The organism is Micromonospora sp. LZ34 (assembly GCF_052981855.1).
In genome coordinates this window covers 1-40862 of sequence record NZ_JBRIQN010000051.1, presented here as the reverse complement: position 1 = coordinate 40862, position 40862 = coordinate 1, and the positions used below count along the sequence as shown (strand labels likewise).

The window sequence follows — 40862 nt, the reverse complement described above, 5'->3', positions numbered from 1 at the left end:
ACCTTCTCCGGATCACCGTTGAACGGCACGTCCTCCACCAACGTGCCATCCCGATCCAGCAACACCGCATCGAACAGGACGGGCCCGGACCCGGCCCGGTCAGCACCGGCGTTCACCCCGGCTGACCTGCGCTGATCCGCGTCCACCTGGTCCTGTCGCACAGCCGGCGGGTTCCCTGCGCCCCGAGGAGTAAACATCATCTTCAACGCGGTGCCGCACCGCGTACGCCCGGGGCGTCCGCTCACGGCCGCCCGCGCTGGCCTTACCCGCCGCCCCGGAGAAGCTAACCCGGCCCGCCTGTTAGCAGGCGGGGCAACGCGGGTATGGGAGCGCAGTGGCGATTGTGGAGAAAGTGATCGACGCACCGCCGGAACAGGTGTGGGCGGTGCTGGCCGACGGTTGGACGTACAGCGACTGGGTGGTCGGCACGGTGCACGTCCGCGGCGTGGACGACGCGTGGCCGCGAGTGGGCAGCGAACTGCACCACCGGGCCGGACCGTGGCCGTTCTCGCTGGAGGACTCCTCGACGGTGCTCGCCTGCGAACCGCCGCGCCGGCTCCTTCTCAGGGCCGGGCTCTGGCCGGCTGGCGAGGCGATGGTGGCCTTCACCCTGGAGCCGGTCGGCGAGGGGGCCACCTGCGTCCGCATCGGTGAGGATTTCGCGGCCGGACCGCTGCGCTGGGTGCGCACCAAACTCAACGACCTGGTGCTGCACCAGCGCAACAAGGAGACCCTCCGGCGCCTCTCCGACATCGCCACCCGGCAGAAGGCGGACGAATGACGCAGGCCGTGGTGGTGACCGGCGCGAGCGCGGGCGTGGGCCGGGCGGTGGCCCGGGCGTACGCCGAGCGGGGGGCGCGGCTGGCGCTGCTGGCCCGCGGCACGGCCGGGCTGGCCGCCGCCGAGCGGGACTGCCGGGAGTTGGGCGCCGCCGAGGTACGCACCTACCGGGTCGACGTGGCCGACGCGGGCGCCGTGCAGCAGGCCGCCGACGCCGTGGTGCACCGGTACGGCCGGATCGACGTGTGGATCAACAACGCGATGCTCTCGGTCTTCGCGCCGGCGTGGGAGATCACCGCCCCCGAGTTCCGGCGGGTCACCGAGGTCAACTATCTCGGCACCGTGCACGGCACGCTGGCCGCGCTGCGGCACATGCGGGCGCACCGCCGGGGCGCGATCGTGCAGGTGGGCTCGGCGCTCGCCTACCGGGGCATCCCGTTGCAGTCGGCCTACTGCGCGGCCAAGCACGCCGTGCAGGGCTTCAACGACTCGCTGCGGGCCGAGTTGCTGCACGACTGCCCGACGGTCCGGCTGTCGATGGTGCAGTTGCCGGCGATCAACACCCCGCAGTTCTCCTGGGTGCGTACCCGGCTCCCCCGCCACCCGCAGCCGGTGCCCCCGATCTTCGCCCCGGAGGTCGCCGCCCGCGCCATCCTGTGGGCCGCCGACCACGGGCCACGGGAGCTGAACGTGGGCGGCCCGACCTGGCGGGCCCGGCTCGCGGACGCCCTGATCCCCGGCCTGCTCGACCGGAAGCTGGCCCGCGACGGCTACGACAGCCAGCAGACCGGCACCCCGATCGACCCCGCCACCTGGCGGGACAATCTGGACCATCCGGGTGACGACGAGCGGGACCGGGGCGCGGCGGGGGTCTTCACCGACCGGGCCCGCGCCAGCTCCGCCGCCCTCTGGGTCGGTACGCACAAACCCGCCGTCTCCGGCCTCGTCCTGACCGGCGTCGGCCTCGCCCTCACCGGCCTCGCGCGCCGCCGGCGCTGACCGGCGTCGACGCGTCCCCAGCACCCCGCGGACCGGCGGCGACCGCCCGGACGGGGAGCCTTTCCCACCCGGATGTGGCAACTGGCTACCCTCTCAGGGAACCCTGTCCGCAAACCGAGGATGTCCGACATGATCCAACCCGTGCAGTTGCCCGCACCTTGGCGGGACGCACGCCTGACCGTCGTGGTCCCCACCTACAACGAGGCGGGCAACCTCCCGGTGCTGGTCGAGCGGCTCCTCGCCCTGCCCCTGCCGGGCCTGAAGATCCTGGTCGCCGACGACAACTCGCCGGACGGCACCGGCGAGGTGGCCGACAAGCTGGCCGTGGAGCACCCGGAGCGGATCGAGGTCGTGCACCGGGCCGGCAAGGAGGGCCTGGGCCGGGCGTACGTGGACGGGATCGGGCGCGCGCTCGACGGCGGCGCCGAGTACGTGGCGCAGATGGACGCCGACCTGTCGCACCCGCCGGAGGCCCTACCCGGCATGCTCGGCGCGCTGCTCTCCACCCAGGCCGGCGTGGTGATCGGCTCCCGCTACGTCCCGGGTGGCGAACTGGACGAGAACTGGCCGCTCTACCGGCGGGCGCTCAGCGGCTGGGCGAACCTCTACGTGCACACCCTGCTGCGGGTGCGGATCCGCGACCTCACCGCCGGGTTCAAGATCTGGCGCGCGGACGCGCTGCGGGACATCGGCCTGGAGCGGGTGCAGTCCAACGGCTACAGCTTCCAGGTGGAGATGCACTACCTGGCCACGAAGCTGGGGCACACCATCCTGGAGGTGCCGATCCGCTTCGAGGAGCGGCGCGACGGCGCGTCCAAGATGACCACCGCCACCAAGATCGAAAGCGCGCTGATGCCGTTCAAGCTGCGCAGCAAGCACCGCAACATCGAGCGCTGACGGAGCGGCCCAGGTGGAGGTGCAGCAGGCTGGTGCGGCGGCAGCGCGGCCGGCGGAGCCCCGGGCAGCAGTCAGCGGTAGACGGTGCGGTGGGCGGCGTCGATGACGGCCGCGTACACCCGGCCGGTGCCGGCCCGGTCGCGGGCCAACGCGGCCCGCGCGGCGTTCGCGCCCGGCGCGCCGTGCACCCCGCCGCCCGGGTGCGCCGACGCGCTGGCCAGGAAGAGCCGGTCCACCGGCGTGTCCGCGCGCCCCAGACCGGGGATCGGCCGTAGGAACAGCTGCTGGTACGCGGCCGATGTGCCGCCGCCCACCGCACCGCCGACCAGGCTCGGCTGGTCCGCCTCCAGGTCGGCCGGGCCGGCGACGTGCCGGCCGACGATCAGGCTGCGGAAGCCGGGCGCGGCGGCCTCCAGCACCTCCTCCATCCGCTCCACCTGTGTGGCGATCTCCTCCGCCCGCCAGTGCCGCCGGAACGGCAGGTGGGTGTACGACCAGAGCGACTCGGTGCCGGGCGGCGAGTGGCTCGGGTCGGCCATCGACATCTGTCCGACCAGCAGGAACGGGTCGCGCGGCATCTCGGAGCGGGCCAGCGCGGCGGCGTAGCCGGTCAGCCCGTCCAGGTCCGCGCCGAGGTGGACGGTGCCGGCGGTGGCCACCGCCGGGTTGGTCCACGGCACCGGGGCGGAGAGCGCCCAGTCCACCTTGAGCGTCGAGCCGTCCCAGCGGAAGTGCGCCAGGTCCTCCACCAGCCGGGGCGGCAGCGCCGCCGCGCCGACCAGGTCGAGGTAGAGCGCCGGAGCGGGCACGTCGGCGAGCACCGCCCGGCGGGCCCGCCAGAGCGCCCCGCCGACCGTGCGCACCCCCATCGCCCGGCCGCGGGCGGTGAGCACCCGGTCTACCCGGGCGCCGTAGAGGATCCGCCCGCCCCGCTCGGTCAACCGGGCCACCAGCGCGTCGGTGATCCGCTGCGCGCCGCCGGCCGGCACCGGCCAGCCGACCTGCTGGCCCAGCATCGCCAGCAGCCAGCCGTACACCCCGGAGCCGGCCTCCTCCGGGGACAGGTCGGTGTGCAGGGCGCAGCCGGCCAGCAGCGCCGGACCGCCCGCGCCGTCGAAGAGTTCGTCGCCGAGCTTGCGGACCGGCACCACCAGCCGGCGGGCCAGCCGGAGCGCCCCGGAAACCCGCAGCCGGCGCAGCAGCGTCAGGCCGCCGCGCACCGGCGGGAAGGGCGTGGTGATGGTGTCCAGCATCGGCTCGGCGACCTCGAGCCAGTCGGTGTAGGCGTTCAGCCAGCGCTTGCCGTCGCCGGGCGCGAACGCCTCCAGCGACGCGGCGGTGGCCTGCGGGTCCCGGTTGAGCACCGCCGCCCGCCCGTCGGGCAGCAGGTGGGCCAGCACGTCCGGGGCATGCCGCCAGGTCAGGCCGTACCGCTGCAGGTCCAGCCGGCGCAGCACCGGCGAGGCGTAGCCGAGCGGATAGAACGAGCTGTAGAGGTCGCTCAGGTAGCCGGGCGCCGTCACCTCGGCCGAGCGCACCGCGCCGCCCGGCGCGCCGGTGGCCTCCAGCACGAGGACGTCCCAGCCCGCGTCGGCCAGCAGGTTGGCGGCCACCAGGCCGTTGTGGCCGGCACCGACGACGACGGCGTCCGCGCTCTCCGCGCCGGTGGAACTCATCCGATCCGCCTACCCGACCAGGAACCGGGCGAAACGCGTTTGCCTCGCCGGACCCGGGGCATCCACCCCCGCATGTACACGGTTGCGCAGCTCATAGGTGGAGTGTGGGGCGCGGGCGGCGAAGGGGGCGAGCTGGTCGTACACGACCCGGCGGACGGCACCCCGGTCAGCACCGTGCCGGTGGCGACGGCGGACGAGGTCGGCAAGGCGGTGGAGGCGGCCCGCGGCGCCGCGGCGGAGTGGGCGGCGACCGCCCCGGCGGAGCGGGCCGCGGCGCTGCACCGGGCCGCGGACGCGGTGGCGGCGGTCGCCGACGAGCTGGCCGAGGCCACCACGGCCGAGATGGGCAAACCGCTGGCGGACGCCCGCGGCGGCGTCGAGGCGGGGATCGGCACCCTGCGACAGTACGCCGAACTCGCCCCGGTGCGGGGCGGTCGGACCCTGCACGGCGCCCACCACGCGCTCGACTTCATGGCGCCGCAGCCGCGCGGCGTGGTCGCCGCGATCACCCCGTGGAACGACCCGGTGGCGGTCTCCTGCGGGCTGCTCGGCGCGGCCCTGGTCACCGGGAACGTGGTGCTCTACAAGCCGAGCGAGCGCACCCCGGCGACCGGCTGGCTGCTGGCGAAGGCGCTGGACAGCGCGCTGCCCGCCGGGGTGCTGTCGCTGCTGATCGGCGGGCCCGAGGTCGGCGCGGCGCTGGCCGCCCAGGAGGTGGACGTGGTGGCCCACGTCGGCTCCACCGCCACCGGCCGGGCGATCGCCGCGGCCGCCGCCCGGACCGGCGCCAAGGTGCTGCTGGAGAACGGCGGCAGCGACCCGCTGGTGGTCGACGCCAACGTCGACCCGGTCTGGGCGGCCGGGCAGGCGGCCACCGGGGCGTTCGCCAACGCGGGGCAGATCTGCGTCGCGGTGGAGCGCATCTACGTGCACCGGGACCTCGCCGAGGACTTCGTCGACGCGCTGGCGGAGCGCGCCCGGGCGCTGCGCACGGGGCCCGGCCGCGACCCGCGGACCGAGCTGGGCCCGCTGGTCGACCGGCGGCACCGGGACCACGTGCACGGGCAGGTGACCGCCGCGGTGGCGGAGGGCGCGCGGATCCGCACCGGCGGCACCCTGCCGGACGGGCCGGGGTCGTTCTACCCGGCGACGGTGCTGACCGACTGCCGGCACGACATGCCGGTGATCCGTGACGAGACGTTCGGGCCGGTCGCCCCGGTGGTGGTGGTCGACTCGTTCAGCGAGGCGCTGCGCTGCGCCGCCGACTCGCCGTACGGGCTGGCGGCGACCGTGCTCACCGGATCGATGAGCCACGCCCAGCGGGCCTGGCGCGAGTTGCCGGTGGGCACCGTGAAGGTCAACGCGGTCTTCGGCGGCGCGCCGGGCGGTGCCGCGCATCCGCGCCGCGGCAGCGGCCACGGCTTCGGGTACGGCCCGGAACTGCTGGACGAGTTCACCGCGACCAAGGCGGTGCACATCGAGGCGCCCGGCGGCGGCCACTGGTGAGCCGCCGAAGGGGTGGCTGTCCGGTCGGACGGCCACCCCTGCGGGTACTTGCGGGACGCCGCTCAGCGGCCGCGCGACTTGGCGGTCTCCCGGGCCTTGGCGGTCTGCCGGCTGTTCGCCTTCTCGATCGCCTTGACCAGTTCCGGCTTGGTCATGCTGGACCGGCCGGGGACGTCGAGCTTGCGCGCGACCTTCATGAGGTGGTCCTTGGTGGCGTTCGCGTCCACCCCGGCGGCGGTGGGCGCGCGGCGCTCCGGTCCGCCACCGGCCGCCTGCCGGTCGCTCGGGCCCTTGCGGCCCTTGGGCTCCCAGTGGTCGCCCACCTTCTCGAACTCGTGCTTCACTGCGGCGAAGGCGGTGCGGTGCGCCCGCTCCCCCTCGCCGTAGGTCTCCACCGCCGAGTCGTGCGTCTTCTCCCAGGTGCGCTGCGCCTTCGCCGGGGAGCGTCGCAACGTGCTGGGCAGTACCTCACGCCCGGGCATCTCGTCCTCCTCCGTGTCGACGGTTCCGCGTGACCTGTATCCGTTCCCGCGGATCGGCGGCCGCAAACCGCTCCCGGCGCGCGTCCTCCGGGCGTCGGGCGCGGATGCGGGCCGGGTGCCGACGTGGGCCGTTTGTGGGTTTCCGGGCCTGGGTACCGGCGGGCCAGGCGAAACCGGATGGGCCGGTCATCCGGTGGCCGGGGCACAGGGAGCGGGCCATGACGACGACGGAGCCCGGCGCGGCGCTCGGCGGGGAGCGGGGCCTGCGGATGCCCCGGCGGGTGCGTCAGCTGAGCTGGCGGACCTGGCGCGGCGTGCTGGCGCGCAGCGCGCGCAACTTCGTCACCGACAACTGCGCGGACTGGGCCGCGGCGCTGACCTACTACGGGGTGCTGGCGCTGTTTCCGTCCACCATCGTGGTGGTCTCCCTGGTCGGCCTGGTCTCCGACGGTGAGCGGACCGTCGACACCGTCCTCGACCTGGCCCGGGAGATCGGCGCCGGCTCGGTGGTGGCCAACGAGGGCTTCGTCGGGGTGGTCCGCGACGTGGTCGACGAGGAGAGTTCGGCGGGGGTGCTGCTGAGCTTCGGCCTGCTCGGCGCGCTCTGGTCGGCCTCCGGCTTCATCGGCGCGTTCACCCGCGCCTCCAACGCCATCTACGGGGTGCCCGAGGGGCGGCCGTTCTGGAAGCTGCGCCCGCTGCAGATCGGCCTGGCCGGGGTGTCGCTGGTCCTGCTCGCCGTGGTGGCCACCGGGCTGATCGTCAGTGGCCCGGTCACCGACGCGGTGGGCGACCTGGTCAACGCCGGCGGCCTGGCCCGGACGGTGTGGAGCGTGAGCAAGTGGCCGCTGCTCGCGGCGATCATGATGGTGCTGCTCTCCCTGCTGTTCTGGATCGCCCCCAACGTGCGGCAGCCGCGGTTCCGCTGGCTCACCCCCGGCGGCGCGGTGGCGCTGCTCGCCTGGGTGGCGGCCAGCTTCGGCTTCGGCCTGTACGTGGCGAACTTCGGCTCGTACGACGCCACCTACGGCAGCCTCGGCGCCGTGATCGCGTTCCTGGTCTGGCTTTACCTGTCCAACTCGGCGCTGATGCTGGGGGTGCAGATCAACGCGGAGTTGCAGCGCGGGCGGGCGCTCCAGGCCGGCGATCCGGACCCCGCGGAGCCGGTGCTCCCACCGAAGCAGTCGGCCGGTACGTGACCGCTTGCCGGGTTTATCGCCGGTCCCGCCGGGTAGCGCAACAGGCATGGAGCGTGGCAACAGCAAGCACGGACCGAGGCTCGACGAGCAGATGAGCCAGGAGGTCGCCGGCCTCCTGCAGGGGCCCGGCACCGGCGGCTCGCGGGTCGACGAGGCCCGGGTGCCGGAGCCGGCCGGCGAGGACCAGCCGGAGGCGACCACCGCCCCGGCCGGTGAGCTGCGCACCGGCGCGCCCAAGGGGATGAGTTCCCAGGACGTCGAGCGGCGCAGCCGGCTGGGCCGGTTCATCACCATGTCGGCCCTGCCCGGCGACCGCGCGGCGCTGATCGCCAACGCGCGGGACAACGACGCCCCGGACGACATCGTCGCCGAGTTGGAGCGACTGCCGGACGGAACCCGCTACGAGACGGTCTCGGAGGTGTGGGCGGCGCTCGGCCACAAGAACGAGACGACCCGCTGGTGACCGGATCACCCGAGAATCCGGAACGGGCCGGCGGAGAAGAGGAGGATGCCTGATGAGTGGCGTTACCGAACATGTGGACGTTTCCGTACCCGTGCGCACCGCGTACGACCAGTGGACCCAGTTCGAGGAGTTCCCCCAGTTCATGGAGGGGGTTCAGGAGGTCCGGCAGCTCACCGACACGATGACCCACTGGACGGTCGAGATCGCCGGGGTGAAGCGGGAGTTCGACGCCGAGATCACCGAGCAGCTTCCGGACGAGCGGGTGGCCTGGCGCTCCACCGGGGGCACCAAGCAGGCCGGCGTGGTGACCTTCCACCGGCTGGACCCGGAGCACACCCGGGTCACCCTGCAGCTCGAGTTCGAGCCGCACGGCGTGGTCGAGCAGGCCGGCGACAAGCTCGGCATCGTCGACCGGCGGGCCAAGGGCGACCTCGAGCGGTTCAAGAAGTTCATCGAGCGGCGCGGTCAGGAGACCGGCGCCTGGCGCGGCAAGGTCGACCGGCCGACGCCCTGATCCCCCGGGCACGAGCTCCGATGGCCGCCGGCGTACCCGGCGGCCATCGCGGTGTCCGGGCACCCGCCGCCGCGGGGCACCCACCGGTCCGGCCGTGCCGTTTGCGCCCACCGGGCCGGGGTACGGCGATGGCATGACCGACGACAACAAGCTGTGGCGGAACGAGGAACGGACTTCGCTGGAGGAACTGGAGCGGGCCGTCGCGGGCTCGACGCTGGACGGCCAGGCCGACGACGTGACCGGCAACGACGCCGGCGAGGAGGCCGCCTTCGGCCACGGACCGGAGGCGGTGGACCGGGGCGGCGAGCCGGCCGGCGCCGGCCGGGAGCCCACCGACCGGGACCGCGCCTACCGCCCCTCCACCACCGGACGCACCGGCCCCGACACTCTCTGACCCGGCTGTTACCGAAAGATCCGGGCACGGAAGGGCCCTCGGCGGTCCTTTCGTACCCGGATCCGTCGCCGCGGAGCGGTGGTCAGGCGCGCCGGGTTCCGGCCGCGTGCAGGGCGATCAGCCCGACCGCGAGCAGCACCAGCGCCGGGCCGAGCAGCTCCACCGAGGTGTTGCCGAGCAGCACCCCGATCCCGGCCGGGATCAGCGCTCCGCCCAGCCCGGCCGCCCCGATCTGCAGCCCGATGGTCCGGTCCGCGTGCGCGGCCCCGACCCGGTCGGCGGTGGTGAGGGTGAGCAGCGGGAAGACCGGGGCGGCGGCGAAGCCGACGACGACCAGGCCGGCCACCGCCAGCCAGGCCGGGGCGGGCAGGGCGATCAGCGCCGCGCCGACCGCCATCCCGAGCAGGCTGGCGCGCAACACCAGGGGCGCGCCCAGCCGCTCGGCCACCACGCCCTGCACCACCCGCCCCACGAACAGGCTGCCCCAGTAGCCGGACACGCAGAGCCCGGCGACCGTCGCGCTCAGCCCGCGGCCCTCGGTGAGCAGCAGGAACGCCCAGAGCCCGGCGGCCACCTCGATCGCCACGTAGACGGCGAACGCCAGCGCGCCGAACCAGACCGCCGGCAGGCGCAACGTCTCGCGCACCCGTACCGGCGCGAGCGTCGCCGGCGCGGCTGGCGCGGCTCCGCCCACGCCGGCCGGCACGCGGACCTCCGCCGGCAGGCCGCCCTCCCCCGGGGCGGCCAGCGCGGCGCCGGGGACCGGCCCGCGGTCCCGCCAGGCGCGTACGGTCAGCGCGAACGCCGCGGCCAACGCGAGCTGGGCGGCGGCCACGATGCCGTACCCCCACCGCCAGGCCAGCCCTGCGGTGAGCGCACCCGTCATGATCAGCGGCCCGATCGCCACGCCGAGGCCGAAGAAGGCGTGCATCCAGTTCATGTGCCGCGGACCGAAGGCCCCCGCCGCGTACGCGTTGAGCCCGGAATCGATCGCGCCCGAGCCGAGGCCGAGCAGCAGCGCGCAGCCGACCATCAGGGCCAGCGCGGGGGTGAACGCGTACCCGGTGAGCGCCAGGCTGGCCAGCAGAGTGCTGCCGGCGAGCAGCCGGCCGACGCCGAGCCGGGCCAGCGTGAACCCGGCGAGCACGCTGGAGGTGAGGTAGCCCACGGTGCCGGCGGTGAGCACCAGGCCGACCGCCTCGGTGGGCACGCCGAAGTCCGCCCGGATAGACGGCCAGCCGACCCCGATCAGCCCGTCGGGCAGGCCGAGGCTGACGAAGGCGAGGTAGGCGAGCAGGAGCAGCGAGGCGCGGGGCGGCGGGGTGGCGGACACGGAGAACCATCCTGCCGCAGCCGCGGCAGCGGGCTCGGGTCTCCCCCGCTAAGACAAAAAGTGCCGTCCGGACGGTCGGGAAAACGGACAGCTCATCCAGAATCGGCCGTTCGGCTGACGGCAAGCCCCGGCTCCCGCGTAAGACTTTCGGGATGCAACAGGGCTCCGGCATCCTCTCCACGCGTCAGCGCCGCCTGGCCTGGCTGGGTTTCCTCCTGGCCGCGATCCAGGCACCCGTCTCCGCCAAGCTGGTCTCGGACAGCTCCTGGCTGTTCAGCCTCTGCGTCGCGTTGATGGTGGCGACCGTGATCATCGTCGACGACGCCGCCCGGCGCCGGCCGGCCGACGCCCGCTCCGGCGACTAGCCCGGCGCCGGGCGCGCCTCGTGTCCGGGGCGGCCCCGGGTCCGGCGGCGTTCCTTCATCTCCGCCTCGTAGAGGTGCCGCCGGCCGCCGACGAGCTGGTCGCGGGCCTGCCGGTCCAGGTCCCGGAAGAGCGCGTAGTACCCGTCGTCGAAGTCCTCGACGATCTGGAAGGTCCACCGCCCGGCGATCACGTTCCGGCCGAGCAGGTCGGTGGCGATCCGCTCGGCGATGTCGGGGTGCCCCGCGGCGCGGAACATCTCCACCGCGTCGTCCAGCATCAGGTCGGCGTGGCCGACCAGCTGGTGCAGCGAGTACAGGTGGCCGCGGACCCGCTCCACGCACTCCAGCGCCTCGCTGAGCTTGCCGAGGGCGGCCACCGTCTCGTCGCTGACCCCGGCCGGTCGGCGGTGGGCCTCGTCGGGGCCGTCCGCGTGCTGCGCCATCCGTCCCTCCCTGTTCCCGGTCACGCCCGTCCGGGCGGTTCTCGTAGTGCCCCGCGCGCGCCCGGTTAAGCCCCTCGGCCGGCCCCGGCGGACCGGTGGCGCAGCCGACACCGTCCGACCGGCCGAGGTCACCCGGGCGATCGGTTGGCTAGCCTCGTCTTTCATGCGTGTGCCGTCGAACCGGGTCGCTGCCCGTACCGTCGTCGACTCGGCGCGGTCCACCCTCGCCGCCCTGACCACCTCCGTCGGCGCGGACGGCCTCGCCGCCGCGGCCGCCCGGCCGGGCCTGCTCGCCCTGGTCGACCAGCACGCCGCCGCCGTGCGGGACAGCCTGGACGGCAACCGGCGGCCGCTGAGCGCGGCCGCCCTCGCCGGCTACGCCGAGGGGGTGCGCGCCGCCGCCCTGGAGCACGGCTGGCAGCCGCCGACCGGGCCGGCGGACTGGTCCGACCCCGACTGGACGCTCACCCGGCTACTGGCGGTCTGTGCGCTGGTCCGCGCGCTGGGCACGCCCACGCCCGGCCCGCTCCCCCGGCTCTGACGACGCCGGGAGGGCGCCCGCCACTGGCGGGCCCCCTCCCCGGTGCGTGCCGTCGCCGGATCAGCGGCGGAACTGCTGGGTCTCGTCGCTCACCGCGCCGGACTCGTAGGTGCCGCTGCCGCCGGCCATCGACTGCTCGCGCATGGCCCGGGTGCGCTCGGCGCCCGTCCGGTCGGCCATCTGCCGCTCGACGTCGGTGCGCCCGGCGGCCTGCCCCTGCCGCTGCTGCTGCACCGCCCGCGACTCCTCGGCCATCCGGTCCAGCCAGCGGTCCCAGCGGCTCTGCATCGGCCGCACCAGACCGCCACCGACGCCGACGATCAGGATGCCGGCCGCGGTGGCGAGCACCGCGATCAGCACCGGCGTGGTCACCGTGGTGGCGATGCCCACCTGGTTCAGGGCGGCGATCACACCGAGCGCGATGATGAAGATCGCCGCCAGGTCGGCGAGGATCTTGCCGTACGAGAGCCCGCCGAGCGCGCCGGTCACCAGGTCCCGGACGGCGTTGGCGATCGCGGCCGCCACCACCACGATGACGATCGCCACGAAGGCGCGCGGCAACCAGGCGACCACGCCCGCGATCAGGTCACTGATCGCGTTCGGGCCCCACACGCCGAAGGCGAACTGCAGGGTGAACAGCAACACCGAGTAGTACGCCAGCTTCGCCAGGATGTCACTGGCGTCGTACTTGGTGCGTTCCAGCGCGCGCTTGATGCCGCCCCGTTCGACTGCCCGGTCGAAGTTCAACCGTTCCAGTACCGTGTCCACGATCTTGAGGACGGCTCTGGCGATGAGCCATCCGACCACGAGGATCGCGATGAACGCGATGGCCCTCGGTATGAACAACAGCACCGACCTCCACATGTCGGCCACGGCATCGCCGATGTCGACCTGCCTGACCGCCAGGGTTTCCGGCATGATGTCCCTCCTGTCGCATGGACTGCGTCGGGCGCTTACCCCGTCGCTCGGACGGCACGCCGCGCCGGTCACCACGTTTTTCCCGACATGTCATGCCAGACCTCCCCTGACCTGCATCAATCGGCATCCGACGCGACGCGCGGGGCATGATCGGGAATGGTCCACGGGTGGTCGGGCTAGGCTGCGGTCATGCCAGGAACGGTCGGGCGGATACCCACGCCACCAGCGCCGGTCTCGGCGGCACCGACCGCTCCGGGTGCCGCCACCGCCGTCCTCGGCCACCACTGGGCCGGCACCGCGCTGGGGGCGCCGGAGGGCTGGGACCCGGCCCTGCGCGCGGTGGTCGACGTGGTGCTGGCCTCCCCGGTGCCGATGGCCCTCACCCTGGGCGACGACTTCCTGCTGCTCTACAACGACGGGTACGCCGAGCTGATCGGCGACAAGCACCCGGAGGCGGTCGGCCGGCCGGCTCCGGAGGTGTTCGCCGAGATCTGGCGCGCTCCCGGCATTGGCGACGCGGTCGAGCACACCTACCGCACCGGCGAGCCGTTCCTGGAGAAGGAGGCAACCCTGCCGCTGCGCCGCGGCTCCGGGGTGGTCGAGCACGCCGTCTTCACCCGCGGCTACTCCCCGGTGCGGGACAGCGCCGGCCGGACGGTCGGGGTGCTCGCCGTGGCGGCGGAGACCGCCCAGGTCACCCAGCAGTTGCAGAGCCTGAGCGACTTCTCCGCCGCGCTCGCCGGCACGCTCACCCTGGACGACGTGGCCCGGGTCGCGCTGCGCTACGCGATCAGCTCGTTCGACGCCGACCTGGTCACCTTCGCCGTCGACGAGGGCGGCGGCGGCTGGCGGCTGGTCCGGCGCATCCGCGGCGAGCTGCTCGACGAGGCCGACGAGCGGCTCCCGCCGCTGTGGCGGCGTACGCCGGCGGACTGGCCGGCCCCGGTGGTGGTCGCGGCGCGCAGCGGGGTGCCGCACTTCGCCGGGGACGGGCAGCCGCTGCGGGAGACCGCGGTGGACCGGCACGACCAGAAGATCCGGGCGCTGGCCACGGTGCCGCTGCGCGCCACGGTGGTGCGCGGCGGTCTGGCGGTCGGCTACCAGGCCCCGCACACCTGGTCGGCCGCCGAACGCGCGCTGCTGGCCGCGGCCGCCGAGCTGGCCGGGCAGGCGGCCGAGCGGGCCCGCCGGTTCGAGACCCAGCACGGTACCGCCCAGCTGCTGCAGCGCAGCATGCTCCCGGAGCACCTGCCGGACCTGCCCCGGCTGCGCATCGCCGCCCGGTACGACCCCGGCGTCGACGGCAACGCCGCGGGCGGCGACTTCTACGACGCCTTCCTGCTGCCCACCGGCGAGCTGGGCGTGGTGCTCGGCGACGTCGCCGGGCACGACGTGCAGGCCGCGGCCCGGATGGGGCAGGTCCGGGCCGCGCTGCGCGCGCTGGCGCTCAGCGACCCCCGCCCGGACAGCGTCCTCGCCGGGCTCGACCGGCTGGTCACGAGCCTGGGCGCCGAGGCCGGCACGCACGAGCTCTTCGTGACCGTGGTGCTCGGCGTGGTCGACGCCGAGCGGCAGCGGCTCACCCTGGCCAGCGCCGGCCACCCGGCCCCGCTGATCCGCCGGTGCACGCCGGCCGGCGAGCCGGTCGCCGAGTACGTGGAGGTGCCCACCGGGGCTCCGCTCGGCCTGGGCTGCCGGCCGGCCACCACCACCGTCCGCTTCGCCCCCGGCGACACCCTCCTGCTGTTCAGCGACGGGGTGGTGGAACGGCGGCGGCAGGGCCTGGCCACCGGGCTCGATTCGCTGGCCGAGGCGGTCGCCGGCGCGGGCAGCGGCGACCCCCGGGCGTTGTGCGCGGTGGCCACGGCGGCGGTGCCCGGGGCCACCGAGGACGACGTCGCGGTGCTGGCGGTGGAGCACGCGCTGCGGCCGAGCCGCTCGGCGAGCATGGAGGTGCCGGCCGAGCCGACCGCGCCGAGCCGGGTGCGGCACTGGATGAGCGGGCAGCTCGCCGAGTGGGGGGTGGCCGAGTCGGTGGTCGGCGCGGCCGTGCTCTGCACCAGCGAGCTCACCACGAACGCGTTGCTGCACGCCGGCACCGCCGCCCGGGTGGAGATCGACCTCAGCCCGGAGCGGCTGCTGGTCTCGGTCGCCGACTCCGGCACCCGGGGCACCGTCACCCGGGCGCAGACCGACACGTTGAGCAGCCGGGGACGCGGACTCGGGTTGATCGAGGAGCTGAGCGACGCGTGGGGGACGGACCCGACCGTACGCGGGTCGACCGTCTGGTTCGAGATCCTGTTGCCGTCCGACTGACCGGCTGCGTCAGCCGGACCCGGACCGGGTAGGAGGCGGTCATGCCCACCGACAGCCCCGCCGGAGTCCTCTTCGACGTCGACGGCACCCTCGTCGACACCACCTATCTGCACACCGTGAGCTGGTGGGAGGCGCTGCGCCAGGACGAGCAGCCGGTGCCGATGGCGACCATCCACCGAGCCATCGGGATGGGCTCGGACAAGCTGCTCGACCACCTGCTCGGCCCGGAACGCGACCGCGACGCCGACGGCCGGCTGCGCGACGCCCACGACACCCTGTACGGCGAGTACTGGGAGCGGCTCGAACCGCTGCCCCGCGCCGCCGACCTGCTGCGGGCCTGCGCCGAGCGGGGCCTGCGGGTGGTGCTCGCCACCTCGGCCGCCGAACACGAGGTGGCCGCCCTGCGCCGGGCGCTGGCCGCGGACGACGTGATCGACACCGTCACCTCGTCGGCGGACGCCAAGCAGAGCAAGCCGGCGCCGGACATCCTGGTCGCCGCGCTGGACCAGTCCGGGCTGGACGCCGCCCGGGTGGTCTTCGTCGGCGACTCGGTCTGGGACGTCGCCGCCGCCGCCAAGCTGGACATCCCCTGCGTGGGGCTGACCTGCGGCGGCACCAGCCGCGGCGAGCTGGCCGGCGCCGGCGCGGTGGCCGTCTACGAGGATCCGGCCGCGCTGCTGGCGGCGCTGCCCGATTCGCCCATCGCCACCCGCCGGTGACGTCGCCGCCGGCGTCACGCGGCCGGGAGGAATACGGACACCCTCGGCGGGGCATGGTCTGACACCACCTGCCCGCACCCGCGGGCGAGGCGAGGGGTGGTGTCGTGGAGCCGGTGGCCGTCGCGTTCGCGGTGGTGGGTCTCGGTGCGCTGCTGGCGGGCATCCTGCCCCGGGTGCTGGAACGCCGACCACTCTCCATGCCGATCGCCTTCCTCGCGCTCGGCATGCTGATCTTCCTGCTCCCCACCGGCCTGCCCGACCCGGACCCGCTGGTGCACGAGGAGATCGCCACCCACCTCACCGAGATCGGCGTGATCGTCGCGCTGATGGGCGCCGGCCTGAAGATCGACCGGCCGCTGAGCTGGCGGCGGTGGTCGTCCACCTGGCGGCTGCTGGCCATCGCGATGCCGGTGTGCATCGCGGCGGTGGCCCTGCTCGGCTGGTGGTGGGCCGGCCTGGTGCCGGCCGCCGCGCTGCTGCTGGGCGCGGCGCTCGCCCCCACCGACCCGGTGCTCGCCTCCGACGTGCAGGTCGGCGAACCCACCGACGTGGAGGACTCCGAGGACGAGGTGCGCTTCGCGCTCACCTCCGAGGCGGGGCTCAACGACGGGCTGGCCTTCCCGTTCGTCTACGCGGCCATCGCCGTCGCCACCACCAGCCTCGCCCCCGCCGACTGGCTGGGCCGGTGGCTCGCCGTCGACGTGCTCTACAAGGTGGTGGTCGGGGTGTTCGGCGGCTGGCTGGTCGGCTGGCTGCTCGGCAAGCTCTTCTTCCGGGCGCCCAGCACGTTCCGGCTGGCCCGGCACGCCGAGGGCTTCCTCGCGCTGGCCGCGACCTTCCTGGCCTACGGACTGGTGGAGGTGGCCGGCGGGTACGGCTTCCTGGCCGTGTTCGTGGCCGCCCGGGCGATCCGGGCCGCCGAGCGCACCCACGAGTTCCACTCCGTGCTGCACGACTTCGCCGAGCAGGTCGAGCGGCTGCTGACCGTGCTGCTGCTGCTGCTGCTCTTCGGCGGCGCGGTGGTCGGCGGTCTGCTCGCCCCGCTGACCTGGCCGGCCGCCGCGGTCGGGCTGGCGCTGGTCTTCCTGGTCCGACCGCTGGTGGGCTGGCTGTCGCTGCGCGGCGCGCCCGGCCGGCCCGCCGAGCACTGGGTGATCGCGCTGTTCGGCATCCGCGGCGTCGGCTCGTTCTTCTACCTGGCGTACGCCACCACGAAGGCGGACTTCCCGCAGGCGGAACTGGTCTGGGCCACCGTCGGCCTGGTGGTGATCGTCTCCGTGGTGGTGCACGGGATCGCGGCCACCCCGGTGATGCAACTGCTGGACCGGGCGGGCGAGCGCACCGCCGACCCGGCGGAGCGGACGGGCGAGCCGGTCGCCGGCGCCGCCCGAGCCTGACCCGCCTGCTGGCCGCCACGGCGACCTTCCACCCACCCCGGCCGGGCGGCCCGGCGCCGCCCCCGGCAGGGACGCCCTCCGCCCGCCCGGCGCGCAGGCGGGTCAGCGCAGCCGGTCGACCAGGGCCCGGCCCAGGTCGCGGCCCGACCGCCAGGCGCTCTGCACCCGGGGCGGCCCGAACGCGTCCCCGGCCAGCCCGACGCCGTCCGCGTCGAGGTGGTACGTCCCCTCCGCGCGCGCCAACGGCTTGGCGTAGGTCCAACGGTGCACGTGCACCAGTTCCGCCGGCTCGGGCAGCCCGAGCAGGTCCCGGACGGCCTGCTCGATGGCGGGGCCGGCCCCGGTCGGCTGGGCCAGGTGGCCGGCGGCGAACCCGGGCGTGGTGTGCGCGACCAGCACCGGGGCGTCGTCACCCCGCCGGTCGCCGTCGTCGCAGACCAGGCCGAGCACCGGGTGGTCGTTGACGAACGCGCCCCGGAACCGGGCCCACCGGCGGGTCGGAAAGCGCAGCACCGCGGCGAGCGAGGGCGACCAGCGCTGCTCCTGGGCGGCCCTGGTGGCCGCGGCCAGCGCCGGGTCGAGCAGCAGCGCGGCCTGCGGCCCGGGCACGGCCAGCGCCACCGCAGCGCAGGGACGCCCGTCGACCACCGGGCCCGGCTCGACGCCGAGCACCAGCCGGTCGACCACCACGGGCAGCTCGCGGGCCAGGTGTTCGACCAGGGACCGCAGCCCGTGCGGCGCCGCCCAGCGCATCGGGCCCGGCACCTCCCGGCGCCCGTCGGCGCCGTACGCGACGAAGGTGTCGGTCCACTCCCGGGTCAGGCCGGCGGCCCGCCACCGGTCGACCACGTCGGCGAAGTCCGGGTCGCTGACGGTGAGGTAGGCGGCGCCGGTGTCGGCCGGCCGGCCGTCGAAGCGCCGGCTCGCCATCCGGCCGCCCGGCACCCGGGCCCGCTCCCGGATCTCCACCGGGATGCCGGCGCGGTGCAGTTCCGCCGCGCACGCCACACCGGCGATGCCGGCGCCGACCACCACCACTGCCGCCCGGCCCGCCGTCACCCGGCGATCGTATGCGCCCCGCGCCCGGGCGGCCCCGGTTCCCGATGTCCGCGGGTCGCGGCTCGACGAAACCGGCGCCCGGCGCATGAATCGGCGCCGGGCCGGGTATTGGCACGCCTGTTCGAAGGAAGGTGGAGATCATGACGGATCGCAGCAGCAGCCAGCCCGACCCGCGGGGCGCGATCAAGGACCCGGACGAGTGGGTCACCGGCGAGGAGCCGCCGACCGCGGCCCAGGAGTCGTACCTGTCCACGCTGGCCCGGGAGGCCGACGCGGAGGTGCCGGAGGGGCTGACCAAGGCGGAGGCCTCGAAGCGGATCGACGAACTCCAGGCGGAGACCGGCCGAGGGCAGTGAGCCGTCAGCGCGGTGGCAGGCGGTGCAGCTCGACCTCGTCGAGCCGCCCCGCCGCCACCCGGGCGGTCAGGTAGGTGGCGTACGGCTGGGCCCGGCGGTCGGTCGGCGACCCCGGGTTGAGCAGCCGCAGGCCACCGGGGGCCACGGTGTCCCAGGGGATGTGCGAGTGGCCGAAGACCAGCAGGTCGCAGTCGGGGAAGCGGGCCGCGCAGCGCTCCTCCCGCCGGGTGCGCTGGCCGGTCTCGTGCACCACCGCCACCCGCAGCCCGGCCAGCTCCACCCGGGCGATCTCGGGCAGCCGGGCGCGCAGCGGCGGACCGTCGTTGTTGCCGTAGACCCCGATCAGCCGGCGGGAACGGGCCTGCATCGCGTCCAGCAGCGCCAGGTCCACCCAGTCCCCGGCGTGCAGCACCACGTCGGCGGCGTCGATCGCCGCCCAGAGCGGCGCCGGGAGGTCCCGGGCCCGCTTCGGCACGTGGGTGTCGGCGGTGATGACCAGGCGCATCCCCGCATTGTCCCGGCTCACCCCGCGTCGCGCCGGGAGCGCGCGGCAACCGGGTCTTCACATGGCGGCGATCAGGCCGTAGGTTGACGTCGATGCATGGGAGCGCTTCCAGCGTCACTCGTCGATCCAATCAGGAGAGCTCATGAGAAGCAGACCGGCGCTCGCCGCGGCCGCCGCCGCGCTTACCGTCGCCGCCACCGTCGGCATCCTCCGGGCGCCGGCGGCGTCGGCGGCCGATTCGGCCTTCCACGTCGACCCGGCCACCGCCGCCGCGGCCTGGGTCGCCGCCAACCCGGGTGACCCACGGGCCGCCGTGATCCGGGACCGGATCGCGAACGTGCCGCAGGGTCGCTGGTTCACCCGCACCAACACCTCGACCGTACGGGCCGAGGTGGACGCCCTGGTCGGCGCGGCGGCCGCCGCCGGCAAGGTGCCGATCCTGGTGGTCTACAACATCCCCAACCGGGACTGCAGCGGGGCGAGCGGCGGCGGCGCCCCGGACCACGCCACCTACCGCCAGTGGGTCGACCAGGTGGCGGCCGGGCTGGCCGGCAGGCCGGCCACCATCGTGCTGGAGCCGGACGTGCTGCCGCTGATGACCAACTGCCAGAGCGCCGGCCAGCAGGCCGAGACGATGGCCTCGATGGCGTACGCCGGCAGGCGGCTCAAGGCCGGCTCGGCCGCCGCGAAGGTCTACTTCGACGCCGGCCACTCGGCCTGGCTCTCCCCCGCCGAGGCGGCCGCCCGGCTCACCGGCGCGGACATCGCGAACAGCGCGGACGGCATCTCGCTGAACGTCTCCAACTACCGCCGCACCGCAGACGAGGTCGCGTACGCCAAGGCGGTGATCGCCGCGACCGGGGTGTCCGGGCTCAAGGCGGTCATCGACACCAGCCGCAACGGCAACGGTCCGGCCGGCTCCGAGTGGTGCGACCCCGCCGGCCGGGCGATCGGCACGCCGAGCACCACCGCCACCGGCGACCCGGCGATCGACGCGTTCCTCTGGGTGAAGCTGCCGGGCGAGGCCGACGGGTGCATCGCCCCGGCCGGCCAGTTCGTGCCGCAGCGGGCGTACGACCTGGCCGTCGCGGCCGGGCCCACGACTGCGCCGCCCACCACGACGCCGCCCACCACCACGCCCCCGACCACCACCACTCCCCCGACCACGCCCCCGCCGACCAGCCCGCCGCCGGCCGGCGGCTGCGCGGTGACGTACGCGCCGAACTCCTGGCCGGGCGGGTTCACCGCCGAACTGCGGGTGACCAACCACGGCGCCGCGCGCAGCGGATGGACGCTCACCTTCACCGCCGGTGCCGGGGTGCGGCTGAGCAACGGCTGGAACGGCGAGTGGAGCCAGTCCGGCGACCGGATCACCGTCCGCAACGTCGCCTGGAACGCCAGCCTGCCCGCCGGCGGCACGGTCACCGTCGGTTTCCAGGGCACGTACTCCGGCACCACCCTGCCCGCGCCGGGCGGCTTCGCGCTCGACGGCGTGGCCTGCACCTGACCCGCCCCCGGGCCGTTCCCCGGCGTCGCCGTCGAGGAACGGCCCGGGCGGGCGGCGCTGCGTAGGATCGGGCGGGTGGTCTCCAACGGGGTCGACGAGCGGCAGCCGTCGGTCGGCGGGCTGCTGCGCCGGTGGCGGCAGCGACGCGGACTGAGCCAGCTCGCCCTCTCCACCGAGGCCGAGATCTCCACCCGGCACCTGAGCTTCGTGGAGACCGGGCGCTCGGTGCCGAGCCGGGAGATGGTGCTCCGGCTCGCCGACCACCTCGACGTGCCGCTGCGGGAGCGCAACCGGCTGCTGCGCGCCGCCGGCTACGCCCCGGTCTACTCGCAGGCGCCGCTGGACGCGCCGGAGCTGCGCGGGGTGCTCGACGCGGTACGCCTGGTGCTGCGCGCGCACGAGCCGTACCCGGCGGTGGCCGTGGACCGGCTGTGGAACCTGGTCGCCGGCAACGCCACCGTGCCGCTGCTCACCGCGGGGGTGGCCGCCGACCTGCTCCGGCCACCGGTCAACGCGCTGCGGCTGACCCTGCACCCGGCGGGCCTGGCGCCCCGGATCGCCAACCTCGGCCAGTGGCGGGCGCACCTGCTCGGCCGGTTGCGCCGGCAGGCGGCGCTCACCGGCGACGCCGACCTCACCGCGCTCCACGAGGAGCTGCGGGGCTACCCCGGCGGGCCGGAGCCCGCGGCCGAGCCGACCGGTCGTGGCGAGGTGGTGGTGCCGCTGCGGCTGCGCCACCCCGGCGGCGAGCTGACCTTCCTCAGCACGGTGTCGACCTTCGGCACGCCGCTCGACGTGACCGTGGAGGAGCTCGCCGTCGAGTCGTTCCTCCCCGCCGACGCGGCCACCGCCGCGTACCTGCGGGACGCTTCCCCCCGGTCCTGACCCGCCCCGGCGGCCTCCCGGCGGGAGCCCCCGCAGCCGCCGCCGCATCCGTCGCCCGGGCGGAGTTACCGGCGGGCCCCGAGGGGAACGCAACGGCTTCACGAAGGAGGACGCTCATGACCAATCCCAGCTCGGCCTGGCGTCCCGGGATGCCCGGCGGCGAGACCCTCCCGTCCGGTCCGGCAGGCCGCGTGGCGGCGCCCGGCGGCGACGGACACGGGCCGGAGACGGGCCCGCCCACCGTGACGATCGGCTCGTATCCGGACTATCCGGCCGCCCAGCGGGTGGTGGACTATCTGGCGGACAACCGGTTCCCGGTGGAGCACAGCGCCATCGTGGGCACCAACCTCACCCTGGTCGAGACGGTGCTCGGCCGGATGACGACCGGACGGGCCGCGCTCGTCGGCGCCGGCACCGGGGCCTGGTTCGGCCTGTTCATCGGGCTGCTCTTCGGCATCTTCACGGTCGGCAACTGGCTGGCGGTGATCCTGGTCGGCCTGGTGATCGGCGCGATCTGGGGCGCGGTCTTCGGCGCGGTGGCGCACGCGATGACCGGCGGCCAGCGCGACTTCACCTCGGCCAGCTCGCTGCGCGCCGGCCAGTACGCGGTGATCGTCGACGTCCAGTTCGCCGAGCAGGCCCGGCAACTGCTGGGCCGGATGCAGCTGACCGGACCCCGCCAGCAGCCGGCCTGACCGGCACCCCCAGACACCGCGACGGCCCCGGGGACTTCCTCCGGGGCCGTCGCCATGTCCGGACTGTCACGTACGCGAGGCAGCCTCGAGCCGCGCCGCTCCCGCGTGGTTCGTTCAAAGCTGCACGACCGATCTCCAGCCGGCGTTCAACCCCCACCGATCCCGAGCACGAGTCCACTAGTCAAAATTTGAAACAGTGCTACTCTGGTGGCGTGACCGAGAGCCTGGACAGCGCCCGACTCGCCGCCTGGCGCGCGTACATCGAGGCCAGCCAACGGCTGTTCACCCAGCTGGAGGACGACCTGCGCGCCGACAGCGAGCTGAGCTTCGCCGACTACCACGTGCTGGTGCTGCTCTCCGAGGCGCCGGGGCAGCGGCTGCGGATGGGCGACCTGGCCAGCCGGCTGGTCTTCTCGCCGAGCCGGCTGACGTACCAGATCTCGTCCATGCAGAAGCGCGGCCTGGTGGCCCGGCAGCCCTGCCCGGACGACCGGCGCGGCAGTGAGGCGGTGCTCACCGCCGCCGGGCTGCTCACCCTGCGCGAGGCCGCCCCGCACCACCTGAAGTCGGTCCGCACCCACCTGATGGACGACCTCGACGACGCCGAGGTCGCCTGCCTCACCCGGGTCTTCGAGCGGCTCGGCCGGCGCCTGCGCGCCGAACGCGACGCGTCGACCACCCCTGACGACAGCGACAGCTAAGGAGCCCGCGATGCCCGCCATCACCGTCGACAACATGCTCGTCCTGCCCCGCCTGCCCCGGCTCGACGAGTCCACCACCTTCCGGCCGGTCCGCCGGCTGACCACCGCGCCCAGCGGCTACGAGGGCGAGGGCTTCCCGGTCCGCCGGGCCTTCGCCGGAGTGCCGATGAGCGAGCTGGACCCGTTCATCCACCTGGACCAGATGGGCGAGGTGGAGTACGCCCCCGGCGAGCCGAAGGGCACTCCCTGGCACCCGCACCGCGGCTTCGAGACGGTGACCTACATCATCGACGGCATCTTCGACCACCAGGACTCGCACGGCGGCGGCGGCACCATCACCGACGGCGACACCCAGTGGATGACCGCCGGCAGCGGCCTGCTGCACATCGAGGCCCCGCCGGAGCACCTGGTGGTCAGCGGCGGGCTGTTCCACGGCACCCAGCTCTGGGTCAACCTGCCCCGGGTGGCGAAGATGATCCCCCCGAAGTACCAGGACATCCGCGGCCGGGAGTCCGCCCTGCTCACCACGCCGGACGGCGGCGCGCTGATCCGGGTGATCGCGGGCGAGGTCGCCGGCCACCGGGGGCCGGGCTCCACGCACACCCCGATCACCGTCACGCACGTGACGGTCCAGCCGGGGGCGCAGGTCGACCTGCCCTGGCGGCCGGACTTCAACGCCCTGGTCTACGTGCTCGCCGGGCGCGGCACGGTCGGCGCCGAGGCGCGTCCGGTGCACACCGGCCAGCTCGCCGTGCACGGCCCGGGCGACGCGCTCCGGTTCGCCGCGGACGCCCGGCAGGACAGCCACACCCCGACGCTGGAGCTCTACATCATGGGCGGCGAGCCGATCCGGGAGCCGGTGGCGCACTACGGCCCGTTCGTGATGAACACCCGCGACGAGCTGATCCAGGCGTTCGAGGACTTCCAGGCCGGCAAGCTCGGCGTCATCCCCGCGCAGCGGCTGCCGCACACCGAGGGCCAGGGCCCGCGGCCCTGACCGGCGCAGTGGCGAGCGCCCCGGTCCGGACCGGGGCGCTCACCGCTGTCCAGGGTGTCCCGGGGTCAGGACACGGCGAATATGCCCGCGACGCCGAGGATCACCATCACCAACACGGCCACCAGCGCACCCCGCTCACTCTCCACCGCCTGCTCGCGGTACTCGGTCGCGGAGTTCGTCGTCTCGCCGGGCATGGTGTGGCCTCCTCGGTTGTTCGCGTCGCGTCTGCTCGGTGTGCCGGCGGTGCCGCCGGGTCGGGCGCGGTGCCGGCCGGCGTGCGGACCTCCGGCGGGGGTCCTACCGTGAGGACGTGGTCGACCTCGGGAGGGCTGGAGCGGTGGCGTTGCGGGACTGGTTCCTCACCGCACCGGAACGCGCCAACCCGGTGTCTGAGTTACCCGTCTGGACCAGCGGAAACCTTGCCGAGCCGCTAATTCACGGCGCCGCCTACTTCGACCGGCTGGTCGACGAGGTGAGCGCGCTCGATGCCGGTGACCACCTCTGGTTCACCGACTGGCGGGGCGATCCCGACCAGCGGCTGCGCCCGGACGGCCCGACGGTGGCCCAGCTGTTCGCCCGGGCCGCGCAGCGCGGGGTGGTCGTCAAGGGCCTGATCTGGCGGTCCCACCTCGACGCGCTGGCCTACAGCGAGGAGGAGAACCGCGACCTCAGCGAGGCCGTCTCCGCGGCCGGCGGCGAGGTGCTGCTCGACCAGCGCGTCCGCCGGGGCGGGTCGCACCACCAGAAGCTGGTGGTGCTGCGGCACCTCGGCGCGCCGGAGCGGGACGTGGCGTTCGCCGGCGGGATCGACCTGTGCCACAGCCGGCGGGACGACGCCGCACACCGGGGCGATCCGCAGGCGGTGCGGATGTCCGCCCGCTACGGTGACCGGCCGCCCTGGCACGACGTGCAGCTCGCGCTCCGTGGCCCGGTGGTCGGGGCGCTGGACACGGTGTTCCGCGAGCGGTGGACCGACCCGATGCCGCTGGACTCGGAGAACCCGACGGCCTACCTGCGGGACCGGCTGCGCGGGGCGGACCTGCGTCCCGACCCGCTGCCCGAGCGGCCGGCCGACCCGCCACCCCGCGGACCGCACCACATCCAGGTGCTGCGCACCTACCCCGCCGTGCGGCCCCGGTACTCCTTCGCCCCGGACGGCGAGCGCACGGTGGCCCGCGGCTACACCAAGGCGGTCCGTCGGGCCCGCCGGCTGATCTATCTGGAGGACCAGTACCTCTGGTCCCACGAGGTGGCCGAACTGTTCGCCCGGGCCCTGCGCGACAACCCGGACCTGCACCTGGTGGCGGTGGTTCCCCGATACCCCGATGTGGACGGTCGGCTGGCGTTGCCGCCGAACACGGTCGGCCGGGAGCAGGCGCTGTCGCTGTGCGAACGGGCGGCGCCGGACCGGGTGCACGTGTTCGACCTGGAGAACCACTCCGGCGCGCCGGTGTACGTGCACGCCAAGGTCTGCGTGGTCGACGACGTCTGGGCCAGCGTGGGCAGCGACAACTTCAACCGCCGGTCCTGGACGCACGACAGCGAGCTGTCCTGCGCGGTGCTGGACGAGACCCGCGACCCGCGGGAGCCGACCGACCCGGCCGGCCAGGGCGACGGCGCCCGGGTCTTCGCCCGGGAGCTGCGGTTGCGGCTGTGGCGCGAGCACCTGGACCGGGACCCGGACGGCGGCGGGGACGCGGACCTGCTCGATCCGGCCGACGCGGTCGCGGCGATCACCGCCGCCGCCGACGCCCTGCAACGGTGGTACGACACCGGCCGGGTCGGTCCCCGTCCCCCGGGGCGGCTGCGCCCGCACCGGCCGGAGCGGCTGCGCTGGTACACCCGGGCCTGGGCGCTGCCCGCGTACCGGCTGGTCTACGACCCGGACGGCAGGCCGCTGCGGGCCCGTCGGGCCGGCACCTGGTAGACCCCGGGTGAGCGGTCACCGCCGCGCTGCGGCTTCACCCGCTCCACCCCCGCGCCGGGGTGCACCGGGTGGCCACCGGGGTAGGCGCTGAAGCCGCCGGGATAGGCGAACGAGGCGCGCGGCGCGTAGAACCCGAAGCCGATGGTGAGCGGGTTGGCCGGCCGCAGCGCGTAGCTGGGGTGGCCCGGTTCGAGGAACTCCACCGACTCGATGACGAACGGGGTGACCGGTTCGGCGATGTACGGGTACACCGAGCTGAGCAGTTGGCCGTCGCGGGCGGTGAAGTAGCGGTGGTGCCCGCTGCTGATCAGGCTGCCGGTCTCCCCGACCTGGCACCGGGCCCGGATCAGCGGCACCCCGTCGATGTCGGTCTCGGCGACCAGGTGGCCGCCGTGCACGTCGATGGTGGTCCGGCCGAGCACCGCCGGGGCGCCCCGGGCGGCGCCGTACTCGCGCACCCGCTGGCTGGAGGTCACGTACTGCGTCCACCAGCCGCCGGGGCTGGTGCCGCCGGGCGCGTCCACCCCGCTCAGTGACACCCCGAGATAGGTCAGCGAGTACGCCCCGAAGCCGGACGTCTGGGTGTCGTCCTCGACCACGTACTGGTTCATGAAGACCTGTCGGTCCGGTCGGGGGCGCAGGCCCGGCGGAACCAGCGCCGCGACCGCCTCGGGGTCGGCCGGCAGCCAGCTGAAGTAGAGCGCACGGCTGTTGACCACGAGCTGGGGAGCGGCTGGATCGAGCACGACGCCTCCGAACCGGACGGGTAACAGCGACGCTAGGCCGGTCCCGTCGACGGGACAACGACGGAAAGTCGACACTCCTGCCGACATGTCGGGTTGCCGGCTGCCCGGTCGGCGCATCGTGGTGGCCGAGCGGTCGGACGGCGGCGGATGTCCGGACGGTGGCCAAGTCGGACGACCGAACCGGTAATCGCCCTCACAATCACGCAGAGTTCTGTCCGCTTCGCTCCCTTGATGGCGGAAAATTACTTAAGTACATCGTACTTTCGGCTAGCTTTGGCCAAGCCGATCAGGCTAAGGTGAGTCCCGAACGGCCCATCTGAAGCTAAACCAAAGCGTCACGTCTCATATCCGCGGACGAGGTGCAGGGAGGACCACCCATGACCGCGCCAACGATCACCGAGCAGGCGACGAGCACTCCCACCGAAAAGCTCGACCCGCGAGCGCTCACCGACAGCGCCGCAGACCTGCTGAACGCGATGGCCGCACTGCCCGCCAACCACCCGTCGCGGGCCGCACTGCGCGACAAGGCGATCGAGGCCTGGCTGCCGCTGGCCAACCACCTCGCCCACCGCTACAGCGGGCGCGGCGAGCCCACCGACGACCTGGCGCAGACCGCCGCCGTCGGCCTCATCAAGGCGATCGACAAGTTCGACCCGTCCCGCGGCGTCGACTTCGCCGGCTACGCGATCCCCACCATCATCGGCGAGCTCAAGCGGCACTTCCGGGACCGCACGTGGGACATCCGGGTGCCGCGCCGGCTGCAGGAGCTGCGGCTGGCCATCTCCGACGCGAACAGCTCGCTGCTGCAGACCCTCGGCCGCTCGCCGACGGTCGCCGACATCGCCGCCCACCTCAAGATCACCGAGGAAGAGGTGCTGGAGGGCCTGGAGGGCGCCCGCGCCTACAACGCGGTGTCGCTGTCCACCCCGACCGGCGACGGCGACCGCGCCACCGAGCTGGGCGACATGCTCGGCGGCGAGGACGGCGAGTTCGAGCTGGCCGAGCTGCGGGTGGCCCTCGGCCCGGCGCTCGCCACGCTGGACGAGCGCGAGCAGAAGATCCTCACCCTGCGCTTCTACGGCAACCTGACCCAGTCGCAGATCGCCGAGCAGATCGGCGTCTCGCAGATGCACGTCTCCCGGCTGCTGGCCCGGGCGCTGACCAAGCTGCGCGGGCAGCTCGACGGCACGTACTAGAGGGGTGGTGGACGGTGGCCGGGTCGGCGGGCCCGGCCACCGTCGTGTCCGGCCACCGGGCCGCCGGGTCGGAGTGACCCGGCGGCCCGGTGCCGGTCAGCGGGGGTCCCGCCACATCGGCCAGAACGGGGTGCCGTCCGGCAGCCGGAACGGCTCACCCACCCGGTAGCCGTGCCGCGCGTACAGGTCGCGGCTGCGCTCGCTGCTCGCCTCCAGGTAGCCCGGCACGCCGTTGGCGTCCAGCCAGGCGTGGTGGTGCCGCAGCAGCGCCGTACCGAGGCCCTGCCCCTGCCGGTCCGGACGCACCGCCAGGAACGCCAGGTGGTGGTGGTCCGGGTGCGGGTGGTTGGCGGCGAAGAGCTCGTCGAGGTGGGCGAAGCGCTCGGTCCACTCACCGCAGGCCGCCGCCAGCCGGGCGGCGTAGTTCTCCGGTGGCGGCGCCGGCTCGCCGACCGAGGGGAACCAGACCGCGACGGCGGCCAGGTCCGCGCTGCCGTGGACCAGGCCGTGCCGCATCGCGTGGTCGACCAGGATCTCGAAGTGCCCGGCCAGCGCGGCCCGGCGCCGGGTCGCGTCGGGCACCAGCCACCGGGTCGCGTCGAGCACCATGAACGCCTCCGCGATCCGCCCGGCCACCAGCGCAGTCTCGGCCGGCCCGAGCCGCCGCACGGCCGCCCCGGTCGTCACCGCGGCTCCGCGCCGGCCGGGTCGGCGGCGGGGGCCACCAGCGCCGCGGTGCTCTGCGCGCCCAGACCGATCCGGGCGTACGTGTCCGGGCGGCGACGGCGCAGCACCAGCGCCCAGAGCACCCCGAGCAGGGCGGCGCCCACGTAGGCGGCGGGCACCGCCCAGCGCAGCGGCGAGTCCGGCGCCACCCCGAGCAGGGCGGCGAAGTTGTCCACCGCCAGCACCACGACCACCAGCAACGCCAGGGCGGCCAGCCCGGGGGCGACCGCCCGGCGCCAGAGCGTCTCCGCCCCGCCGGAGCGGGCGAAGAAGGCGATCACCGCGATCGAGGTGGTGGCGATCAGCAGCAGCACCCCGAAGCCGCCGCTCGTGCCGCACCAGTAGAACAGCTGCACCACCGGGTCCCAGCCGTTGGTCGCGTAGAGCACGATCACCGCGAGGCCGAGCACGCTCTGCGCCAGCGACGCCGCCCGAGGCGCCCCGGTACGCGGCGAGGTCTGCCCGAACACCGCCGGCAGCACCCGCTCCCGGCCCAGGGCGAAGGCGTACCGAGCGGTGGTGTTGTGGAAGGAGATCATCGCGGCCAGTACCGAGGTCAGGAAGAGCGCCTGGCCGATGGTGACGGCGGTGTCGCCGAGGTGCGCGCCGGCCAGGTTGAAGATCAGCCCGACGCTCTGCTCACCCGCCTCGGCGACGATCCGGTCCGGTCCCACCGCGACCGTCATGCTCCACGCGGAGAGCGCGTAGACGGCGGCGATGATGGCTACCGAGAGGTAGGTGGCCAGCGGCACGGTCCGGCGCGGGTCCTTGCTCTCCTCGCTGAACACCACCGCCGACTCGAACCCGACGAAGCCCAGGATGGCCAGCACCAGCACCGCGCCGACGCCGGGCCCGGCGAGGTTCTCCGGCGACAGGGCGGCGACGCTGACCGAGCCGCCGGCCGGGTTGGCCAGCTGCCCGAGGTCGAAGACGAGGATCACCGCGATCTCGGCGACCAGCAGCGCGGCCAGCACCCGCCCGTTGACGTCCACCCGCAGCACGCCGAGCGCGGCGACCACGGCCCAGGCCGCGAGTGCCACCACCCACCAGTCCGGGTGCGAACCGAAGAGCCGGTCCAGCACCGGCTCGGCGGCGACGCCGATGGTGCCGTAGAGCCCGACCTGGAGCGCGTTGTAGGCGATCAGGGCCACCCAGGCCGCGCCCACGCCGGCCGGCCGGCCCAGCCCCCGGGAGATGTACGCGTAGAACGCGCCCGCGTTGGCCACCCGCCGGGCCATCGCCACGTAGCCGACGGAGAAGAGCCCGAGCACCGCGGCGACCACCAGGAACGCCAGCGGGATGCCGGTGACCCCGATCACCCCGTAGCCGGTGGTGACCACGCCGGCCACCACGGTCAGCGGCGCCGCCGCGGAGAGGACGAAGAAGATCACCGAGGGGACGCCCAGCCGGCCGCGGGCCAGTGCCTCGGAAACGTTGCTCGGTCGTTCGATCGTTGTTGTCGACGGCATGGGCTGCTCCGGTTCGAGGGGAGGGGCGGGGGCAGGTGCGATCAGGGCACGCCGCGCAGCACCGCGGCGCCGACGGCCGCCTCGGTGTGCGCGACCAGCTCCTTCAGCGGCGCGGGCTGCGCCGGGACGAGCGCGCCCAACCGGTGGTGGGCGCGAGGGCCCGCGCTCCAGAGCACCTCGCGGGTCAGCCCGGCGGCGGCGATCAGCCCCAGCAGCACCGCGTCCGGCACGCTGGGCGGCTCGGGCCGTTCCAGCAGGGCACGTAGCCGGGTAGCCGGCCAGGCCGCGGCGTTGAGGTCGACCGGCTGGTAGCTGACGGTGGTGCGCAGCAGCCGCCGGCTCTCCTGGCGGCGCAGCACCCCGGCCCGGGCCAGCCGCTCCCCCACCGAGCCGACCGCGGTCTGCGCCAGGAAGCTCAGCCAGGTCCGCACCGCCTGGTGCTGGTACTCGCCGACCAGTTGGTCGAGCACCGTGTGCGCGAGCGCGTCCGCCGGCGGGCGGCGGTCCAGCACCGTGACCAGCCCGGCGGAGACGGTGAGATGTCCAGACAGGACCAGTTCGCCGAGCAGGCCGCCGGCGAGACCGAGGCCGGTCGCCGTCGGGTTGAGCCTCGCCTTGCCGCGACTGTCGTTGTGGGCGACCAGGAAGAACTCGTCGGCGATGAGCAACCGTTCCTCCCGGGCGTCCGTCCACAGTGCTCGCGACCGGGAAAGGATGCACCCACCGCAACCGCAATGCAACTCCCGTTTTCGACAGTTGCATTCCGTGCTGGCGCGACCTGCGGATCTTGTCGTGACAGACTCGGAGGGTGACCGCCAGCCCCACCGTCCGCCGCCGCCGGATCGCCCGGGAACTGCGCCAGTTGCGCGAGCGCGCGGGCATGACCCTCGACGTCGCCGCCCGGCAACTGGACATGTCGAAGAGCAACCTGTCCCGGATCGAGACCGCCCAGATCGGCATCAAGCCGCGGGACGTCCGGGCGGCGTTGGCGCTCTACCGGGTCACCGGCGCGGACGCCGAGGCGCTCATCGAGATCGCCCGCGGCGCCCAGCAGCGCGGCTGGTGGCAGAAGTACAGCGACGTGCTGCCGGACTGGTTCGAGTTCTACGTCGGATTGGAGGCGGAGGCGGCGACGCTGCGGACGTACGAGGCCGAGGCGGTGCCCGGGCTGCTGCAGACCGAGGCGTACGCCCGGGAGGTCTACCGGTTGACCGCCGGCGAGGAGGGCATCGAGCGCAAGGTCGCCGCCCGGATGCACCGGCAGTACGTGCTGCACCGGGAGAACCCGGTCGAGCTGTCGGTGGTGCTGAACGAGGCGGTGCTGTGCCGGCCGATCGGTGGCAACGCCGTGATGGCCGCCCAACTGGCCCACCTCGGCCGGATGGCTCAACTACCGAACGTAACCTTGCAGGTACTTCCCTTCACTGCCGGCGGGCACCCGGCGATGAACTCGCCGTACGTCGTGCTGACCTTCCCCGACGCCGCCGACGCCGCCGTGGTCTACCTGGAAAACCTCAGCACAGGGCTGGCTCTGGAGGAGGAGGCTCAGGTCCGCGGGTATAGCCTGGTGCACGAGGAGCTGTGCCGGGCGGCACTGCCTCCGGGGGCCTCGCTGGCCCGCCTGGAGGAGGCTTCTCGTTACTTTGCGTGACCGCCTCGGGTGCGGCACGCCGGCACAGACGAGGGGTACCGCGATGACCGCGCTCGACCTGACCCGGGCCCAGTGGCGCACCAGCACGCGCAGCGTGGGCAACGGCAACTGCGTCGAGGTCGCCGCCGCCGCCGACGGTCGGGTCGCCGTGCGGGACAGCAAGGACCGGGGTGGGCCGGTGCTGGCCTTCCCGCGGCCGGCTTGGCACGCCTTCCTCACCGGCCTGCACCGGGTACACCCCGACTGACGACCCTGGCCCGGTGCGAGACTGGGCCGTGCTCCGTGACGTGCCCCTCGACCTGCCGGTCCGGCCGGCGCTGCCGGAACTGGTGGCGGCGCTGCGCGCGACCGGGGCCGGGGTGCTGGTGGCGCCGCCGGGCACCGGGAAGACCACGCTCGCCCCGCTGGCCGTGGCCGACGAGGTGTCCGGTCGGGTGCTGGTCGCCCAGCCGCGCCGGGTGGCCGCCCGGGCCGCGGCCCGCCGGATGGCCGCGCTGCTCGGCGAGCGGGTCGGCGACCGGATCGGGTACGCGGTGCGCGGCGAGCGGCGGGTCGGCCCGCACACCCGGGTCGAGGTGGTGACGACCGGGCTGCTGGTGCGCCGGCTGCACCACGATCCGGAACTGGCCGGCACCGGCGCGGTGCTGCTCGACGAGTGCCACGAGCGGCACCTCGACGCCGACCTGGCGCTCGCCTTCACGGTCGAGGCCCGCGCCGCGCTCCGCCCGGACCTGTGGCTGCTGGCGATGTCGGCCACCCCGGAGGCGGACCGGTTCGCCGCGCTGCTCGGCGGTGCGCCCGCCCCGGCGCCGATCGTCCGGGCTCCGGCGGCGCTGCACCCGGTGACCCGGATCTGGGCCCCGCCACCCCGGCCGGTGGTCGCGCCCGGCGCCGGTCCGGTCGACCGGGCGCTGCTCGACCACGTCGCGGCCACCGTCCGGCGGGCGCTGCGCGAGCGCGACGGGGACCTGCTGGTCTTCCTGCCCGGAGCCGGCGAGATCGCCGCCGTCACCGCCCGGCTGGCAGACCTGCGCGACGAGGTGGCGGTGCTGGCGCTGCACGGCCGGCAGCGGGGCGCCGAGCAGGACGCCGCGCTGCGCCCGGCCGACCGGCGCCGGGTGGTGCTCGCGACCGCGGTGGCGGAGAGCAGCCTGACCGTGCCCGGGGTGCGGGTGGTGGTGGACGCCGGGCTGGCCCGGGTGGCCCGGACGGATCTGGCGCGCGGACTCGGCGCGCTGGTCACCGTGCCGGTGTCCCGCGCCGCGGCCACCCAGCGGGCCGGCCGGGCCGGCCGGGAGGCGCCCGGGTACGTCTACCGCTGCTGGTCGGCGGCGACCCACGAACGGTTGGCCGCCCAGCCGGCGCCGGAGATCGCCACCGCCGACCTGACCGGGTTCGCGCTCGAGCTGGCGGCCTGGGGGCGGCCGGACGGCGTCGGGCTGGCCCTGCCCGACCCGCCGCCGGCGGCGGCGCTGGCGGTGGCCCGGGAAACCCTGGCCGCCCTCGGCGCGGTCGACCCGGACGGCCGGATCACCGACCGGGGCCGGGCGATCGCCGCCGTCGGCACCCACCCAAGGCTGGCGCGGGCGCTGCTGGACGGCGCCGACCGGGTCGGCGCGGACCGCGCGGCCGAGGTGGTGGCGCTGCTCGCCGAGGACACCGTGGCCGGGCCGGGCGACGACCTGGCCGCCGCCTGGCGCCGGCTGCGCGCGGGCGCCGATCCCGGTGCCACCGCCCGCTGGCGGGCCGAGGTACGCCGGCTGCGCGCCGCCCTGCCCGTCGCACCGACCGCAGCGGGCTCGAGCGCGGGCCGGGAGGACCCGGCGACCAGGCGGGCCGGGGCCGACCGGGAGCGCCCTTCCGCCGGGCGGGGCGGCGCGTCGACCGGACGGGGCGCGCCGGGAGTCGGCCGGGACCGGCTGCCGGACGACCTCGCCGCCGGGCTGCTGGTCGGGCTGGCCCACCCGGAGCGGCTGGCCCGGGTGCGCCGGCCGGGCGGCTCGGCGTACCTGATGACCAGCGGGACTGCCGCGGAGCTGACGCCCGGGTCGGCGCTGGGCGGGTCCACCTGGCTGGCGGTCGCCGTCGCGGACCGCTCCCCCGGTGCGCCGACCGCCCGGGTGCGGCTGGCCACCCCGCTGGACGAGACGACCGCCCGGGAGGCGGCCGGCCCGTTGCTGCGCACCGAGCGGGAGGTCGCCTGGTCCGGCGGCGACGTGGTGACCCGCGAGGTGGTCCGGCTCGGCGCGGTCGAGCTGGTCGAGCGGCCGCTGGCCCGACCCGACCCGGAGGCGGTCACCGCGGCCCTGCTCACCGGGCTGAGCCGCACCGGCCTCGGCCTGCTGGACTGGACCCCGGCGGCCCGGGCGCTGCGCGAGCGGTTGGCGTTCTGCCGGCGGGCGCTCGGCGCGGACTGGCCGGACGTGACCGACGAGGCGCTGCTCGCCGCCGCCCCCGGCTGGCTGGGGCCGGAACTGGCCACCGCCCGGCGCCGGGCCGACCTGGCCCGGGTGGACGTCGCCGCGGCGCTGCGCCGGCTGCTCCCCTGGGCGCAGGCGGCCCGGCTGGACGAGCTGGCCCCGGAGCGGATCACGGTGCCCAGCGGCTCCCGGATCCGGGTCGACTACGCCGACCCGGCCGCGCCGGTGCTCGCGGTGAAGCTCCAGGAGACCTTCGGCTGGCGGGACGCGCCGCGGATCGCCGACGGCCGGGTACCGGTGCTGCTGCACCTGCTCTCCCCGGCCGGGCGCCCGGTGGCGGTCACCGCCGACCTGGCGTCGTTCTGGAGGTCCGGGTACCCGCAGGTGCGGTCGGAGCTGCGGGGCCGCTACCCGCGCCACCCCTGGCCGGAGGACCCGACCACCGCCGAGCCCACCCGGCGCACCGCCCCGCGCCGCCGCTGAACGGGCTGGTCCGCCCGCTCCGCGCCGCTCACTCCTCCACCACGTCGGCGATGACCACGGTGACGTTGTCCGGCCCGCCGGCGCGCAGCGCCAGGTCGATCAGCTTCCGGGCGCACTCGGCCCGGTCCGGGTGGCCCGCGAGCACCTCCGCGATGGTGTCCGGCCGGACCACGTTGGAGAGCCCGTCGCTGCACAGCAGCCAGCGGTCGCCGGCCCAGGGCACCATCGTGGCGTACGTCGGGGAGACCTCGTCGCCCTGCAAAGCCTGGGTGACCACCGCCCGGCGGGGGTGGCTGCTGGCCTGGTCGGGGGTGATCAGTCCCTGGTCGACGAGCATCTGCACGTAGGTGTCGTCCCGGGTGATCTGCTTGAGCACCCCTTCCCGGAACAGGTAGGCCCGGGAGTCGCCGACGTGGGCCAGGGCCAGGCAGCTGCCCGTCCGGGCAAAGAGCAGGGCGGTCAACGTGGTGCCCATGCCCTGCCGCTCCGGATCCTCGCTGACCGCCTGGCGGATCCGCGCGGTGGCCAGCTCGATGCCGCTCTGCAGCGCGGCCACCAGCGCGTCCTCCGGGGTCTCCACGTCCAGCGGAGCGACGGCGTCGATGGTGATGGCGCTGGCCAGGTCGCCGGCCGCCATCCCGCCCATGCCGTCAGCGACGGCGACCAGCCAGGTCCCGGCGTGCAGGGCGTCCTGGTTTCCGCTGCGGATCAGCCCACGGTCGCTCGTTCCCACGGAACGCAGCTTCAGGGTCATGGGAGGCAGCCTGCCAGGAGAAGGGCGCAGTTGTCTCTAGGAGATCAGGACGGCCGGGCGTGGCGCGGCGAATCTCACTGCCGGCGGGACCGGTGGTCCATCAAACAGGATCGATTGACACGGCGGCCGGGCGCTGGAAACATCGAGCCGATGGCTGGGAGCGCTCCCAGCTCACCACCACCGTGCACCTCCGTCCCCGCCGTCCCGGAAGGACACCCCGTGACGCCATCCCGACGCCGCCTCGCGTTGCTCGCCGCGGCCACCACCCTGGCCCTGACCGGCGCCGGCGCCGGCGCGGCCCAGGCCGATCCCCCGCCCGACGCCCCCGAGCAGATCGACAACGGCGACTTCAGCGCCGGTGTCTCCCCCTGGTTCTCCTACGGCACCGGCCCGCTCGCGGTGACCGACGGCCGGCTCTGCGCCACCGTCCCCGCCGGGCTGGCCAACCCGTGGGACGCCGGCATCGGCCAGGACGGGGTGCCGCTGCTCGCCGGCGCCGAGTACACCCTCGGCTTCGACGTCTCCGCCACCCCCGGCAGCGCGGTCACCGCCGTGCTGCAACTGGGCAGCGCCCCCTACACCACGTACGCCAGCGTGACCGCCACCGCCACCGGCACCGCCCAGCGGGTCGAGAAGACCTTCACCGCGCCGGCCGACAACCCGAGCGCCCAGCTGATCTTCCAGGTGGGCGGCAGCGCCGACGAGCAGACCGTCTGCCTGGACGACGTGTCGCTGCGCGGCGGCGAGCCGCCCGCGCCGTACGAGCCGGACACCGGCCCGCGGGTGCGGGTCAACCAGGTCGGCTACCTGCCCGGCGGGCCCAAGCACGCCACCGTGGTGACCGGGGCGACCGACCCGCTGCCCTGGGAACTGCGCTCCGCCGCCGGCACCGTGCTGGCCACCGGCAGCACCACCCCGCGCGGGCTGGACGCCGCCTCCGGGCAGCACGTGCAGACCCTCGACTTCTCCGCGTACCGCACCCCGGGGGCCGGGCTGACCCTGACCGTCGACGGCGAGACCAGCCACCCGTTCGACATCTCGGGCACCCTCTACGACCGGCTGCGCGCCGACTCGCTCCAGTTCTTCTACGCCCAGCGCAGCGGCATCGCCATCGACGGCGACCTGATCGGCCCCGAGTACGCCCGCCCGGCCGGGCACCTGGGCGTCGCCCCCAACCAGGGCGACACCGACGTGCCCTGCCAGCCCGGCGTCTGCGACCACCGGCTGGACGTGCGCGGCGGCTGGTACGACGCCGGCGACCACGGCAAGTACGTGGTCAACGGCGGCATCGCCACCTACCAGCTGCTGAACACCTTCGAGCGGACCAAGACCGCGCCCACCGCGGCCGGCGGCGCGGCGCTCGGCGACGGCAGCCTGCGGGTGCCCAAGCGCGGCAACGGCGTGCCGGACATCCTCGACGAGGCCCGCTGGGAGCTGGAGTTCCTGCTGCGCATGCAGGTGCCGGCCGGCGAGCCGCTCGCCGGGATGGCCCACCACAAGGTGCACGACCGGAACTGGACCGGGCTGCCGCTGCTGCCGCACGAGGACGCCCAGCCCCGCGAGCTGCATCCGCCGTCCACCGCGGCCACCCTCAACCTGGCCGCCACCGCCGCCCAGTGCGCCCGGCTCTACGCCCCGTACGACGCGGCCTTCGCCGCCCGCTGCGCCACCGCGGCCCGGACGGCGTACGCCGCCGCCGAGGCCAACCCCACCCGCTACGCCGACCCGCAGGACGGCAACGGCGGCGGCGCCTACAGCGACGGCGAGGTCAGCGACGAGTTCTACTGGGCCGCGGTGGAGCTGTACCTGACCACCGGCGAGCAGCCCTACCTGGCCGACCTGACCGCCTCCCCGCACCACACCGGCGAGGTGTTCGGGGCGCAGGGCTTCGGCTGGGCCAGCACCGCCGCGCTCGGCCGGCTCGACCTGGCCACCGTGCCGAACGGGTTGCCCGCCACCGACCTGGCACGGGTGCGCGCCTCGGTGACCGCCGCCGCCGACCGCTACCTGGCGACCCTGGGCGGCCAGGCGTACGGGCTGACCATGTCGGGCGACCGGGGCAGCTACTTCTGGGGCGCGAACAGCAACATCATCAACAACGCGGTGGTGCTGGCAACCGCGTACGACCTGACCCGGGACGCCCGGTACCGGGACGGCGCGGTGCAGGCGATGGACTACATCCTCGGCCGCAACGCGCTGAACATCTCTTACGTGACCGGCTGGGGCGACCGGGCGGCCCGCAACCAGCACAGCCGGATCTTCGCCAACCAGCTGGACCCGGCGCTGCCCAACCCGCCCGCCGGATCGATCGCCGGCGGCGCCAACGCCAACCTGGAGGATCCCTTCGCCGCGCAACTGCTCGCCGGCTGCGCCCCGATGTTCTGCTACGTCGACGACATCAACTCGTACGCGACCAACGAGGTGGCGATCAACTGGAACTCGGCGCTGGCCTGGATCGCCTCGTTCCTGGCCGACCAGGGCGACGCCGGGGCGGTGCCGGCGCCCACCTGCGCGGTCACGTACACCAACTACGGCACCTGGCACGGCGGCGCCGGCTTCACCGCCCAGGTCACCATCCGCAACACCGGCCCGACGGCGGTGCAGGGTTGGACCGCCCGGTTCGCGTTCACCGGCGACCAGAAGGTGCGCGAGGCGTGGCTGGCCAAGGTGACCCAGGCCGGTGCCACGGTGACCGGCCGCAACGAGTCGTACAACGCCCGGATCAACCCGGGCGGCACGGTGACCTTCGGGTTCAACGCGGTGACCGGCGGCGGCGCCAACCCGGCACCCGGCCTGATCACCGTCAACGGCGCACCCTGCACCGCCGGCTGAGGTGCCCCGGCGCGGGCGACCGCGCCACTGCCAGGACGTGGTGGCCTCCGGTCGAACCGGAGGCTGCCACGTCCCGGAGTTGTCGGCCCCCGCCGGCCGGGCTCCCGGACGTCGCCCCGACGTCGCCGGCCAGGGCACGCCGGGTGATGGCGCTGGGCGCCTACCGTCTAGGCATGGGCGCGACGGCGTGGATCCTGGTCGGCGTGGTGGCGGGGACGTCCGCGGTGGCGGTGGCGCTGGTGCTGCTGAGGTGGCGCCGGCGGGCGACCGCCGGGCCGGACGCCGCGATGCAGATGGCCCGGTGGGCGATCCGGCAGAACCGGCGGGCGCAGCAGCGCCGCCGGTCCCGGGTCAACATCCGCGGCAAGGGGTACGGCGGGAGCGACGGCCAGGCCATCGACGCCGGCGTCGCCAGCGATTCCGGCGGGGCCCCCTGACCGGCCGGTGGCGCGTCAGCCGAGCGGCAGGGCCTTCATGAACGCCTGCTCGGTCTTGACCTCCCGGTAGCCACGCCCCCGATAGAAGCCGTGTGCCGCGAGCCGCTCACTGCCGGAGAGCACCCGCACGGTGTGAACGCCCTGCTGGAGCGCCCACCGCTCGGCGGCTGCCACCAGGGCGCTGCCCACGCCCCGGCCGTGCTGGTCGGCGGCGACCACGAGCCCGGCGATCTCCATCCGGTCGCCGTGCAGCACGCTCGTCGTCCGGCAGGCGTGCAACCAGCCGAGCACCCGCTCGGCGTCGGCGGCGACCAGCACGACGTGCCCCGCCGACAGCCCGGCCAGGCGCCGCCCGACGTCCTCCGCCTCGACCCGGTAGCCCAGCTCGCCGCTGAGCCGGGCGATTTCCGACGCGTCACCGGCCGCGGCCCGGCGCACCTCCACAGCTGACATGGCTCTCCCTGTCCGGCGCGGCATGTGACGACCGTCGCCTCGCCGGGGACCGTAACACCGCCGGTGCCGCCCGCTACCGTCGAGCCGTGATCGGCCGAAGACCGGCATCCCGGCCGGGATGAGCCGCTGGGCGGGGTGGCCGCTGCCACCGCCCGGGCGGCTGCGCACTCTGGCGCTAGCCACCCTGGCCAACACGGTTGGCTCGGGCCTCTGGCTGGCCGGCTCGGCGCTCTACCTGACCCGGGTCGTCGGGCTGAGCCCCACGTCCGTCGGGATCGGACTGACCGTCGCCGGGCTGGTCGGGCTGACCGCCAGCGTGCCGCTCGGCGCCCTGGCCGACCGGCGTGACCCGCGTACGCTGCGGGCGCTGCTGCAGGTGCTCCAGGCCGCCGTCGCCGCGTCGTACCTGCTGGTCGACTCGTTCGCGGTCTTCCTGCTGGTGGCGACCCTGGACGCGCTGCTGCTCGCCGGCAACCTGGCCGTCCGCGCCGCGCTGGTCGCCGCGGTCGGCGGGCCCGAGGGGCGGGTGCACGCCTTCGCCACCCTGCGCGGGGTGGCCAACCTGGGCATCGCGCTCGGCGCGGGGCTGGCCGGGTTCGCGCTGGCGGCGGGCACCCCGGCGGCGTACCACCTGCTGGTGCTCGGGAACGTCGTCACCTATCTGGTCTCGGCGGCGCTGGTGCTGCGGCTGCCCGGGTATCCGCCGGCCGCGGTGCCCGCCGGCCGGCGGCGGCCGGCGCGGGCGCTGCGGGACGGGCGGTTCCTGGCGGTCAGCGCCGCGTCGGCGGTGCTCTCCCTGCACTGGGTGGTGCTCACCCTGGTGCTGCCAATGTGGGTGGTGACCCGCACCGGCGCCCCGCCGACGACGGTCTCCGCGGTGCTGCTGGTCAACACCGTGCTCACCGTGCTGTTCGCGGTCCGGTTCGGCCGGGGTGCCGACCGGGCGGCGCCCGCGGCCCGGACCATGCGCCGCGCCGGCCTGGTGCTCGCCGCGGCGATGCCGCTGTACGCCGTGACCGCCTTCCTGCCCACCGGGGCGGCGGTCGCGGTGCTGCTGCTGGCCACCGTCGGCTACACGGCGGGCGACCTGTGGCACGGCACCGCGGGCGCCGGGCTGGCCTACGACCTGGCCGCCCCGGAGGCGGTCGGCGCCTACCAGGGTGTGGACGGGCTGCTCGCCGGGCTCGCCCGGGCGCTTGGCCCGGCCCTGCTGACCTGGGCGGTGCTCGGCGGCGGCACGGCCGGCTGGCTGGCGCTGGGCGCCGTCCTCGCGGCCACCGGCCTCGCCGTGCCGCCACTCACCCGACGCGCCCTGGCGCACCGCCCCGGCGGGGGCGCCACCCCGGACCCGGCAGCCACCGCGGACGGCACCCCGGATGCGGTCACCACCGGGAACCCGGCCGGGCCCGCTCCGGCCGCCGGCGCGGCCCTGCCGGGGCCGCGCGACGACCCGGTGCCCGAGCAGGACGCGGGGCCCAGCCATCGACCGGCACCGCTGTAGCAGCATGACGGTCATGACCGACCAGCGGAGCCTGACCCTGCGCCCCGGCGGGCCGGCGGACGCGCCGGCCGTGCTGCGGCTGCTCGACGACGCCACCGCCTGGCTGGTGGCCCGGGGCCGGACCGGCCAATGGGGCACCGAACCGGCCTCGACCGATCCCCGGCGCGTCGCGCAGGCCGACGCCTGGGCCACCGGCGGCGGGCTGTGGCTGGCCGTCCTCGGCGAGCGGCCGGTCGGCGCGCTGGTGGTGGGCGCCGCCACCGAGTACGTGCCACCGGCCACCGAGCCCGAGCTGTACGTCAACCTGCTGGTCACCGACCGGGCGCACGCCGGGCTGGGGATCGGCGGCCGGCTGCTGGCGCACGCCGCGGAGCTGGCCCGCGAGCGCGGACTGGGCCTGCTCCGGGTGGACTGCTACGCCGGTGGGGACGGCGCCCTGGTCCGCTGGTACACCCGGCAGGGCTTCACGCCCACCGACCCGTTCACCGTCGAACGCCCCGGCCGTCCGCCGTGGCCCGGCCAGGTCCTCGCCCGCCGGCTCGACTGACTGTGAGGCTGGCTTGGTCGGTCCGCAGGTGATGGGCTGATGGTCGGCAGCAGTGGGCGTGACTCTTCGTCTG

Annotated in this window: 43 protein-coding genes; 28 read left to right on the top strand and 15 right to left on the bottom strand. The window is 75.1% G+C overall.

Annotated features, from left to right (window positions below):
- Positions 1-197: hypothetical protein (locus ACVCAH_RS32065; protein WP_447139990.1), on the bottom strand; the 197-nt coding region annotated here is incomplete at its 3' end.
- A 155-nt stretch (positions 198-352) separates the two neighbouring features.
- Between ACVCAH_RS32065 and ACVCAH_RS32060 the strand changes: the two genes are divergently transcribed.
- From ACVCAH_RS32060 to ACVCAH_RS32050, 3 genes are all read left to right on the top strand, one after another.
- Complete coding sequence (locus tag ACVCAH_RS32060) at positions 353-781, top strand: SRPBCC family protein (protein WP_447139986.1); 429 nt, start codon at positions 353-355, stop codon at positions 779-781.
- On the top strand, positions 778-1779 hold the full coding sequence (locus ACVCAH_RS32055; protein WP_447139985.1) for an SDR family oxidoreductase: 1002 nt from the start codon (positions 778-780) through the stop codon (positions 1777-1779). The genes ACVCAH_RS32060 and ACVCAH_RS32055 overlap by 4 nt, the downstream gene beginning before the upstream one ends.
- Before the next feature lie 129 nt (positions 1780-1908).
- Positions 1909-2676 (top strand): polyprenol monophosphomannose synthase, encoded by a 768-nt coding sequence (locus ACVCAH_RS32050; RefSeq protein WP_447139984.1) that lies wholly within the window; start codon positions 1909-1911, stop codon positions 2674-2676.
- Between the two features lie 71 nt (positions 2677-2747).
- On the opposite strand, the gene ACVCAH_RS32045 is transcribed toward ACVCAH_RS32050, so the two are convergent.
- Positions 2748-4352, bottom strand: coding sequence for a phytoene desaturase family protein (locus tag ACVCAH_RS32045; protein WP_447139983.1), 1605 nt, complete (start codon positions 4350-4352; stop codon positions 2748-2750).
- 72 nt (positions 4353-4424) lie between these two features.
- Here ACVCAH_RS32045 and ACVCAH_RS32040 point away from each other — a divergent pair, with 72 nt between their 5' ends.
- On the top strand, positions 4425-5858 hold the full coding sequence (locus ACVCAH_RS32040) for an aldehyde dehydrogenase family protein (RefSeq protein WP_447139982.1): 1434 nt from the start codon (positions 4425-4427) through the stop codon (positions 5856-5858).
- 62 nt (positions 5859-5920) lie between these two features.
- On the opposite strand, the gene ACVCAH_RS32035 is transcribed toward ACVCAH_RS32040, so the two are convergent.
- Positions 5921-6340: a ChaB family protein gene (locus tag ACVCAH_RS32035; protein WP_447139981.1), complete on the bottom strand. Its 420-nt coding sequence runs from the start codon at positions 6338-6340 to the stop codon at positions 5921-5923.
- A gap of 218 nt (positions 6341-6558) precedes the next feature.
- Here ACVCAH_RS32035 and ACVCAH_RS32030 point away from each other — a divergent pair, with 218 nt between their 5' ends.
- From ACVCAH_RS32030 to ACVCAH_RS32015, 4 genes are all read left to right on the top strand, one after another.
- Entirely contained in the window at positions 6559-7539 is a 981-nt protein-coding gene (locus ACVCAH_RS32030; RefSeq protein WP_447139980.1) for a YihY/virulence factor BrkB family protein, read from the top strand.
- A gap of 46 nt (positions 7540-7585) precedes the next feature.
- Positions 7586-8002 carry a DUF2795 domain-containing protein gene (locus ACVCAH_RS32025; RefSeq protein ID WP_447139979.1) on the top strand — a complete coding sequence of 139 codons (417 nt, stop codon included), beginning with the start codon at positions 7586-7588 and terminating at the stop codon, positions 8000-8002.
- A gap of 52 nt (positions 8003-8054) precedes the next feature.
- On the top strand, positions 8055-8516 hold the full coding sequence (locus tag ACVCAH_RS32020) for an SRPBCC family protein (RefSeq protein ID WP_447139978.1): 462 nt from the start codon (positions 8055-8057) through the stop codon (positions 8514-8516).
- A gap of 133 nt (positions 8517-8649) precedes the next feature.
- Entirely contained in the window at positions 8650-8910 is a 261-nt protein-coding gene (locus ACVCAH_RS32015) for a hypothetical protein (protein ID WP_447139977.1), read from the top strand.
- Between the two features lie 82 nt (positions 8911-8992).
- Here the strand turns inward: ACVCAH_RS32015 and ACVCAH_RS32010 are convergent, their stop codons facing one another.
- Positions 8993-10243 carry an MFS transporter gene (locus ACVCAH_RS32010; protein ID WP_447139976.1) on the bottom strand — a complete coding sequence of 417 codons (1251 nt, stop codon included), beginning with the start codon at positions 10241-10243 and terminating at the stop codon, positions 8993-8995.
- A 152-nt stretch (positions 10244-10395) separates the two neighbouring features.
- On the opposite strand from ACVCAH_RS32010, the gene ACVCAH_RS32005 reads away from it, so the two are divergent.
- The gene (locus tag ACVCAH_RS32005; RefSeq protein WP_447139975.1) at positions 10396-10608 is read left to right on the top strand and encodes a hypothetical protein; all 213 of its coding nucleotides are present in this window, start codon (positions 10396-10398) and stop codon (positions 10606-10608) included.
- Here ACVCAH_RS32005 and ACVCAH_RS32000 read toward each other — a convergent pair.
- The gene (locus tag ACVCAH_RS32000; RefSeq protein ID WP_447139974.1) at positions 10605-11051 is read right to left on the bottom strand and encodes a hypothetical protein; all 447 of its coding nucleotides are present in this window, start codon (positions 11049-11051) and stop codon (positions 10605-10607) included. The two genes, ACVCAH_RS32005 and ACVCAH_RS32000, sit on opposite strands and share 4 nt — an antisense overlap.
- A 163-nt stretch (positions 11052-11214) precedes the next feature.
- Between ACVCAH_RS32000 and ACVCAH_RS31995 the strand changes: the two genes are divergently transcribed.
- On the top strand, positions 11215-11592 hold the full coding sequence (locus tag ACVCAH_RS31995) for a DUF6401 family natural product biosynthesis protein (RefSeq protein ID WP_447139973.1): 378 nt from the start codon (positions 11215-11217) through the stop codon (positions 11590-11592).
- Between the two features lie 60 nt (positions 11593-11652).
- On the opposite strand, the gene ACVCAH_RS31990 is transcribed toward ACVCAH_RS31995, so the two are convergent.
- On the bottom strand, positions 11653-12510 hold the full coding sequence (locus tag ACVCAH_RS31990; RefSeq protein ID WP_447139972.1) for a membrane protein: 858 nt from the start codon (positions 12508-12510) through the stop codon (positions 11653-11655).
- A gap of 189 nt (positions 12511-12699) precedes the next feature.
- Between ACVCAH_RS31990 and ACVCAH_RS31985 the strand changes: the two genes are divergently transcribed.
- The 3 genes from ACVCAH_RS31985 (at position 12700) to ACVCAH_RS31975 (ending at position 16942) form a co-directional block, all read left to right on the top strand.
- Entirely contained in the window at positions 12700-14826 is a 2127-nt protein-coding gene (locus ACVCAH_RS31985; protein ID WP_447139971.1) for a SpoIIE family protein phosphatase, read from the top strand.
- 41 nt (positions 14827-14867) lie between these two features.
- Entirely contained in the window at positions 14868-15545 is a 678-nt protein-coding gene (locus ACVCAH_RS31980; RefSeq protein ID WP_447139970.1) for an HAD family hydrolase, read from the top strand.
- Between the two features lie 104 nt (positions 15546-15649).
- Positions 15650-16942, top strand: a complete 1293-nt coding sequence (locus ACVCAH_RS31975) for a cation:proton antiporter (RefSeq protein ID WP_447139969.1) — start codon at positions 15650-15652, stop codon at positions 16940-16942.
- Between the two features lie 102 nt (positions 16943-17044).
- On the opposite strand, the gene ACVCAH_RS31970 is transcribed toward ACVCAH_RS31975, so the two are convergent.
- Positions 17045-17980, bottom strand: a complete 936-nt coding sequence (locus ACVCAH_RS31970) for an NAD(P)/FAD-dependent oxidoreductase (RefSeq protein ID WP_447139989.1) — start codon at positions 17978-17980, stop codon at positions 17045-17047.
- A gap of 161 nt (positions 17981-18141) precedes the next feature.
- On the opposite strand from ACVCAH_RS31970, the gene ACVCAH_RS31965 reads away from it, so the two are divergent.
- On the top strand, positions 18142-18357 hold the full coding sequence (locus ACVCAH_RS31965; RefSeq protein WP_447139968.1) for a DUF3072 domain-containing protein: 216 nt from the start codon (positions 18142-18144) through the stop codon (positions 18355-18357).
- Positions 18358-18361: 4 nt separating this feature from the next.
- Here the strand turns inward: ACVCAH_RS31965 and ACVCAH_RS31960 are convergent, their stop codons facing one another.
- The gene (locus ACVCAH_RS31960; RefSeq protein WP_447139967.1) at positions 18362-18862 is read right to left on the bottom strand and encodes a metallophosphoesterase family protein; all 501 of its coding nucleotides are present in this window, start codon (positions 18860-18862) and stop codon (positions 18362-18364) included.
- 142 nt (positions 18863-19004) lie between these two features.
- On the opposite strand from ACVCAH_RS31960, the gene ACVCAH_RS31955 reads away from it, so the two are divergent.
- The 5 genes from ACVCAH_RS31955 (at position 19005) to ACVCAH_RS31935 (ending at position 23647) form a co-directional block, all read left to right on the top strand.
- Positions 19005-20369, top strand: coding sequence for a glycoside hydrolase family 6 protein (locus ACVCAH_RS31955; RefSeq protein WP_447139966.1), 1365 nt, complete (start codon positions 19005-19007; stop codon positions 20367-20369).
- 75 nt (positions 20370-20444) lie between these two features.
- Complete coding sequence (locus tag ACVCAH_RS31950; protein ID WP_447139965.1) at positions 20445-21254, top strand: helix-turn-helix domain-containing protein; 810 nt, start codon at positions 20445-20447, stop codon at positions 21252-21254.
- Between the two features lie 116 nt (positions 21255-21370).
- Positions 21371-21949 carry a general stress protein gene (locus ACVCAH_RS31945; protein WP_447139964.1) on the top strand — a complete coding sequence of 193 codons (579 nt, stop codon included), beginning with the start codon at positions 21371-21373 and terminating at the stop codon, positions 21947-21949.
- Between the two features lie 212 nt (positions 21950-22161).
- Positions 22162-22650, top strand: coding sequence for a MarR family winged helix-turn-helix transcriptional regulator (locus ACVCAH_RS31940; protein ID WP_447139963.1), 489 nt, complete (start codon positions 22162-22164; stop codon positions 22648-22650).
- A gap of 10 nt (positions 22651-22660) precedes the next feature.
- Complete coding sequence (locus ACVCAH_RS31935) at positions 22661-23647, top strand: pirin family protein (protein ID WP_447139962.1); 987 nt, start codon at positions 22661-22663, stop codon at positions 23645-23647.
- Positions 23648-23712: 65 nt separating this feature from the next.
- Here the strand turns inward: ACVCAH_RS31935 and ACVCAH_RS31930 are convergent, their stop codons facing one another.
- Positions 23713-23841 (bottom strand): hypothetical protein, encoded by a 129-nt coding sequence (locus tag ACVCAH_RS31930; protein ID WP_302922919.1) that lies wholly within the window; start codon positions 23839-23841, stop codon positions 23713-23715.
- A gap of 143 nt (positions 23842-23984) precedes the next feature.
- Between ACVCAH_RS31930 and ACVCAH_RS31925 the strand changes: the two genes are divergently transcribed.
- On the top strand, positions 23985-25574 hold the full coding sequence (locus tag ACVCAH_RS31925; RefSeq protein WP_447139988.1) for a phospholipase D family protein: 1590 nt from the start codon (positions 23985-23987) through the stop codon (positions 25572-25574).
- Here ACVCAH_RS31925 and ACVCAH_RS31920 read toward each other — a convergent pair.
- Positions 25523-26320, bottom strand: coding sequence for a hypothetical protein (locus ACVCAH_RS31920; RefSeq protein WP_447139961.1), 798 nt, complete (start codon positions 26318-26320; stop codon positions 25523-25525). The genes ACVCAH_RS31925 and ACVCAH_RS31920 overlap by 52 nt on opposite strands.
- 377 nt (positions 26321-26697) lie before the next feature.
- On the opposite strand from ACVCAH_RS31920, the gene ACVCAH_RS31915 reads away from it, so the two are divergent.
- Complete coding sequence (locus ACVCAH_RS31915; protein ID WP_447139960.1) at positions 26698-27516, top strand: SigB/SigF/SigG family RNA polymerase sigma factor; 819 nt, start codon at positions 26698-26700, stop codon at positions 27514-27516.
- Between the two features lie 96 nt (positions 27517-27612).
- On the opposite strand, the gene ACVCAH_RS31910 is transcribed toward ACVCAH_RS31915, so the two are convergent.
- The 3 genes from ACVCAH_RS31910 to ACVCAH_RS31900 are packed head-to-tail and all read right to left on the bottom strand — an operon-like array spanning position 27613 to position 30379.
- Positions 27613-28203 (bottom strand): GNAT family N-acetyltransferase, encoded by a 591-nt coding sequence (locus ACVCAH_RS31910; RefSeq protein WP_447139959.1) that lies wholly within the window; start codon positions 28201-28203, stop codon positions 27613-27615.
- Positions 28200-29711: an APC family permease gene (locus tag ACVCAH_RS31905; protein WP_447139958.1), complete on the bottom strand. Its 1512-nt coding sequence runs from the start codon at positions 29709-29711 to the stop codon at positions 28200-28202. The genes ACVCAH_RS31910 and ACVCAH_RS31905 overlap by 4 nt, the downstream gene beginning before the upstream one ends.
- 41 nt (positions 29712-29752) lie before the next feature.
- Positions 29753-30379, bottom strand: coding sequence for a GOLPH3/VPS74 family protein (locus tag ACVCAH_RS31900; protein ID WP_447139957.1), 627 nt, complete (start codon positions 30377-30379; stop codon positions 29753-29755).
- A gap of 140 nt (positions 30380-30519) precedes the next feature.
- On the opposite strand from ACVCAH_RS31900, the gene ACVCAH_RS31895 reads away from it, so the two are divergent.
- Genes ACVCAH_RS31895 through ACVCAH_RS31885 form a run of 3 tightly spaced genes read left to right on the top strand, consistent with a single transcriptional unit; the run spans position 30520 to position 34265 of the window.
- Positions 30520-31362, top strand: a complete 843-nt coding sequence (locus ACVCAH_RS31895; protein WP_447139956.1) for a helix-turn-helix domain-containing protein — start codon at positions 30520-30522, stop codon at positions 31360-31362.
- A 43-nt stretch (positions 31363-31405) separates the two neighbouring features.
- Positions 31406-31609: a DUF397 domain-containing protein gene (locus ACVCAH_RS31890; RefSeq protein ID WP_447139955.1), complete on the top strand. Its 204-nt coding sequence runs from the start codon at positions 31406-31408 to the stop codon at positions 31607-31609.
- Positions 31610-31637: 28 nt separating this feature from the next.
- Positions 31638-34265: an ATP-dependent RNA helicase gene (locus tag ACVCAH_RS31885; protein ID WP_447139987.1), complete on the top strand. Its 2628-nt coding sequence runs from the start codon at positions 31638-31640 to the stop codon at positions 34263-34265.
- A gap of 28 nt (positions 34266-34293) precedes the next feature.
- Here ACVCAH_RS31885 and ACVCAH_RS31880 read toward each other — a convergent pair whose 3' ends face one another.
- Positions 34294-35019, bottom strand: coding sequence for a PP2C family protein-serine/threonine phosphatase (locus ACVCAH_RS31880; protein ID WP_447139954.1), 726 nt, complete (start codon positions 35017-35019; stop codon positions 34294-34296).
- A 219-nt stretch (positions 35020-35238) separates the two neighbouring features.
- Here ACVCAH_RS31880 and ACVCAH_RS31875 point away from each other — a divergent pair, with 219 nt between their 5' ends.
- Complete coding sequence (locus tag ACVCAH_RS31875) at positions 35239-37851, top strand: glycoside hydrolase family 9 protein (protein WP_447139953.1); 2613 nt, start codon at positions 35239-35241, stop codon at positions 37849-37851.
- Between the two features lie 173 nt (positions 37852-38024).
- Complete coding sequence (locus tag ACVCAH_RS31870) at positions 38025-38288, top strand: hypothetical protein (protein WP_447139952.1); 264 nt, start codon at positions 38025-38027, stop codon at positions 38286-38288.
- A gap of 15 nt (positions 38289-38303) precedes the next feature.
- Here ACVCAH_RS31870 and ACVCAH_RS31865 read toward each other — a convergent pair whose 3' ends face one another.
- Positions 38304-38741 carry a GNAT family N-acetyltransferase gene (locus tag ACVCAH_RS31865; RefSeq protein WP_447139951.1) on the bottom strand — a complete coding sequence of 146 codons (438 nt, stop codon included), beginning with the start codon at positions 38739-38741 and terminating at the stop codon, positions 38304-38306.
- Positions 38742-38859: 118 nt separating this feature from the next.
- Between ACVCAH_RS31865 and ACVCAH_RS31860 the strand changes: the two genes are divergently transcribed.
- Together ACVCAH_RS31860 and ACVCAH_RS31855 are read left to right on the top strand one after the other, a co-directional pair.
- Positions 38860-40242, top strand: a complete 1383-nt coding sequence (locus ACVCAH_RS31860; protein WP_447139950.1) for an MFS transporter — start codon at positions 38860-38862, stop codon at positions 40240-40242.
- 13 nt (positions 40243-40255) lie between these two features.
- Entirely contained in the window at positions 40256-40789 is a 534-nt protein-coding gene (locus tag ACVCAH_RS31855) for a GNAT family N-acetyltransferase (protein WP_447139949.1), read from the top strand.
- Positions 40790-40862 lie beyond the last annotated feature (73 nt).

What these genes read in the sequence shown, in the direction of transcription:
- ACVCAH_RS32055 (WP_447139985.1), top strand. Translation starts at nt 778, where the DNA reads ATGACGCAGGCCGTGGTGGTGACCGGCGCGAGCGCGGGCGTGGGCCGG.
- ACVCAH_RS32045 (WP_447139983.1), bottom strand. Translation starts at nt 4,352, where the DNA reads ATGAGTTCCACCGGCGCGGAGAGCGCGGACGCCGTCGTCGTCGGTGCC.
- ACVCAH_RS31855 (WP_447139949.1), top strand. Translation starts at nt 40,256, where the DNA reads ATGACCGACCAGCGGAGCCTGACCCTGCGCCCCGGCGGGCCGGCGGAC.
- ACVCAH_RS31965 (WP_447139968.1), top strand. Translation starts at nt 18,142, where the DNA reads ATGACGGATCGCAGCAGCAGCCAGCCCGACCCGCGGGGCGCGATCAAG.
- ACVCAH_RS31980 (WP_447139970.1), top strand. Translation starts at nt 14,868, where the DNA reads ATGCCCACCGACAGCCCCGCCGGAGTCCTCTTCGACGTCGACGGCACC.
- ACVCAH_RS32015 (WP_447139977.1), top strand. Translation starts at nt 8,650, where the DNA reads ATGACCGACGACAACAAGCTGTGGCGGAACGAGGAACGGACTTCGCTG.
- ACVCAH_RS32020 (WP_447139978.1), top strand. Translation starts at nt 8,055, where the DNA reads ATGAGTGGCGTTACCGAACATGTGGACGTTTCCGTACCCGTGCGCACC.
- ACVCAH_RS31985 (WP_447139971.1), top strand. Translation starts at nt 12,700, where the DNA reads ATGCCAGGAACGGTCGGGCGGATACCCACGCCACCAGCGCCGGTCTCG.
- ACVCAH_RS31945 (WP_447139964.1), top strand. Translation starts at nt 21,371, where the DNA reads ATGACCAATCCCAGCTCGGCCTGGCGTCCCGGGATGCCCGGCGGCGAG.
- ACVCAH_RS31960 (WP_447139967.1), bottom strand. Translation starts at nt 18,862, where the DNA reads ATGCGCCTGGTCATCACCGCCGACACCCACGTGCCGAAGCGGGCCCGG.
- ACVCAH_RS31860 (WP_447139950.1), top strand. Translation starts at nt 38,860, where the DNA reads ATGAGCCGCTGGGCGGGGTGGCCGCTGCCACCGCCCGGGCGGCTGCGC.
- ACVCAH_RS32000 (WP_447139974.1), bottom strand. Translation starts at nt 11,051, where the DNA reads ATGGCGCAGCACGCGGACGGCCCCGACGAGGCCCACCGCCGACCGGCC.
- ACVCAH_RS31890 (WP_447139955.1), top strand. Translation starts at nt 31,406, where the DNA reads ATGACCGCGCTCGACCTGACCCGGGCCCAGTGGCGCACCAGCACGCGC.
- ACVCAH_RS31935 (WP_447139962.1), top strand. Translation starts at nt 22,661, where the DNA reads ATGCCCGCCATCACCGTCGACAACATGCTCGTCCTGCCCCGCCTGCCC.
- ACVCAH_RS31865 (WP_447139951.1), bottom strand. Translation starts at nt 38,741, where the DNA reads ATGTCAGCTGTGGAGGTGCGCCGGGCCGCGGCCGGTGACGCGTCGGAA.
- ACVCAH_RS31955 (WP_447139966.1), top strand. Translation starts at nt 19,005, where the DNA reads ATGAGAAGCAGACCGGCGCTCGCCGCGGCCGCCGCCGCGCTTACCGTC.
- ACVCAH_RS31995 (WP_447139973.1), top strand. Translation starts at nt 11,215, where the DNA reads ATGCGTGTGCCGTCGAACCGGGTCGCTGCCCGTACCGTCGTCGACTCG.
- ACVCAH_RS32050 (WP_447139984.1), top strand. Translation starts at nt 1,909, where the DNA reads ATGATCCAACCCGTGCAGTTGCCCGCACCTTGGCGGGACGCACGCCTG.
- ACVCAH_RS31990 (WP_447139972.1), bottom strand. Translation starts at nt 12,510, where the DNA reads ATGCCGGAAACCCTGGCGGTCAGGCAGGTCGACATCGGCGATGCCGTG.
- ACVCAH_RS31870 (WP_447139952.1), top strand. Translation starts at nt 38,025, where the DNA reads ATGGGCGCGACGGCGTGGATCCTGGTCGGCGTGGTGGCGGGGACGTCC.
- ACVCAH_RS31930 (WP_302922919.1), bottom strand. Translation starts at nt 23,841, where the DNA reads ATGCCCGGCGAGACGACGAACTCCGCGACCGAGTACCGCGAGCAGGCG.
- ACVCAH_RS32040 (WP_447139982.1), top strand. Translation starts at nt 4,425, where the DNA reads ATGTACACGGTTGCGCAGCTCATAGGTGGAGTGTGGGGCGCGGGCGGC.
- ACVCAH_RS32025 (WP_447139979.1), top strand. Translation starts at nt 7,586, where the DNA reads ATGGAGCGTGGCAACAGCAAGCACGGACCGAGGCTCGACGAGCAGATG.
- ACVCAH_RS31880 (WP_447139954.1), bottom strand. Translation starts at nt 35,019, where the DNA reads ATGACCCTGAAGCTGCGTTCCGTGGGAACGAGCGACCGTGGGCTGATC.
- ACVCAH_RS31905 (WP_447139958.1), bottom strand. Translation starts at nt 29,711, where the DNA reads ATGCCGTCGACAACAACGATCGAACGACCGAGCAACGTTTCCGAGGCA.
- ACVCAH_RS32035 (WP_447139981.1), bottom strand. Translation starts at nt 6,340, where the DNA reads ATGCCCGGGCGTGAGGTACTGCCCAGCACGTTGCGACGCTCCCCGGCG.
- ACVCAH_RS32005 (WP_447139975.1), top strand. Translation starts at nt 10,396, where the DNA reads ATGCAACAGGGCTCCGGCATCCTCTCCACGCGTCAGCGCCGCCTGGCC.
- ACVCAH_RS31915 (WP_447139960.1), top strand. Translation starts at nt 26,698, where the DNA reads ATGACCGCGCCAACGATCACCGAGCAGGCGACGAGCACTCCCACCGAA.
- ACVCAH_RS32030 (WP_447139980.1), top strand. Translation starts at nt 6,559, where the DNA reads ATGACGACGACGGAGCCCGGCGCGGCGCTCGGCGGGGAGCGGGGCCTG.